Source organism: Vulcanisaeta sp. (genome assembly GCF_049966235.1).
GTDB classification, from domain to species: domain Archaea; phylum Thermoproteota; class Thermoprotei; order Thermoproteales; family Thermocladiaceae; genus Vulcanisaeta; species Vulcanisaeta moutnovskia.
Genome location: NZ_JBMFVA010000004.1, coordinates 57672 through 115342, shown reverse-complemented (window position 1 = coordinate 115342; position 57671 = coordinate 57672). Strand labels below are relative to the sequence as shown.

General features: G+C 41.5%; 58 protein-coding genes and 1 tRNA gene (2 of these 59 cut by a window edge). 26 read left to right on the top strand and 33 right to left on the bottom strand.

All coding sequences use genetic code 11. The features are described from left to right. Positions 1-1255 carry the 3' portion of a beta-CASP ribonuclease aCPSF1 gene (locus ACP5L5_RS04520; RefSeq protein WP_048057320.1) on the top strand. The gene continues 677 nt to the left of window position 1, outside the view, so 1255 of the gene's 1932 nt are visible here — the last part of the coding sequence; its start codon lies off the left edge, out of view; it ends in the stop codon at positions 1253-1255. Here the strand turns inward: ACP5L5_RS04520 and ACP5L5_RS04515 are convergent. Continuing rightward, a complete protein-coding gene (locus ACP5L5_RS04515) occupies positions 1242-3134 on the bottom strand; it encodes a glycoside hydrolase family 15 protein (protein WP_428761960.1) in 1893 nt (630 codons plus the stop codon). The genes ACP5L5_RS04520 and ACP5L5_RS04515 overlap by 14 nt on opposite strands. A 28-nt stretch (positions 3135-3162) precedes the next feature. On the opposite strand from ACP5L5_RS04515, the gene ACP5L5_RS04510 reads away from it, so the two are divergent. After that, entirely contained in the window at positions 3163-4080 is a 918-nt protein-coding gene (locus tag ACP5L5_RS04510) for an EamA family transporter (protein ID WP_428761958.1), read from the top strand. 148 nt (positions 4081-4228) lie between these two features. Here ACP5L5_RS04510 and ACP5L5_RS04505 read toward each other — a convergent pair whose 3' ends face one another. After that, a complete protein-coding gene (locus tag ACP5L5_RS04505; protein WP_273301915.1) occupies positions 4229-4744 on the bottom strand; it encodes a hypothetical protein in 516 nt (171 codons plus the stop codon). Between the two features lie 129 nt (positions 4745-4873). On the opposite strand from ACP5L5_RS04505, the gene ACP5L5_RS04500 reads away from it, so the two are divergent. Genes ACP5L5_RS04500 through ACP5L5_RS04490 form a run of 3 tightly spaced genes read left to right on the top strand, consistent with a single transcriptional unit; the run spans position 4874 to position 8020 of the window. Continuing rightward, entirely contained in the window at positions 4874-6625 is a 1752-nt protein-coding gene (locus ACP5L5_RS04500) for an acyl-CoA synthetase (RefSeq protein WP_428761956.1), read from the top strand. Positions 6626-6678: 53 nt separating this feature from the next. Beyond that, positions 6679-7548 (top strand): ATPase domain-containing protein, encoded by an 870-nt coding sequence (locus tag ACP5L5_RS04495; RefSeq protein WP_013605645.1) that lies wholly within the window; start codon positions 6679-6681, stop codon positions 7546-7548. Beyond that, complete coding sequence (locus ACP5L5_RS04490; protein WP_428761954.1) at positions 7517-8020, top strand: hypothetical protein; 504 nt, start codon at positions 7517-7519, stop codon at positions 8018-8020. The genes ACP5L5_RS04495 and ACP5L5_RS04490 overlap by 32 nt, the downstream gene beginning before the upstream one ends. Here ACP5L5_RS04490 and ACP5L5_RS04485 read toward each other — a convergent pair. After that, entirely contained in the window at positions 8007-8417 is a 411-nt protein-coding gene (locus ACP5L5_RS04485; RefSeq protein WP_428761953.1) for a Zn-ribbon domain-containing OB-fold protein, read from the bottom strand. The genes ACP5L5_RS04490 and ACP5L5_RS04485 overlap by 14 nt on opposite strands. 1 nt (position 8418) lies before the next feature. Then, the gene (locus tag ACP5L5_RS04480) at positions 8419-9576 is read right to left on the bottom strand and encodes a thiolase C-terminal domain-containing protein (RefSeq protein WP_428761951.1); all 1158 of its coding nucleotides are present in this window, start codon (positions 9574-9576) and stop codon (positions 8419-8421) included. A 54-nt stretch (positions 9577-9630) separates the two neighbouring features. Here ACP5L5_RS04480 and hmgA point away from each other — a divergent pair, with 54 nt between their 5' ends. The 5 genes from hmgA (at position 9631) to ACP5L5_RS04455 (ending at position 13560) form a co-directional block, all read left to right on the top strand. Further along, entirely contained in the window at positions 9631-10881 is a 1251-nt protein-coding gene (hmgA, locus tag ACP5L5_RS04475) for a hydroxymethylglutaryl-CoA reductase (NADPH) (protein ID WP_428761949.1), read from the top strand. Positions 10882-10989: 108 nt separating this feature from the next. Beyond that, positions 10990-11409 (top strand): hypothetical protein, encoded by a 420-nt coding sequence (locus ACP5L5_RS04470; RefSeq protein ID WP_052298559.1) that lies wholly within the window; start codon positions 10990-10992, stop codon positions 11407-11409. 71 nt (positions 11410-11480) lie between these two features. After that, positions 11481-12092 carry a cysteine hydrolase family protein gene (locus ACP5L5_RS04465; RefSeq protein ID WP_013605650.1) on the top strand — a complete coding sequence of 204 codons (612 nt, stop codon included), beginning with the start codon at positions 11481-11483 and terminating at the stop codon, positions 12090-12092. Positions 12093-12236: 144 nt separating this feature from the next. Beyond that, the gene (locus ACP5L5_RS04460) at positions 12237-12503 is read left to right on the top strand and encodes a hypothetical protein (RefSeq protein ID WP_013605651.1); all 267 of its coding nucleotides are present in this window, start codon (positions 12237-12239) and stop codon (positions 12501-12503) included. Positions 12504-12549: 46 nt separating this feature from the next. Further along, positions 12550-13560 (top strand): lysylphosphatidylglycerol synthase transmembrane domain-containing protein, encoded by a 1011-nt coding sequence (locus ACP5L5_RS04455; RefSeq protein WP_428761946.1) that lies wholly within the window; start codon positions 12550-12552, stop codon positions 13558-13560. On the opposite strand, the gene ACP5L5_RS04450 is transcribed toward ACP5L5_RS04455, so the two are convergent. The 3 genes from ACP5L5_RS04450 to ACP5L5_RS04440 are packed head-to-tail and all read right to left on the bottom strand — an operon-like array spanning position 13538 to position 18189. Next, positions 13538-15820 (bottom strand): DEAD/DEAH box helicase, encoded by a 2283-nt coding sequence (locus tag ACP5L5_RS04450; protein WP_428761944.1) that lies wholly within the window; start codon positions 15818-15820, stop codon positions 13538-13540. The two genes, ACP5L5_RS04455 and ACP5L5_RS04450, sit on opposite strands and share 23 nt — an antisense overlap. 22 nt (positions 15821-15842) lie before the next feature. After that, a complete protein-coding gene (locus ACP5L5_RS04445; protein WP_428761942.1) occupies positions 15843-16718 on the bottom strand; it encodes a hypothetical protein in 876 nt (291 codons plus the stop codon). Positions 16719-16764: 46 nt separating this feature from the next. After that, positions 16765-18189 (bottom strand): phosphoglucomutase/phosphomannomutase family protein, encoded by a 1425-nt coding sequence (locus ACP5L5_RS04440; RefSeq protein WP_428761940.1) that lies wholly within the window; start codon positions 18187-18189, stop codon positions 16765-16767. Between the two features lie 51 nt (positions 18190-18240). On the opposite strand from ACP5L5_RS04440, the gene udp reads away from it, so the two are divergent. Then, a complete protein-coding gene (gene udp, locus ACP5L5_RS04435) occupies positions 18241-19074 on the top strand; it encodes a uridine phosphorylase (protein WP_428761938.1) in 834 nt (277 codons plus the stop codon). 5 nt (positions 19075-19079) lie between these two features. Further along, entirely contained in the window at positions 19080-20522 is a 1443-nt protein-coding gene (locus ACP5L5_RS04430) for a purine-cytosine permease family protein (RefSeq protein ID WP_428761936.1), read from the top strand. 106 nt (positions 20523-20628) lie between these two features. On the opposite strand, the gene ACP5L5_RS04425 is transcribed toward ACP5L5_RS04430, so the two are convergent. The 7 genes from ACP5L5_RS04425 to ACP5L5_RS04395 form a co-directional block, all read right to left on the bottom strand. Beyond that, positions 20629-22035 (bottom strand): MFS transporter, encoded by a 1407-nt coding sequence (locus tag ACP5L5_RS04425; protein WP_428761934.1) that lies wholly within the window; start codon positions 22033-22035, stop codon positions 20629-20631. 37 nt (positions 22036-22072) lie between these two features. Continuing rightward, entirely contained in the window at positions 22073-22720 is a 648-nt protein-coding gene (gene pcm, locus ACP5L5_RS04420) for a protein-L-isoaspartate O-methyltransferase (RefSeq protein WP_428761933.1), read from the bottom strand. Positions 22721-22779: 59 nt separating this feature from the next. Beyond that, positions 22780-23160 (bottom strand): DUF779 domain-containing protein, encoded by a 381-nt coding sequence (locus ACP5L5_RS04415; RefSeq protein ID WP_428761931.1) that lies wholly within the window; start codon positions 23158-23160, stop codon positions 22780-22782. Positions 23161-23393: 233 nt separating this feature from the next. Beyond that, positions 23394-25064: a hypothetical protein gene (locus ACP5L5_RS04410; RefSeq protein ID WP_428761929.1), complete on the bottom strand. Its 1671-nt coding sequence runs from the start codon at positions 25062-25064 to the stop codon at positions 23394-23396. Positions 25065-25396: 332 nt separating this feature from the next. Then, on the bottom strand, positions 25397-26938 hold the full coding sequence (locus ACP5L5_RS04405) for an aldehyde dehydrogenase family protein (RefSeq protein ID WP_428761927.1): 1542 nt from the start codon (positions 26936-26938) through the stop codon (positions 25397-25399). A gap of 118 nt (positions 26939-27056) precedes the next feature. After that, entirely contained in the window at positions 27057-27392 is a 336-nt protein-coding gene (locus tag ACP5L5_RS04400) for a hypothetical protein (RefSeq protein WP_428761925.1), read from the bottom strand. A 32-nt stretch (positions 27393-27424) separates the two neighbouring features. Beyond that, on the bottom strand, positions 27425-28357 hold the full coding sequence (locus tag ACP5L5_RS04395) for a hypothetical protein (RefSeq protein ID WP_428761924.1): 933 nt from the start codon (positions 28355-28357) through the stop codon (positions 27425-27427). Positions 28358-28565: 208 nt separating this feature from the next. On the opposite strand from ACP5L5_RS04395, the gene ACP5L5_RS04390 reads away from it, so the two are divergent. Both ACP5L5_RS04390 and ACP5L5_RS04385 read left to right on the top strand, forming a co-directional pair. After that, entirely contained in the window at positions 28566-29387 is an 822-nt protein-coding gene (locus tag ACP5L5_RS04390; protein ID WP_013605664.1) for an ABC transporter substrate-binding protein, read from the top strand. Positions 29388-29406: 19 nt separating this feature from the next. Continuing rightward, positions 29407-30645: an MFS transporter gene (locus ACP5L5_RS04385; RefSeq protein WP_428761922.1), complete on the top strand. Its 1239-nt coding sequence runs from the start codon at positions 29407-29409 to the stop codon at positions 30643-30645. On the opposite strand, the gene ACP5L5_RS04380 is transcribed toward ACP5L5_RS04385, so the two are convergent. Beyond that, positions 30628-31005 (bottom strand): hypothetical protein, encoded by a 378-nt coding sequence (locus tag ACP5L5_RS04380; protein ID WP_428761920.1) that lies wholly within the window; start codon positions 31003-31005, stop codon positions 30628-30630. The genes ACP5L5_RS04385 and ACP5L5_RS04380 overlap by 18 nt on opposite strands. Positions 31006-31051: 46 nt before the next feature. Continuing rightward, the gene (locus tag ACP5L5_RS04375) at positions 31052-32248 is read right to left on the bottom strand and encodes an enolase C-terminal domain-like protein (protein ID WP_428761918.1); all 1197 of its coding nucleotides are present in this window, start codon (positions 32246-32248) and stop codon (positions 31052-31054) included. Positions 32249-32326: 78 nt separating this feature from the next. Here ACP5L5_RS04375 and ACP5L5_RS04370 point away from each other — a divergent pair, with 78 nt between their 5' ends. The 4 genes from ACP5L5_RS04370 (at position 32327) to ACP5L5_RS04355 (ending at position 34425) form a co-directional block, all read left to right on the top strand. Next, positions 32327-33763, top strand: coding sequence for an MFS transporter (locus ACP5L5_RS04370; protein ID WP_428761916.1), 1437 nt, complete (start codon positions 32327-32329; stop codon positions 33761-33763). Positions 33764-33795: 32 nt separating this feature from the next. Continuing rightward, a complete protein-coding gene (locus ACP5L5_RS04365; RefSeq protein WP_428761914.1) occupies positions 33796-33975 on the top strand; it encodes a PaREP1 family protein in 180 nt (59 codons plus the stop codon). A 173-nt stretch (positions 33976-34148) separates the two neighbouring features. After that, complete coding sequence (locus tag ACP5L5_RS04360) at positions 34149-34283, top strand: hypothetical protein (RefSeq protein ID WP_428761912.1); 135 nt, start codon at positions 34149-34151, stop codon at positions 34281-34283. Between the two features lie 43 nt (positions 34284-34326). Continuing rightward, positions 34327-34425, top strand: a tRNA-Thr gene (locus ACP5L5_RS04355). 159 nt (positions 34426-34584) lie between these two features. Here ACP5L5_RS04355 and ACP5L5_RS04350 read toward each other — a convergent pair. From ACP5L5_RS04350 to ACP5L5_RS04340, 3 genes are all read right to left on the bottom strand, one after another. Then, on the bottom strand, positions 34585-35409 hold the full coding sequence (locus tag ACP5L5_RS04350) for an AAA family ATPase (protein ID WP_428761911.1): 825 nt from the start codon (positions 35407-35409) through the stop codon (positions 34585-34587). After that, positions 35387-35905 carry a hypothetical protein gene (locus ACP5L5_RS04345; RefSeq protein WP_428761909.1) on the bottom strand — a complete coding sequence of 173 codons (519 nt, stop codon included), beginning with the start codon at positions 35903-35905 and terminating at the stop codon, positions 35387-35389. The genes ACP5L5_RS04350 and ACP5L5_RS04345 overlap by 23 nt, the downstream gene beginning before the upstream one ends. A 91-nt stretch (positions 35906-35996) precedes the next feature. Beyond that, entirely contained in the window at positions 35997-36578 is a 582-nt protein-coding gene (locus tag ACP5L5_RS04340) for an alpha/beta fold hydrolase (protein ID WP_428761907.1), read from the bottom strand. Positions 36579-36714: 136 nt separating this feature from the next. On the opposite strand from ACP5L5_RS04340, the gene ACP5L5_RS04335 reads away from it, so the two are divergent. The 3 genes from ACP5L5_RS04335 (at position 36715) to fbp (ending at position 39323) form a co-directional block, all read left to right on the top strand. Continuing rightward, on the top strand, positions 36715-36993 hold the full coding sequence (locus tag ACP5L5_RS04335) for a DNA-directed RNA polymerase subunit M (RefSeq protein WP_428761905.1): 279 nt from the start codon (positions 36715-36717) through the stop codon (positions 36991-36993). Positions 36994-37030: 37 nt separating this feature from the next. Then, entirely contained in the window at positions 37031-38020 is a 990-nt protein-coding gene (locus ACP5L5_RS04330; protein ID WP_013605674.1) for a DNA cytosine methyltransferase, read from the top strand. A gap of 97 nt (positions 38021-38117) precedes the next feature. Next, positions 38118-39323: a fructose-1,6-bisphosphate aldolase/phosphatase gene (fbp, locus tag ACP5L5_RS04325; protein ID WP_013605675.1), complete on the top strand. Its 1206-nt coding sequence runs from the start codon at positions 38118-38120 to the stop codon at positions 39321-39323. 35 nt (positions 39324-39358) lie between these two features. On the opposite strand, the gene ACP5L5_RS04320 is transcribed toward fbp, so the two are convergent. From ACP5L5_RS04320 to ACP5L5_RS04310, 3 genes are read right to left on the bottom strand one after another with little or no spacing between them, the layout of a single operon-like run. Continuing rightward, complete coding sequence (locus ACP5L5_RS04320) at positions 39359-40378, bottom strand: dipeptidase (RefSeq protein WP_013605676.1); 1020 nt, start codon at positions 40376-40378, stop codon at positions 39359-39361. A 31-nt stretch (positions 40379-40409) separates the two neighbouring features. Then, entirely contained in the window at positions 40410-41534 is a 1125-nt protein-coding gene (locus ACP5L5_RS04315; protein ID WP_428761995.1) for a tryptophan--tRNA ligase, read from the bottom strand. A gap of 51 nt (positions 41535-41585) precedes the next feature. Beyond that, positions 41586-42035 (bottom strand): PUA domain-containing protein, encoded by a 450-nt coding sequence (locus ACP5L5_RS04310; protein ID WP_428761902.1) that lies wholly within the window; start codon positions 42033-42035, stop codon positions 41586-41588. Positions 42036-42088: 53 nt separating this feature from the next. Here ACP5L5_RS04310 and ACP5L5_RS04305 point away from each other — a divergent pair, with 53 nt between their 5' ends. Then, positions 42089-42751 (top strand): uracil-DNA glycosylase, encoded by a 663-nt coding sequence (locus tag ACP5L5_RS04305; protein WP_428761901.1) that lies wholly within the window; start codon positions 42089-42091, stop codon positions 42749-42751. Here ACP5L5_RS04305 and ACP5L5_RS04300 read toward each other — a convergent pair. Genes ACP5L5_RS04300 through ACP5L5_RS04275 form a run of 6 tightly spaced genes read right to left on the bottom strand, consistent with a single transcriptional unit; the run spans position 42743 to position 48979 of the window. Beyond that, positions 42743-43903 carry an acyl-CoA dehydrogenase family protein gene (locus ACP5L5_RS04300; protein ID WP_428761899.1) on the bottom strand — a complete coding sequence of 387 codons (1161 nt, stop codon included), beginning with the start codon at positions 43901-43903 and terminating at the stop codon, positions 42743-42745. The two genes, ACP5L5_RS04305 and ACP5L5_RS04300, sit on opposite strands and share 9 nt — an antisense overlap. Next, positions 43900-45063 carry an acyl-CoA dehydrogenase family protein gene (locus ACP5L5_RS04295; protein WP_428761897.1) on the bottom strand — a complete coding sequence of 388 codons (1164 nt, stop codon included), beginning with the start codon at positions 45061-45063 and terminating at the stop codon, positions 43900-43902. Before ACP5L5_RS04295 ends, ACP5L5_RS04300 begins: the two co-directional genes overlap by 4 nt. Before the next feature lie 21 nt (positions 45064-45084). Then, positions 45085-45621, bottom strand: coding sequence for a hypothetical protein (locus ACP5L5_RS04290; RefSeq protein ID WP_428761895.1), 537 nt, complete (start codon positions 45619-45621; stop codon positions 45085-45087). A 21-nt stretch (positions 45622-45642) separates the two neighbouring features. After that, on the bottom strand, positions 45643-46740 hold the full coding sequence (locus tag ACP5L5_RS04285) for a DUF58 domain-containing protein (protein WP_428761893.1): 1098 nt from the start codon (positions 46738-46740) through the stop codon (positions 45643-45645). After that, positions 46737-47681 (bottom strand): AAA family ATPase, encoded by a 945-nt coding sequence (locus ACP5L5_RS04280; RefSeq protein WP_428761891.1) that lies wholly within the window; start codon positions 47679-47681, stop codon positions 46737-46739. The genes ACP5L5_RS04285 and ACP5L5_RS04280 overlap by 4 nt, the downstream gene beginning before the upstream one ends. Positions 47682-47725: 44 nt before the next feature. Then, positions 47726-48979 (bottom strand): transglutaminase-like domain-containing protein, encoded by a 1254-nt coding sequence (locus ACP5L5_RS04275; RefSeq protein WP_428761890.1) that lies wholly within the window; start codon positions 48977-48979, stop codon positions 47726-47728. 16 nt (positions 48980-48995) lie between these two features. On the opposite strand from ACP5L5_RS04275, the gene ACP5L5_RS04270 reads away from it, so the two are divergent. The 4 genes from ACP5L5_RS04270 to ACP5L5_RS04255 all read left to right on the top strand — a co-directional run bounded on the left by ACP5L5_RS04270 (position 48996) and on the right by ACP5L5_RS04255 (position 51752). Further along, positions 48996-49904, top strand: a complete 909-nt coding sequence (locus ACP5L5_RS04270) for a hypothetical protein (RefSeq protein ID WP_428761888.1) — start codon at positions 48996-48998, stop codon at positions 49902-49904. Further along, complete coding sequence (gene rnhB / locus ACP5L5_RS04265) at positions 49879-50532, top strand: ribonuclease HII (protein WP_428761886.1); 654 nt, start codon at positions 49879-49881, stop codon at positions 50530-50532. Before ACP5L5_RS04270 ends, rnhB begins: the two co-directional genes overlap by 26 nt. A 52-nt stretch (positions 50533-50584) precedes the next feature. Next, on the top strand, positions 50585-50833 hold the full coding sequence (locus ACP5L5_RS04260) for a CDP-alcohol phosphatidyltransferase family protein (RefSeq protein WP_013605688.1): 249 nt from the start codon (positions 50585-50587) through the stop codon (positions 50831-50833). A gap of 115 nt (positions 50834-50948) precedes the next feature. Further along, complete coding sequence (locus tag ACP5L5_RS04255) at positions 50949-51752, top strand: AAA family ATPase (RefSeq protein WP_013605689.1); 804 nt, start codon at positions 50949-50951, stop codon at positions 51750-51752. A gap of 2 nt (positions 51753-51754) precedes the next feature. On the opposite strand, the gene ACP5L5_RS04250 is transcribed toward ACP5L5_RS04255, so the two are convergent. The 5 genes from ACP5L5_RS04250 to ACP5L5_RS04230 all read right to left on the bottom strand — a co-directional run. Then, positions 51755-53617, bottom strand: coding sequence for a type II secretion system F family protein (locus ACP5L5_RS04250; RefSeq protein WP_428761884.1), 1863 nt, complete (start codon positions 53615-53617; stop codon positions 51755-51757). Positions 53618-53653: 36 nt separating this feature from the next. Next, positions 53654-54247: a LysE family translocator gene (locus tag ACP5L5_RS04245; protein ID WP_013605691.1), complete on the bottom strand. Its 594-nt coding sequence runs from the start codon at positions 54245-54247 to the stop codon at positions 53654-53656. 141 nt (positions 54248-54388) lie between these two features. Continuing rightward, on the bottom strand, positions 54389-55504 hold the full coding sequence (locus ACP5L5_RS04240) for a 4Fe-4S dicluster domain-containing protein (protein WP_428761882.1): 1116 nt from the start codon (positions 55502-55504) through the stop codon (positions 54389-54391). Next, positions 55497-55790, bottom strand: coding sequence for a winged helix-turn-helix domain-containing protein (locus ACP5L5_RS04235; protein ID WP_428761880.1), 294 nt, complete (start codon positions 55788-55790; stop codon positions 55497-55499). The genes ACP5L5_RS04240 and ACP5L5_RS04235 overlap by 8 nt, the downstream gene beginning before the upstream one ends. Further along, a protein-coding gene (locus tag ACP5L5_RS04230) for a CoB--CoM heterodisulfide reductase iron-sulfur subunit A family protein (RefSeq protein WP_428761878.1) crosses the window boundary here: on the bottom strand, positions 55783-57671 show its 3' portion. The gene runs 82 nt beyond the window's last position; the window shows 1889 of its 1971 coding nt (coding positions 83-1971); the start codon falls outside the window, past its right edge — the gene reads right to left on this strand; it ends in the stop codon at positions 55783-55785. The genes ACP5L5_RS04235 and ACP5L5_RS04230 overlap by 8 nt, the downstream gene beginning before the upstream one ends.

Here is a 57671-nt window from a genome sequence, read left to right as displayed (position 1 = left end):
ACTGCTTGATGAGCTTGACCTGGATACCCTGGACGCTATTGTTATTACCCACGCACACATGGACCACATTGGCTTTGTGCCATACTTATTCAAGTATGGTTATAAGGGCCCCGTCTACATGACCGAGCCAACGAAGTACCTAATGGAGGTACTACTCACAGACTATATCGAACAGGCAGAGTCTGAGGGTAGGGTTCCACCGTACAGTAGGCAGGACCTCGCCCAAGCCCTCTACCACACAATAACCCTTAACTATGCTGACCATCCAACGGATATATCACCAGACACGAAATTAATGCTCTTCGATGCAGGGCATGAGGTTGGTTCGGCTGTGGTTCACCTACACATTGGTAATGGCCTTTACAACATTATTTATACGGGTGACATGAAGTATGGCCCAACCAGGCTTTTGAACCCAGCCCATAATAAGTTCAAGAGGGCTGAGTTGCTCATCATGGAGAGTACGTATGGTGGTAAGGAGGATATTCAACCACCAAGGCAGGAGAGCGAACAGAAGCTTGTTGAGTTGGTTAAGCACACTGTTGAGCATGATGGTAAGGTGTTAATCCCCGTATTCAGTACGGGTAGGGCCCAGGAAATACTCCTGGTGCTTAATGAGGCCATTAATAATAAGCAATTGTCTAAGGTGCCCATTTACGTTGACGGCATGGTCCTCGAGACACTAAACGTACACTTAATGTTCCCTGACTACCTCAATAGGACCCTTAGGGAGTTGATTTATGATGGCGTGAATCCATTCCTCAGTGAGTATGTTAAGCCAATCGAAAGGGCTAGGGATCCTGAGAAGCGTAAGGAGCAGGTCATGGAGATACTACAGGGACCACCAGCCGTGATACTGGCTCCGCATGGCATGCTCAATGGAGGCCCAATAATGGATTACTTCGTGCATGCGGCCGAGGACGAGAGAAACATGTTACTATTTGTTTCTTACCAGGCCGAGAATACGATTGGTAGGAGAATTCAACAGGGTGAGAGGAAATTGACAGTTAGGTATTACTCAGATAGAGTTACGCTTGATATTAAGATGAAGGTTGATTCAATACCAGGGTTCTCGGGACATAGTGATAGGAGACAATTATTTAATTATGTTAGGAATATGGAACCTAAGCCACATAAGGTAATGCTTGTTCATGGCGAACCAGCCAAAATAATGAACCTAGCACTGGCACTTGAACTTCAGTTGAAGATGCCAACGGTGTTCATGAATAATGGGGAGACCATTAGGCTTGTCTAGGGCTAGTCCTTCCATAAACAATAAACATTACTATCGCCAATATCACCACGACAATAGCAATCAGGACTAGAACCGCAACAGTGGGTTTTTGCGGTGGTTTATAATTAAGGGCTGTGATTACATACATTGCCGCGGACCACGTTAATGGCGATGTCGTCGGCAGCGGATAACCAAGCCTTGGGTCAATAGCCTCAGGCAATAAACCATACTGTGAATGCTTAATACACCAAGTAAGTATGTTCAACGCACCCGTGTGATTACCAACCTCCTCGTAATACATTGCCAGGAATAATGTGGTTATCAACCATGGAGGATCCGGCGCAGTACTATCATACAGGCTTGAGTCATAGTGATAATCATCACCTGGAAACCTGGCCAATCCGCCATTAACCATCAACACACGTATTACGGTATTAACAGTACTTACTGCCCTGGCGCTGCGTGGATTTATCAATCCCATGGCTATCGGGAGTATTACTGATGAGTCGGGTATTCCATTAGGTGCGTAAGTAACCTGAGAACCACTACCTGTGTATATCACCGTCTTAGTAAGAGCTTGGGAATAGAAGTTCTTTGAGTAGAAGTATTTTTGTATGGTGGCGTTTAATTCATTAGCAATCCTCAGTATTTCGGTATTGTTTAGACCCAATGCCCTATATACCTGCGCTGCGGCGTATAGACCTAGGTCATCAATTGCCTGGGTCCAGAAGTTATAGGCGTAGTTACTCTCCCATATGCTTAGGTCCTGTGGTATTAAACCATTATTCTCATTAATACCCTCTAATTCCCAATTCAATGACTTATTTATGCAGGGCATTACCTCCATTAGGAACGTCTTATTATGGGTATAAACATAGTACTGCCAAACACCGATTTGGAACAAGCCAATACTATCATACTCAGGTATTCCGAAGGTCTCATCTGGAGCCCCAGTCCAGAAATTATACCGTGTGTACCAAGTACCACTTACGTTCTGTGCACTGCACATCCATAGCCAGTACTTCATTGCTTGTTCGTAATAACCAGCCGTTTGAAGCGCCATTGCTGCAAATGATGAGTCCCTAACCCAGGTATAGAAATAGACGGGTTCCGGCGATGCAATGAACTCCCCAGTAACTGGGTTTTGATCATCCATAATAAGGAGTAGACTGAGGTAGTACTCAGTAAGTAATGCACCGCTTAACCTCGGTCTCCTGGCCAGGCCTAACCAATTACTCACCTCATTATTGTTAATACTCATTAGCTCACTAATTGGCATAGTACTGGTGCTACCCAGGTTCAGCGCAACGTATGTGTAATTACCATGAATACTAAGTACAGTCCACCCACTCACGCTCTCAACATCAATCCCCCTGTTTGAGTATATACTGAGTTGCAGTGGTGACTTAATTACTAAGTATGTACTATTAATTACCTGGTAGTTGTACGTCCTTGGCATGAATACATTAATGGTAAGTGACGCATTTGATTTACTTATCATGACTACGGTAGTGTAATTAGGCGGTATGAATATTGATACCTCACCATTACTTCCCTTAATAATCACAGTATTATTAAGTTCAAGGTAAGCCTTGCTTGTGTTTCCTAGACCCATGATTGTGACGTTTATACTGAGTAATCCGTATTGGCCATAGAATATCTGTAGGATTGATGGCGGTCTTGAGGACTCCCCATTCAGTACTGGGCTTGGTATTGGATATTCCGTGGATATGTATATGCTCAGGTTCCTCCAATTACTAAGTAGTAGGTACGCTGGTGATGATGTATTTATTGGCATTTGAACAGTACTTTGTTCTTGAGTTAATGAGAGAATTATTATTGATATGCCGATTATCAATAATACTGCTCCAATGATCAGGAATATTGTTTTCCTAATCATTAATTAACTAACCACACGAAGCACTTTAATGCTTTACTTACAACTCACGTTAATTACATCATTAGGCGTATTATTTTTAATGCTGAGACTCACGTTAAATGAAGAAAGAAATATGCTGGCGTACCTACTTGGTATTGTATTAGCTGTGATCGCGTCATTTACCTGGGCAATATCGCCAATACTCTATAGGGTCGGTGCAACGGATAGCGCCCTCGACGACTTAATATCAAACTCCCTAGGCGCCTTCATACTGGCTATGCCCTTCATATTACTTAAACCACCATTAAATGGTGGTGCGTGGCTTTATGGAACGCTCTTCGCCGTGCTCGGGCCCGTGTTTGGCACATACGTATTCCTAATTTCACTTAGATATGCTGATGTTGGTATTGCCAATGTGATATCGTATGCCTACGTAGTTATGTTACCAATAATCCTACTCGTGATTAGTCCATCATACCTAGTCTACACGTGGCCTGCCATATTGATAATGATTGGTTTATACCTAATAATGGGTTCTGGCAAGGGCACATTTTATGGATACTTCATGTCATTACTCTCAGCCATACTCTACGCCTTCTCCTTCCTAGCCCTTTATAGGGCCTATGACTATACGAACCCCTGGGGCATAATATTGATTAGGGGCATTACCCTAATGATCGGTGCATTACTACTGAAAATAACCATTGAGGGCTTCAGAATTAGGGTCAGTAGTAAGGTTTTCCTCGGCGGATTAATTAGTTATGGCATTGGTGGCCCACTCTACGTCTTATCAGTGGATTATGCAGGGATTGCCGTACCAACACTAATAACGGCATTATCACCCGTAATCACCGAGATCCTAGCAATAGTTAAGCTTAAGGAGAGACTGAATTTAAAATCATCACTAGGATTTGCAATAGTCATTATAGGCATAGTAATAGCCACATTAATCGGCGTGCAGGTTTAAAATACCCAACTGCGGTATTTAGTTCTGGTGATGATGGGTCGATGATATGGATGAACGATGATTTAGGAAGAGACGAGCTGATGAATAAATAATTCGATTGTAAATGAATAAAGAAATAAATTATGATTTTAACCCAAGGTATGTCGCATTATGGTAGTACAATACCAACCGCACCTGCAAAGGCTAGTATAAAGAATGCGAAGCCATCAATAATTGATATTACGCCAGCCACCTTGCCTATTACTGGTTTATTCATGTAATGGGCAGCCGCAAGTAATATTGTTATTATAGGTAATAGGCCGATAGCGAATGATAGCATCACAGCCCTTAACATAATAAGTTCCGCCGTTATTAACGCGAAGAATATGCCAGTGAACCAGAGGGCGTGGTTCATGGCCATTAAGTTCTTACCTACGATTAGACCGATACCCAGCATCCATAGCAGTAGTACGAATGCGGCGGCTACCGTTGCGCCGAATACATCGCCTTCCATTATCACAAAGGCCATGGCTATTGTCTCCATTAAAGCACCTGAGAGAAGCACGATACCGAAATCCCGCGGCTCATTCTTACCCACACCCATATTAACAAAGCCTATTACGAGGAGCATGACCGCGGCTTCCCAGAACAGAGTATTCAGAGCTGTCTGCGCCACGGAAACCATATTGATATGCTTCAGTAGGGCATATTTTTAAATATTACCTTATATTTACTTATATCCATAGTAAAACCTTAAAATATATCAGTAAGATAAAATTTATAAAACTATTAATCAGTATAGTCATGTGAAGATATGAGCAGCTCTACATTTAATGAGTTCCTGAAACAAAGAAACCTACTATTAAACGCGGGTAGTTATGAAGAGGCTAGGTCAAACTTCAGGTGGCCACCACCTGGTGAGTTTAACTGGGCTGTGGATTACTTCGATAAGTACCTAGCGGAGACCTCCACAAATCCAGCCCTTATTTACATAAATGATGAGTTATTCAAGTCAGGTGATTCAAGGATTCTCAGCTACCATGAACTTAGGGCTCGATCCAATAAATTAGCCAACGCACTTTCGGACCTTGGTATCGGCCGTGGGGATGTAATCATGGTTATGCTAAATAATAAGCCTGAGCTCTTCGAATCATTCCTAGCTCTCATGAAAACAGGTGCTGTAATTTCACCGGCAACCACCCTATTACTACCGTCGGATATTGAGGATAGGGCATCAAGAGCTCACTTCAAGGCCATTATTGCAGATCCAGAGGTGGTTAGTAGGATTGACCAGATTAAGGGCAATCTCGAGAAGCTCGGCGTTAAGTACTTCATAACCCTTGGTAAGCCAGGGCCTGGATGGCTTGATTACTATGAATTAATCAGTGGCAGGTCAGAGAACTTCCAGGGAGTTAAGACCAAGTCAGATGATTTACTCCTGGTTTACTTCACATCAGGTACCACCGCTAAACCCAAGATGGTCATGCATACACAGTCAAGCTACCCAATTGGCCATCTAACAACCATGTACTGGGTTGGTGCTAAGCCGGGTTATAAGCATATGAACATATCAAGCCCAGGTTGGGCTAAGTGGGCTTGGTCAACATTCTTCGCGGCCTTCAATGCTGGCGCCACTACCGTGGTTTATGACTATAGTGGTAGGTTTAGTGCGGCTAATCACCTAAAGATACTTGAGAGTTACGGTATTGACACACTATGTGCGCCACCAACTGTCTGGCGTATGATAATTCTCGAGGATCTAACAAAGTATAACCTTGAGAAGATTAAGAGCTTCGTGAGCGCCGGCGAACCCCTCAATCCAGAGGTTATTGAGCGTGTTTATAAGGCAACTGGTAAGTACATACGTGATGGTTATGGACAGACAGAGACCACGCTAATGGTTGGTAACTTCCCAGGCATGAAGATTAAACTGGGCTCAATGGGTAAGCCGGCCCCCGGCTATGATATAGTCCTCGTTGATGAGGATGGAAACCCAGTCAGCGTTAATAAGGATGGGCACATAACGGTTAGGACAAGCCCAAGACCCATTGGCCTAATGATTGGTTATGATGATGAGAATAAGAATAAGGAGGTATTTAGGCTTGGCTTGTACTTCACGGGCGATGTGGCCTTCATGGATGAGGAGGGCTACTTATACTTCGTTGGCCGTGCAGATGACGTCTTCAAGTCAAGTGACTATAGGATTAGCCCATTCGAACTTGAGAGCGACTTATTGAAGCATCCAGCCGTTGCCGAGGCCGCCGTTGTACCAAGCCCTGACCCAATAAGGGGCTTCATACCGAAGGCATATATAGTCCTGAAGCCAGGCTATAAGCCAAGTAAGGACTTGGCTTACGATATCTTTAAGTTCATAAGGCTCAACATAGCCCCATACAAGAGACCCAGGGCTATTGAGTTCGTGTCCGAGTTACCCAAGACAATTAGCGGTAAGATTAGGCGTGTTGAGCTTAGGGGTATTGAACGTGAAAAGAGGAATAAGGGTGTTAGAAGTGAGAATGAGTACTTTGAGGATGACTTCCCCGATATAAAGCAATTGAAGGTGTAATACACATTATTAATTTAAAATGATTTTTAAAATTACATTATATTATTTTCCTAATGTCCAGCACAATAAGGAGGATTAGCCTTGGGGTAGACTGGCTTGATTATGCAATGCTTGGTGGTGTTCCAAGAGGTAATTGGCTGTTAATAACTGGTGAGCCTGGTGTTGGTAAGTCAATACTCACGATACAAGCCGCTGGAGCCAATGTGGACGCTATGCCAGTGGTCTACGTAAGCACTGAGACCAAGTTCTTCGATGTTGTTAGACAAGCGAAGCAATTCAATATTGACCTGTCAGACGCTGTGAGTCTAGCTGATGTCCTCGCTGGTAAGGTCAAGGACATGAAGACGAACCTAGTTGTTATTGATCTATTCGGCCTAGCTAGGCAATACCGTGAGTTACTCAGGGCTAGTGAGGAGGAGGGTAAGTCGAGGGCTAAGTCGCCATTGAGTATGGAGGTGGTTATGGCCAGCATTGAGAAGGCTTACGAGACACTTGGGGTGAGTGAGGAGGGTAAGGTTACAAAGGATGTATTAGTAATCATTGACTCCCTGGCTCCCATGTGGGCCCACGCGCCTGCAATGGCTAGGTTAATAACATATAGGCTTAGGCAGAGACTATATCGCTCTAATGTCACGGTGATAATGACCAATCAATTCGCTCCAACCACCGGAATGACCTTTGGGTTCGGTGCTGAGCATATTGCGGATGCCATAATCCACATGTGGATTGAGCAGCCCGAGAAGAAGAAGGAGATTGAACGTTGGCTCATCATTAAGAAGGCTAGGTTAACAAATCACTATAGGAAGGCCATGAAGTATGAAATTGAGCCTGAAAATGGATTAACACTTATAGAGCCTAGTATTGAGGAATTGAGGAAGTGGTTTGATCAGTATGGAGGTAAACAAGAATCAAGCGAGGAGTAGTGAGAGCTGTAGCGACAGGTTAATTAGGGCTATGGAGAGGTTTTTATGGACCTTAATAGGTAATGATAGTAAGGATGATGTGGTGACTGACCTTAAAATATGCGGAGATGCTGCTAGGCCATATCTAGATGTTGTTAATGGTAATGACCCTGGAAATACCCTATCAGCTGCGCTATCGTATTATCAATATGTTAAGCTCATTAGAGGCGAGTTAAAGGTGAGTAGGGATTACTTGATTGGCATTGGTGATGATCCAAATGATCCAGGCGTAACCTATTCATTGATTATTGAAAATATGACCCGCGCATTAAGGGCCCAGGACTATGTAACAGCGGCCTTTCTGGCCGATCTAGCCTTCATAATTAGGTCGTATGCATTATGCCTAGGTAATAATGATAGGGATGTATGTGATTGGATCAAGAGGGCATTTACTGCAAGGGTTTTAATAATGAGAAGGACTAGCAACTATTAATGGGTCTGAACTTATAACCGTAATTAATTAATCCATAGGTACCATCCATCTTCACCATCCTAAACACAACCTCAACATCAATACCTGGGTTCAGCTTGTCAGGATCCATGCAATCCACTATCTGCCCAATAACCTTGACACCACCTAGATCCACAATACCCACTATCAATGGTTTCATCTTCTCAAACTCAACAGGTACTGAATAAAGTACTGTGAAGTTGATAAGTTTACCAGTGCTTGGTAATGGGTACGGCTTAAACTCCCTGGAACCGCACTCACATACTGCCCTTGGTGGGAAGTATACACGGCCGCACTTAACGCATTGAACACCCTCAAGCCTATAGTACTGGGACATCCTCCTCCAGTACCTTGGTATGGATAATCTCTGGTCGACCATGTCAGCCCACCCTCCTGAGTACTATTGATGTCGATACCAAATCGAAGCCAGCCATATCCTGAACAATACCCAGCTCAGCCCTGCCCAGCGACTCAAAGGGCTTTACGTTCATGAGCTCCATAACCATTAAGGCCAACTCATACATTCCCGAGGCACCACCTGGGAATCCCATGGACTTAAGCCCACCACTGGCATTAATAACTAGTTTATTACCAACATCTAATGTACCCGCAGATAATAGCCTCGGTGTTTCACCAGGCCTTACCAGTCCCATTGATTCCAACGCCAACATGCCAAGTATACTATACGTATCATGAACCTCGGCAAGACTTACATCGCTTATTGAGGCATGCGCCATCCTAAGGGCCATATTTGCAGCATCCCTAACAGAGTACAACTCAGTGAGTGAGTCTCTCTGGCCTGTGTATGTTCCGTAGGCACCAACACCTATCCCATCAATCCTTATCACAGCATCACTCTTTAACGGCTTATTGCATAGAACAACCGCGGCTGAACCATCAACCGCAGGCGCCACGTCATAAAGCCTCAATGGATCAGCAACAACCTCTGATTCAAGAACGTCCTTAAGCGTTGCCTGTTTCTTCATATAGGCAAGTGGGTTCTTACTACCTCTCTCGTGCATTTTTATTGGCCATATTGCCAAGTCCTCATAATCATACCCATACTTAATCATGTACTCCTTCATAGCCATAGCCGCCTGGGCCGCGGGTGTTACCCCAAAGAAGCCCTCATACTCATAATCAGTGATTGTTGATAAAGCCTTATTCAGCTTCACGTTAATTACATCATGCATCTTCTCAACGCCGACAACCGCCACACAGTCATAAATACCCGCCTTAACCATGTTATAGGCCTCTAGAACTGCGATACCGCTCGATCCATCTCCACTCTCGATCCTAATTGCGGGTATCCTCCTTAAGCCAACGTAGTCCATTAAATATGCGCCCAAAACACTCTGGTCCTGAAGTACCTCAGAGAAGGCATTGGCTACGTATATTGCTCCAAGGTTTGCATTACCAACCTGGTCAAGGACCTTCAGGAAGGCTTCGGCAAATAATTCCTTAAGCCCCTTCTCATAGTGCCTACTTCCTGGTACTAGGGAGTGGGCTACGATGTATACTTCTGTCGTATTAAACACCAACAGTTGCCATAAATGTGAAGTTTTTAAATATTCCCTGAATATAGTCATTTAATGGTTGAGGAGACAAGCCTTGAGGATTTATTTACAAGAATTGATAATGGCGAATTGAAGCTTCATGAATTAGATAAGTTCTTTAATGATTCGAACAAGGCAACCGAGGTTAGGAGGAGGTATATTGAGACAAGGATTGGTGTGAGCCTTGAGAGTCTTGGCAAAACAGTAATTGATTTCAACACAGTAGTTGGTAAGAATATTGAGAATACAATAGGGGCTGCCCAAATTCCTGTAGGTATTGCTGGTCCTTTACGTGTGATTGGTGATTACGCCAATGGGCTTTACTACATACCTTTGGCAACAACCGAGGGCGCCCTAGTAGCCTCTGTAAATAGGGGCACTAAGATAGTTACTGAGGCTGGTGGCGCAAGGAGTAAGGTCATTAATGATGGCATGACGAGAGCACCTGTCATAGCAGTACCGAGCGTCATTGATGCTGTTGAACTGGTTAATTGGATTAATGAACACTTCAATGAAATAAAGGGCGTGGCTGAATCAACCAGCAGGCATGCAAAGCTTGTTAGTATTCAACCATTCATTGTTGGTAATAATGTTTGGCTTAGGTTTAAGTTCACAACTAGCGATGCTATGGGTATGAATATGGTGACCATAGCCACAGACAAAGCCATTAAACACATACTCAGTAACTTCCCAAGGGCTCGCTTAGTTGCACTCAGTGGTAATATGTGTGTTGATAAGAAGGCAAATGCCGTGAATTTCCTGCTTGGTAGGGGTAAGACCGTGATTAGTGAGACGGTAATACCAAGGAGTACCCTTGAGAAGTGGGGCGTCACTGCTGAGGACGTTGCCGAGGTCAATAATAGGAAGAACTTACTCGGTTCAGCATTGGCTCATTCCTATGGATTTAATGCTCATTTCGCTAATATAATTGCGGCAATATTCATAGCCACTGGGCAGGATGTTGCTCAGGTTGTTGAATCTAGCATGGGTATCACTTGGATAGAGCCTCTCGACAATGGTGACCTATATGTATCAGTAACATTGCCAAGCCTTGAGGTTGGTACTGTTGGCGGTGGCACCGGACTGCCAACACAGAGAGAAACTCTTCAAATGCTTGGTGTATATGGTTCGGGTAACCCACCTGGAATTAATGCATTGAGGTTTGCTGAGATAGTGGCTGCTGCCGTACTTTCTGGTGAGGTTAACTTGATTCTTGCCTTAGCGAGGGATGAGCTTGCAAGGGCTCATGAAATGCTTGGTAGGGCTGGTAAGAGGAATAGTGTATGAGAATCTAAATGTTATAAATATATGTTTGTCTACATATTCCTACGTACTCTCTATAGTACATAAATTGAAATGATAAGGCTTATAAAGAGTTGCATTTAATAAGTTACTTTGGGGATTAGTTTGGTAATTTATGTTTCTCCCGATAAAAAGGTCGTTGAGAAGACGCTTCAAACCGAGCTTAAGCGGATAATGCTTAGTGAGTTGATAGACGGTGAAGTAATTATTGGCGCCGCTATCATTGATTCAAATGGCATCCCACTTATTTATCACATCCCAAACACCCTCACCGTTAAATCCCTTAAAAACCTCCTCTCCCTCATAGAGTTCGTCGATCATACCTCTAAAATCAATGATGACCTCCTCGGTCCATATCAATACCTCATTATTCGCTTCTCAAACTTCAAAATTGCCTTCTTCGAAATGGGTTCTAAGGGTTGGTTGATGGTTTTTGTTAACCCTGTTTGGCACGTTGAGAATGTGATGTCAAAGATTAAGCAGTTCATGCTTAAGGTTCAAAGGATGATTTAAAATAATTAAATTATTTAGGTAAAAATTGCCGCCTCAAATATATTAAGGGTATTCATCCAATCCTATTTTGAATGACGAGGATAGTGGGTAGTGTAAAAATACCTGAGATGGAGATTAAGGAGGAGGTTACATTAACTGCGTCAAATACTGCCGTGATCGTTGTTGACATGCAGAATGACTTCGTAAAGCCGAACGGTAAGTTATACGTACCAACTGCGCAGGCTACAATACCAGCAATAAGGAAGCTACTTATGAAGGCTAGAGATTCTAACGTACCAATAATATACACACAGGATTGGCACTTTAAGAATGACCCAGAGTTTAGGATTTGGGGTGAGCACTGCGTCATGGGTACGTGGGGCGCGGAAATTGTGGATGAACTTAAACCCGTGCCTGATGATATCATAATAAGGAAGCGCAGGTATGATGCGTTCTTCGGTACTGACCTTGACTATGTGCTTAGGCATGTAGTTCATGCAATGAACCTAGTAATAGTCGGTACTGTGGCCAATATATGCGTACTACACACTGCAGGTAGTGCTGCACTTAATTGGTATAATGTCGTTGTACCAATTGATGGAATATCCGCATTAGATGAATTCGATTATTACGCTGCCCTTAGGCAGGTCTCATTTCTATATAGGGGCATACTCACTAAGGTTGATGGAATTAGATTTGCATAGATTATGCATCCCTCTAATCCTAACTTTCTCAAATAGCTTTAATATGATTGTTTTTGTGATGGTAATTCACTTTGATTTTATGATTACATATTATGTATTACACTTTGAGAAAAATTTAAATATTGGTTAAGAATAGAAAAATTAATGGGTCAAGACTTTGATGTTAGGATTGAAGACCTGGTCAAAGTATTGCTTCATAGTGATTCTCACTGGATTGATTCTCTGAGAAGGATTGATTTTGGTGATAGGATGAAGATTGTCCATGAGGCCATAAATGCTGTTTTACCTGACTTTGTTGACTGTGTTAATAAGTCCTTGGATAGTGATGTACCTAGGCTGATGTATATTGGTTGCTTTGATATGGTGTGGCAGAGCATTGAAAATACGGCTAAGAACTATATCAGGGATTAAAATAGTGTGAAAGTTCTTTAAAACGGTAAGTAATTAGTTAATTAAGTTGAGTGAACGTAATCGTATTAGTGAGGATTGGCGTAGGGATGCCCTATTCATAGTTATTTCAATAGTTACGATAATAATTACAATAATAATACTGATAAAGTCAGGCCTAGCCACGTCTAGATATGAAATGCCTAGGTACCCATTCTACCTCATCGAATCTGAACTCATATATCTAACTCAATTAATACTCATTGGGATTAGACTTAGTATTATTTTTAATAGGGGCATGGGCTATAAAATAGAAACCACGGAATTAATCAAAATAGCTGCAGCCCAAACATTCACATCATTACTAATACCAGGTTTCTACATAGGTGGTGAGGCCGTGTCGATAGCCTACTTAACATATAAGGGGTTGCCAACGACCAGAGCCACTGAGGGTGTTGTGCTTCGTTATACTATCGATACAATAACACTGACGTCCATAATACTCGTGCTTTACCTATTTAATCTTGTGACGGTACCGATAATAGCACTCATAGTGGCATTAATACTACTTATTGCCTATACTGTACTCTTCATAACAATAGTAAACGCAAGGCTGGGTGGATATATTGAACGTATATTTAGGTACATAAGTTTACGTATTAAGTTTGTAGGTAATTTCATATTAATAAATCAAAATGAAACTTATGGACTGAAATTCACGCCACTTGAGAACTTGGCACTTTTTATAATATCCATTACCCAATGGTTTCTGTCAGGTCTCAATGTAATGCTAATATTCTACGCATTCGGTGTTCACATTGGACTCATCACTGGGATTTTAATCTCATCGTCATATGTAATCCTTACATACGTATCAGTATTACCTGGATCAGCCGGCATTGGGGAACTCGCGAACCTATATGTACTAAATAGCCTCGGCCTAGGTAATTATTACTTAATTTATGATGTTTGGTTTAGGGCAATAACGTACATAGTGCCGCTGATTATACTAATGCCCGCATTCCTCAGTATATCCAGGAAGTTAACAATGATCAATACTAATCATAGGAGCTCTCGGTAGGTAATTCCGTGATCCTCGACGACGCACCCTTAATTATTGAATCAATAACCCTTATTGCGTTTTTCCTGGATAAGTAATGATTATCATTACCACAATACGGCGAATAAACACACTTAGGGCAACCATCAGTGCATGTGCAATGAGTTAATACACCAAGTGATATCTTGAGTACTTCATTGATCCTCCTAGTGAGCATCTTAGCAGTGCCAGATCCACCGGGGTATGAGTCATAGATTATTATATGCCCTGTTGGATATGAAATACCGCCTAAGTCCGTAGGTCCCGCACCAATTACGTTCTCACCAACCATAATGATTATGTGCTCAGCGGCGTGATATGCCTTGCCCCTCTCAACAATATCCACATTCTCAAATGGACTGAAGGTTATGAATGGGGCATAAATGACTACACCCTTTGTCCTGAACTCATACGTGAACGGTTCACTAAATTCCCTCTTCTCCACAACCTCACCACTGCCAAACCTCTTAACCAAGTACCCATGAACGATTTCCCTAATCGTTAAATTAACGTATTGATAAGGCACAGAATTTATTAAACCATCCTCAATAATATCATCAATCTTGGGCTCTGAATTATAGAGAGCTGTGGTATAGAGATCATAATCACTTGGTAACTTCCTCACCTGGGCAACCCTATTTCTTAAATCAAGTCTATAAACCTCATAAACCCTACCGCCATGGAGATAGATGGCGCCGTCATGAAGCTCCCTCAATGCCATGGGCAACTCCCTATGACCCACGACTTTCTTGCCCTCAACAATCCTAATCACATCACCAATACCTCTAATACCGTGTATTGCCTTAACGGCATCACGACCTCTACCACTCACGACGTAGTAATTACCCCTAACCTCGACTAGGCCATCATTAACTAATGACTTAAGGATTTCTTCACAGTAAATATCCACAGAGCCGCTTCTCACGGGTCTTTCATAAACCATTAATAGGCAGTGCCTTCTTGCAATCTCATCATTCCTCCACTCAACATATAAATCCTCAGGTCTCCTCGTGTAGAATTCACGTGGGTTTGAACTATAGTAAGTACTCATTGGATCATCACCAAGAACCTGAACCACATAAGCCCTCTGGCCTCTTCTACCAACCCTACCGCTCCTCTGCAGGTACTTCGAGTAGCTGGGTGGTATTGTTGCCATAACCGCAACATCAGCGTCACCAACATCAATACCCATTTCCAGGGTTGGCGTGGATAGTAATACTAGGTACCTGCCCTCCTTAAAGCCGTCCTCGACCTCATGCCTCTCCTCAATAGTGAGCCCAGCCCTATGAACCCTAACCCTATCACCAAACCCAGCCTTATCAACAAACCTCTTAATTAACTCAACGAACCTATGACTATCAGCAAAGACGAGGCACTTCATATCCCTCTTTATACATGTCCTAGCCAACTCTGCTGCCTCGGCAAGCCTACTCCTAGTTATTGGGCTTATTAGGACATGCCTAACTAAACCTCTCCTACCCTCAGGTCCTCTTATCAATGTAGCATTACCAACATCAAGCAATTCCCTGGCGAAGTCCAGTGGATTACCCACGGTTGCTGTGGAAACTACGAACTGCCAATTCCTCATGAACCTCCTCATTCTTTTAAGTACGTAATGAACATGTGCTCCAAAAACGCCATTATAAACATGGAAGTCATCCAGCACTACTACCTTATACTCATGAAGGAGCTCCCTAAATTTACTAACGTGAGATAGCGCCTCGCTAACCATGTCTGGGTTCGTAATGAGAATGCTTGGCGGTGAGGAGTAAATCCTAGACCTAGCATTACTGGGTGTATCGCCATCGTACGGCATTACTGATATATCAATCGCAGAGAGATATCGCTGCATCCTTAGTAATTGATCCCTGGCAAGGGCCTTTGTCGGGTACATTATTATTACCTTGATATCCTCCCTACTCATCATTGATATTAACGGCAGTAAAAACGCCTCTGTCTTACCAACACCCGTTCCAGCCATTATCACCGTATTATCACCATTAATAATAGCCTGATAAGCCTGCCACTGAAAATCATAGAGCCTATCAATACCAATACCCTTTAATCTATTTGTTAATTCCCTCGGTAAGTCCAGGGAATCTATGGAGGGTCCATAACTAGGCTCTGAGGGCTTGTCCTCATGTACATATAGAATAATCCTAGCCCTGTCACTACCTAGTTCGCCTATGAATTCATCCTCAAGCATGTACTTGGCAACCACAAGTCTGTCGTTCCTGATCATTGCACTAAGGCCATAGTTTACACTAGGAATTAATAACTTTGGGTGGATTTATGCGCATATGTTCGATTTCATCATTTGCCTTAAGCCTGAGCACCTTTGGCTCGATCATCATTAACTTATCCCAATGCCTAATTATCGGTCTCAACCTACTGCCACATCTAGGGCATTTCCTAATCTCGCCCTCAGTCTCAAAATCAACATAGCAATTAACGCACCTAAAAACACTGAAAGCCCTATACTCATCGAAATCCAGGGAGACAATGCTTGGAATTTCCGTAATAACTATGCCATCGATTACATTCGACAGCTCCTCAATGATCTCCCTCTTTAACGAAGCACTATCAAGCATTACCAGGAATTCCTTATTATCGTAAACTGACCTAACCCTGTCCCTAAACCGTAATAACCAGTCTTTATCAATAATGGCATCCTTAATGATTATCCCATACGGCTTAATCAACTGCGGATATGGCTTGTCGGGACTCAGTATTATGTAATTCACGGAATTATTACTAATCCTTTGATTAACGTGAACAACATCAATAAGGTCACTATTAATGCCAATGAAGTCATCCGTTAATACGCCATCCGCACCACCCGCCAACGCCGCCCTAATGAAGTCATTAATTGGCTCGGATATTGCTGAGCCATAGATGAGGACCCTAAGACCAACTTTCTTAGACCAAGCAACCGCACTGGCTAATGATATTAATTGCCTAAGCCTACTTAATAATTGCCTGAGTATATCGCCACTAATATTGTTCAATTCCACTATGGACTCAGGCGGCACTATTGGCGTGGCATCCCTAACATACTTAATAACTTCCAAACCCTCAAATAACCAGGAACCCGCGAACATGCACCAAGGCAGTCCGCACCACTTAATGAATATCCTCACATTACGAGTACTAATAATGCATCATTATTAACCTTAGCTATTAATACTACGGCTTCAAACCAAGGGACCTAATCAATGAGACTGCGTAATCAACCATCTGGTTCAACCTATCCTCTGAGAATGCCTCGGCATAAATCCTCAACTTGGGCTCGGTACCGCTACCCCTGATTAGGATCCAGGAATTATCGCTAAAGACAACCTTAACACCATCGATGGTTATTACCTGCCTAATACTACCTATGTTATGAAGCCTCTCGACGATGACCTCCCTACTCCTAATGACAAAATCCTTACCATTATTAAGCGGTACATCAACCCTCCTATAGAATGACTTGCCATATTCCTTAATTATCTCATCAAATACGTTAACTAAGCTACCTTGCTCAGAGGCTATCATCGTTAGTAACGCCGCGGTGTATATGCCGTCCTTATCAGGCACATGCCACGAGTATGCCAATCCACTACTCTCCTCACCGGCAACCTCAGCATCGCCACTAATTAAGTGCTTAACTGAGTGCTTGAAGCCAACGGGAACCTCATAAACCCTAATCCCATACTTACTAGCTATTGAATCAACAATGTGTGTCGTTGATATTGCCCTAACAACACCCCTCCTAATAACGCCTCTCCTGACTAAGTGCTCAAGTACAATTGTTATCACGTTATTCGGGCTTAAGTAGCCATGGGTAGGATCAACAGCTGCTATCCTATCCGCGTCACAATCATGCGCAATACCAACATCATAACCCTTACCCACAACCTCCTGAATTGTATCATGTATATTCTCAGACTCTGGATTGGGGTTCCTACCTCCAAAGTTTGGGTCATAGTTATTATGAACCTCAACAACCTCCATACCCAACTCCCTAAGTATTCTAGCGGTGTAATTAATCGCCGTACCAAATAAGGGATCAACGACAACCCTCAACCTATTTCTCGGCTTAAACATTTTGAGAACATCATTAATCACGTGATCCACGTATTGAGGACCCGGATCTACTAATTGAGGCTTCACAACCCTAATACTCGATACTGACCTAACAATATCCTGCCACTCCTGGCCATACAGCCTCTCTATTTCACTCGTATCCTCATCCGAAGCCGGCGACCCCTTACTCGTTATTACCTTAAAGCCATTGTATATTGGTGGGTTGTGACTGGCGGTGATCTGAATAATGAGATCAAAACCAAAGCGAGAACCATACCAAGCAACTACAGGAGTTGGCGTAGGCCTCTCTGTAATTATGGTGTCAACACCATACTCAGCAGCAACACTTGCAACTACATTTGCGTAATCCCTGGATTTTTTCCTAACATCATAACCAATGAGCAGTCTCCTTAACCCATACCTGCGTGACCAATAACGAAAGGTGGACTCAGCAAGTATTGCTACAAGCCCCTCATTAAAATCCCTATCAATCACACCACGCACACCATCAGTACCAAAGTGAAATGCCATTTTCATATTCATTTTATTTATGTTAAAGATAATTCTTTAAAAATTATCATTGTTTGCCAGCTAATGGCAGCATTAAGACCAACAGTGGGTACAAAGGTATACCACTTAATGGCTGGACCTGGCGATATAGCACCATATGTTTTAACACCTGGTGACCCTGATAGAGTGCCTAGAATCGCCAAGTATTGGGATTCTGCCCGTGCTGTGGCTGCGCATAGGGAGTATGTGACATACACGGGTATCTACAAGGGCGCGCCAATATCGGCCGTATCCACTGGGATTGGTGGACCAGCAGCGGCAATAGCCATTGAGGAGTTACTCACGCTTGGTGCTAACACCTTCATCAGGGTCGGAACCACAGGAGCATTACATGACTGGATTAGGATTGGTGACGTTATAATAAATACAGGGGCCGTTAGATTTGACGGAGCTAGCAACGCCTATGCAATGCCTGAATACCCGGCTATAGCTAGTTACGATGTCATACTAGCCCTGGTAACAGCCGCAGAAACGCTGGGCGTTAGGTATCACGTTGGCTTAACAGCATCAACCGCAGACTTCTATGTTGGGCAGGGCAGGCCAGGTTTTAAGGACTACCAGCCACCTTGGTCAAGAGATCTCGTTAATACCTTATCATCAATGAACATACTCAACTTCGAGATGGAAGCCGCGACTATATACACCATAGCCAATATCCATGGAGCAAGAGCTGGGGGTATTATGGCTGCCATAGCAAATAGGAAAACCAATGAATTTGTACCAGACGCTGGAGTTGATGATGCTATTAGGGTGGCCAATGAAGCCATTAGGATACTATATGAGTGGGATGGCATTAAGGCAAACCTGGGGCTTAGGTACCTGGCGATTAATGTGATTAGGGAATGGATGAAGAGATGATTTGCATGGTACTGGAGGAGTTTGATGAGAAGAAGCTTGAGGAGTTGGCTAAGGGTTTACCTGAGTTTGGTAGGTTCGGTAAGGAGTTAGAGACTATAGGCGTGCTGCCAATACCATCTAGACTAAGGAGGTATAAGGCGTACAACCTATTCATATTTTGGGCGATGGCATCCGCATCAGCCGCGACACCTCTTGCTGGTTACCTACTCTTTAACCTTGGTCTCAGAGGTATGCTCATAGCAATAACCCTCGCCTTCATACTTGGTGTAATACCAACACTACTATTCTCGGAAATGGGTAGGCAAATACCATTAACGGCACTTGTGATCGCCAGGAAGACCTTTGGTTACGGAACCGCGCAGGCCCTCTCATTGTTATACACAGTGATAAACATTGGTTGGTTTGCCCTGAACAATGCCGTAGGCTCAGAAATATTATCTGCGGTGACCCACACGCCGATTATGTATTGGTACATAATAATGGGCACAATACAGATATTCCTGGTAATACTTGGGTTTAAATGGCTGGAGTACTTCTACAGATACACCTCGATAATACTACTAATAAGTTACGCTGTACTAACATACTACTTAATAATTCATTACCACGTCTCATGGTCAACTCTCTGGTCAACAGCATCAAGCGCAAACGCCCAATGGGGCGCTGCCATAGACTTAATGCTCGCCTTTGGAGCACTATCATGGGCTTATAAGACCTCAACAACGTCTAGATTCGCCAAGCCCTCTGGTAAAGTCAATATACTCTACGGTTTAGCTACGCCAATAGGCATCATAGTACCGATATACCTAATGGGTATATTGGGCTTCGCTGGGCAGTACTACGCCAATAATTGGAATATTGCAGCCATATCATTCCCACCATCAACGCCAGCATGGGTCTTAATAGCTGCCCTGGGTGCTTCGTTAGCGATAATACACACTAACGCAATGAACCTCTACCCATCAGCCATAGATTTACTTGTTGCAATAGACCCAGTGATAAGGAGGTTCAGAAATGAATTTAGGGCTAGGTTAACGCAGCCAGTGGCTATTTTGATACTGGGTATTGCGGCAATAATAGTCTCAATATGGATACTATCAATAATAGAGAGCTTCCTTAATTTCGTGGGTTTAACAATATTCCCGTTAACATTCATACTAATCTTCGATTGGTACTTAAGGTTGAAGAGGAATGTACACACGCTGGATGATGTTAAGAGGTACTTCTACGATATACCGAGGGAGCCCCTGAGACATATTGGCATAGCTGCAATAGTATCCTTCGTAATTGGTAGTGTATTAATGAATTACTTGCCAATTGCAATACCAACGACGTTCCCGAAGTACCTACCGCCTGAGTACACAGGAGCTCTAATAGGTGGTTTAGTGTACTTAATATTAATGTTACTAGCGATTAAGGTTAAGAAATTGTCATGGTTATTACCCTAGTATAACTTTATGTATCGTATTTCTTAAAATGCATATTAGTAATCATTCCAAATCGCACATATTTAGTGAATAACATACCATAACTAGCCTTACCCATGGGTTTCATTTATTTTTCACGTAATAATGACGTGTAAACACCAATGAAACTAAATATTGCGGATATTATTAGCACTATCCTTAATCCTGTAATGAATGATTGATATACCGTGATATTACTCATCATTATACCCGTGAATAGATATAGACTTGCGTATCTGCCCAGGTAACTAACGAGTATGGCGCTCGCCACGGTAATACTCAGTAGTTGGCCCATGAAACGCATTGTGCCTAGAACACCCGAGGCAATTCCATACTTATCGGCCGTGATTGAGCTCATCACGGAATTCGTATTCGGTGCTGAAAAGAGGCCAAAGCCTATCCCAAGGACCATTAGGGAGAGGGCTACGTAAATCGCATACTTAATGTTGAGTAGTAGGAGCATTATGAATGCCACGCCTATTAAGCCCATACCTAATGCTGCTATTTCCCTGGAGCCATACTTATCTGAGAGCTTACCGCTAACTGGTGATAATGCAGCCATGAACATAGGTTCAGAGACTAGAATTAAACCTGCAATGAATGGGTTGTAACCAAGGACAACCTGTAGGTATAGCGAGAATAGAAATGGCACTGAGTATGTGCTTATGTAATTAAGTAGTGCTGTTATGTTACCTGCCATGAATGAAATATTCCTAGTGAATAAGCTTAAGTCAAGCATTGGATAATTAATTCTTCTCTCAGCGATTATGAATACCGTGAAGAATGCGAAACCAATAATTAATAGGTATAGGTAATATAACCAATCACTCACGGCCGATAATATTAAGTACATGACCACTAAAAGAATTGCTGTAGTGAATGTGATGACGCCTACGTAATCAATCCTAACAACACGCCTGGGTAATTCAATACCCTCCATTGAAAACCAGGATATTGCAAATCCAAGTACGGTTAGTATTGTCGTTATTATGAGAACGAACCTCCAACCAAGAAACTGCGTTATTAAGCCTCCGAAGAATGGGGCTGATGTTAAGCCTAGGTAAACAGCCATTGCATTTATGCCAAGGGCAAATCCTCGTTCGCCTTCAGGAAACACCTGGCTTACGATTGCTGCAGAACCTGGGGATAGTATTGATGAACCGAATCCCATAACTAACGACGCAATTATTAATGTGTATATGTTTGGCGCCAATGAACCAAGTAATGAACCAATTAGAAATAGTACAAAACCTAACTTAAATATTTTAACCCTGCCGTAAATATCACTTAATCTGCCTAGGGTTATCATCAATGTTGGTAATGGTATTAGGTAGATTATTGGGACATATATTAAGACATCCAATGGTGCATGGAAATATTTACCTAGTACGGGTGTTATGAAGGATAGTACTGTGGAATTGTATGGTGTTTGAAAGGCAGCTAATGATGTTGTGAATAATATTAATCTTTTTCTATTCCTACTCAATTTTATCATATTAATTAATTCATTTTTCAATATCGAATTATAAGCATTATTCCTCACTATACTTCATTTTAACAAAGGATACGTATGTTACTGGCTTCATACGAGGTATATTGCCCTCCTTAGTAACAACGTAGAGTACCTGCGTAAGTCTCTCTTCAATTGGTATTACCATTATACCATCACTTGATAACTGCTCGAATAACCTAGGTGGTACCTTAGGAGCGGCGGCTGTGATCAATACCCTATCAAACGGTGCATACCTTGGCAGTCCTCTGGACCCATCACCAATAAACACATGAACATTATCTAAATAACCTAACCTAGCCAGGCTTTGGACTGCATAAAGCGCAAGTCCTGGGTAATATTCAATCGTATATACTGTGCCCATCCTCTCCATTGCCTCAGCACACACAGCAGCATGATAACCAGTACCTGTACCAACCTCTAAGATCCTAAGCCCTGGCTTAAGCTCAAGTAATTCACACATCATTGCAACCATGTGAGGCGCAGATATTGTTTGACCATACATTATTTCCAATGGTGTATCCTCATAGGCATACAGCCTTAGGTAACTTGGCAGGAATTCCTCACGGGGTACATTAAGCATTGCCCTCTCGACCCTGTCACTCTTAATTATCCCCTCGTCCTTAAGTATGTTGATTAGTCTCCTCCTTGCTGACGCAAAATCAATCATTACAATTACTTATTTGCACTATCCTAAATAACTCTTCTCACTCAATAACCTAATCGCCATTATTGGGGAAACTCCATGCTTAGGTTCTTCGATAATGAAACCTTCATAGCCTTAAAACCAAGCCTTAACCTCACGCCCTCAAGCACATCAAGTGAGAATGAGTCATCAATAACACCATTAAGCGGCTCGACCTTAAGCGTGAGAATCCAACCATTGTAGGACTCCGCAAGGTTACGCTCTATGTAGAATGGCACATCATCAATCCTACCAACCTCAACATAATCACTACCAACAATGAAATCACTAGCCCTATATATCTGTGGCTCAGTGGGTGAACAACAGCCATGCCCGAGAATTATGATAATATCACCATACTTCTCCTTCATATTCCTAATCAATTCCTTAACATCATCCCCAAACTCAACACTAACATTCAACACATTCCCGCATGTGGATGTCTAACTTAAAAATTTTACTGATCATTTAATGGTTAAATTAATAAAATATATTCAATAGATAACTGTGAATAATAATAAAATTTACGCTTTATTAATTTAAAACCATTCGTAATCGTGACTTGTTATTATTCCGTACCAAATTTACCCAAGTTATAGGAAGGAGTATTTAGGTAACATATTGTTTTGACGAAACGAAATTATTGATTACCACGCCATTAAGTTCTACATATTATATACGTTGTATATGATGCAATACCGGTTATGTAAGTGTTAGGTGGTGCATTCACATTATTTAATATAAGACCTGACTGTGAGAGACTCACTGTACCGCTTGACTGTGGAACTACAACAATATCCCACGTAGTATCGACCCAAATTATTTGAACAGTATCATAAAGACATGGATAATATGCAGTCATAGCATTATTTTCAAAGTCAATGTTAAACTGAGCATAAATATATGGAGACGACAGATTTGGTATATATACGGCAGCTGGCGTTTGATCTTCAAAGGAGTTTGGAAATGCCTCGTTATTAGCACCATAGCCTATGCTAAACGTCCACGTAATATTAGGCACTTGTATGTATGTATCGTATAATACTGTGGACCCTGCAGGATTTTGCGAAGCACTAATGGTCTCACTACCACCAAGAGGAAGGTCTATTCCAACTGTGACAGATGGTACCTCCCCCAAATATAAGCCAAGGAATACTTCGTAATTACTCGTACTACTTGTTGGCGGTGGATTCCACGAATTAGTGCTAAAAGCACCGGTTTGATCACCAACCAGGGCATCAGTTATACCCTCATTAAATAATTGATAACCGGAGTAATAGTCAATGGCACCAACCTGATAATCTACACGACCACCATTATCATACATAGTTGTACTCTCGATGTAGGCTTCATATCCAAGGACATTAATAGGGAAATAATAAAGTCCAGTATTTGTTTCAGTAATAAGATTGTTCGCTACAAGGCAAGTATCCCAATAATATGTTCCATTACCATCCATGTAAGCCTCTATACCATTAGCACTATATGGACCTGGAGAGAACATAGGTGCTGCCCATACTAATGTCCCATTACCACTCACGTATATTCCAGGCGCCGGATTTGTGTAACCGGCGCCTTCGAATTTAGTATACTCAGCATAACATGGATCCTCCGTATCAATAACATTAACATTACTAGTTGTAACCATTGCTGCTGGTTTCATTATATTCGTTATGACCATTGGTAGTTGGTTTAAGTATACTGGGCCTATTACTAGTCCTCCAATCCCAACACGTCTAACTATGATTACCATAGGCTGGTGAGTATTAACCGGTATTATTGGATACGCTATTAGGTAATCGTTGCTCGGTTTTCCCAAGTTAAGTAATAGCCTATTATTTGTGGCTACTGCCCATGAATAAGCTAACACAAACTCAACAACACCCTCATCACTTCCATTAGCATAAATGCCCACAACATCCCCCTTAGCGATAACACCAGCTAACACATGAATAATAGGACTGGTTAAATTAATGGTTACTTTATTCATTGGATCACCAATGACGAGACTTGACTTAATCAAAGACCAATCAATCATAATAACACTATCATTGGGTAGTTCAGCGAGTTGGTTAAGACCTACAGACCTAATAAGCGACTGATTAATGCCAATATCGACTAACTTCTGAACCAGTGTTGATGTACCAATCACGTAGATTGGCATATTTAAACTTATTAGTGATGACCTGTTAACCATAGCATTGTCCACCTTACTCATAGTTTCACGCGGAGTAAAGAACCTTGGTGAGTATGTAACAAATATGGCTGCAATGGATATGCTCACGATTACTAAGACGATTATAAATAGCAACCTGAATCTGGAACTCATAACCATCACTAAAGCATAACTACACTTTTTTACTCTGGTTGTTCATAAAAAAGAATCGAGCAGAATTGAAAAATTATTTTATATAAATCATCATTAGACTTTAATCATAAAGCAATTAAATGCACTCGATAATATATCACTCATAATTACGATGCCCTTAGGGAACATCAGGATTCGCAAGATTACTTAGTACTCACTTAATCATTATATGCTGTTCACTATTAAATAATATTCAATAAGATTCCATAGTAATATTAAAAATATCTTACTAGTTATTAAGTAGAAAATTAAATAAAATCAGTTTTAATTCAAACTCGTTAATAGATACTTACTCATAACTTATCGATCTTCATCACAGTCCTCCAGTGCGGCCTATCAAGGCTACCCGTGGTATCGACATAGACCTGCTTAATCTCAAGGAACTCCTCAAGACCGTAGAGACCAAGCTCACGTCCAATACCGGACTGCTTATACCCGCCCCAGATGCCTTCTGTTGGTTGTGTGTAGGCATCGTTAATCCATACAGTACCTGCCTGAAGCTTCCTGGCTACCCTGAGGGCTTTTGCTGGGTCCTTGGTGAATATGGACGCTGTGAGTCCGTAAATCACGTTATTCGCTATCTCGATGGCCTCCTGTTCCGTTCTAAATGGTATGACCGCAATGACTGGGCCAAATATCTCCTCCTGAGCAAGCCTGCTCTTGGGATCAACGTTATCAAATATTACGGGACTTACGAAGTAGCCCTTGTCATAAATTCCACTGCTTAACTTGCCACCATCAAGAGCCACCTTAAAGCCTGCCTTCTTGCCAAAGTCTATGTAACCAAGCACCTTCTCCTCCTGAGACTTAGAGACCAGTGGACCCATGTCAGTATTATCATCAAGTGGATAACCAATAATCAATCCCCTAGCAACCTCAGCTAACCTATTAACCAGTTTTTCATGAACACCCTCGTGAACCAACACCCTACTTATTGCACCACAGGCTTGTCCAGTGTTCCTGAGACCGCCAAATACTATTGCCCTAACGGTCTCCTCAATGTTCGCATCATCAAATACAAGAGCTGGGTTCTTACCGCCGAGCTCGAGTCCAATCCTCTTAACGCCAGCTGCTGCCTGCTGCATGATTAACTTACCCGTTGTTGTCTCACCAGTGAAACTTACATAATCAATCCTTTGATGCCTAACTAAGTCATTACCAACAGTGGCCCCAGGGCCATAAATGACGCTGACCACACCCTTAGGAAGCCCGGCCTTAGCTAATGCCCTATAGATCTCCATGGCACTCATTGGTGTATAGCTGGCTGGTTTCCAAACTACCGTACAACCCGTAGCCAATGCCGGCGCTATTTTCCTGGCTGCCTGGGTCATTGGGAAGTTCCATGGGGATACTGCGGCGACTACTCCAACTGGTTCCTTAAATATTAGTGATACATTACCATTACTGAGAACTATTGAATCACCATAGACCTTATCGGCAAGGCCAGCATAGAACTCGAAGATCTCAGCAGCGGCAAGCACGTGCGCCTTAGCCTGCCTAATTGGCATTCCATTCTCGAGAGCTACGGTAACTGCGATTCTCTCGGCCTCCTCCCTAATTATTTCGGAAGTCTTATATAGGATCCTAACTCTCTGCCTATAGTTCGTGACCCAACCATACTTATCCTTGTCAAATACCTCCCTAGCCAGGTCAATAGCCCTATTAAGGTCATCCGTGGATGCCTCCTCAATAATTGCTATTGTTTGATCAAACTGTGCGGGATTCTCCCTTGTGAATGTCTTACCCTTGCTTGAGGATACCTCTTCACCATCTATGAACAACTTGACCCTAACGGGTATTTCCAGGGTAAACTTCCCATAAGATACCGTAGGCATTAGACACTAGTGCATCCGCTTATTAATAAGTATTACTGATCTACTCTATTATTTAACAATGTATTGATTATTTATATAATATTTATCAAAATAGATTAATAAAATAATAATTAAGTCATTATTTACCATAACTACATTCAATAATATTCTCTGGAGATGCTGACGTATAATAATTGAACAATGTATCGGCTGGATTTCTCGATACTAATATCATGACTTCCTCATTACCATTTACTAGATTAATGAAAAAGTGTATTAAATGCTCGTCATTACCCCTGTAGATTCTTGCCGTTACACCTCTATAGTCGCTTACAGAGAGTACATTATTAATTACATAATTAACTAATTGCCTAATACCGTCACAACTATTATTTATCATAAGCATTACTTGGTTTGGATTTAAATCCGAGACTCTTTTATACTCATTTCCGTGATAAACCCAAACTAATGACATTAAATCAAAACGTGATTAATAGTAATAAATGTTTAACGGGCATTAAGCATGAAATTAACTATGCCACTAATTAACGACCGCCTACTAACCACGCTTTGAGACTTGCTCATTATTGTGTTATACCTGGGCCACTTAAAGAATATTATGTAGTCTAATTCGTTAGGAACCACGGCGAAGCCCGAATCCCTTATGTACGGCCTACTCATTATTTTATTGAAGGTCTCCACATGGGCCTCGTAATACGTGTACCTATGAATAAGTATTGCGTAGTCCATACCATCCATTAAATAGCTCTCCAATGCTGATAAACCCCTATGCACTGTCTTACTTGGATCTAGCACCTTGTGCGCTATTAAGTACTTATTATTAGTTATTATGAGAACATCAATTGGATTCTTAAACACTATGGTATTCATTATACCAAGGGATTTAACATTGATCCCAACATGCATGATCTTACCATTTAAGTAATAATCAAGCTTCTTCATGTTAGATGCCAATAAGCGTGTTAGATCATCATATGGTTCTTCAATCACCTCCTTCGAGTGCGGTAGTCTCATTATCATTGGACTTGGGTAGATAACCTCTTCATCAATAATTAGATGCCCATCATCAAAGTCACACGCCAGGTCTAGGTTAATTTGGTCAGCAAGTGCCATCATTTGCGGTATTTCCACAAAACCATCATTATTTAGGGTAGCCACTTTATTGTTTATTAGGTCATGAATCATAGGATCAATTTCTGAGGACCAGTCAGTAATTATTACGGTACCCATTGGCAATATCTCAGCTTGAACACCCTCCATGAAACCATACTTAACCCATTTACAAAATACTGCCTTGGTGTCTGGGCTTAATTTCGATATTTTATTGATAAGTTTTATTAAATAATCATGATTTCCATAATCCGGAGTAATTAATTGATTAATTTCCTTTGTTGATTTACTCACTTTGTCAAATGGCATAATCAAGCCACGAGAGGCCAAAGTACTAATAAACCTTTCCCTTAAACATTAATTGATGATGATGGCTAAATTAATGATTGGATGATTAATTATGAGCCAACTGAAAATCAGTGGCGAGAAGACCTAATCATTGATCATATAAGTCCTGGTTCATCATCGGGAAAATAAACAAGCATTAAACTAAAATTTTAATGCATTATTAAGACCCGTGTTACTAACAAAGGCATTAGACGACACACCGCGTAGGATCGTAAGCCTTAACCCATCAATAACGGAGTTCCTATTCATAATAGGCGCAGGTAATAGAGTAGTTGGCACCGATGTCTGGAGCTACAGGCCTAGAGAGGCCATGAGGACCATTAAAATAGGCTCATTTACCTCAGCGGATATTGAAGCAATTAAGAAACTGAACCCCGACTTAGTAATACTCTCATACCCAGTGCAACGGCAGCTGGTTGAACCAATGAGTAGTATTGCCTCCGTACTTGCGGTACCAATGCCCGTAAATTTAAATGCAGTAATGAGCTCCTTCGAGATGATAGGTAAGTTACTTGACCTAGATGAGGAGACGCATAGGATAATGGGCATATACATGGACTTACTAAGGTACTCCATAGATTTAAGAGATACCTTAGTTGTTCTATCCCTAGGGGATTACGTGATACCTTGTGAATCATCATACATAGTATCAGCACTTGATAAGGTCGGTATTAAGTACGTCAAGGGCCTTAAATGTATTGAGCTAATCACTAATAGGGATGACGTTCTAAACATAGTTAATAGGACCAATCCCCAATTAGTGATTTATGAGGGGAAGACCAAGGTATATAGACCGCAGGAAACAAATTGGATAAGTAAACCAATGCTATACACACCAAATGACACACTTGCACACTTTGGACCGAGTTTTCCACTTGATATTCAGTTGCTAATTAATGCAATAAAGAACGGAGAAAAGACCGTAAGAGGCACATCAAGCATTGTTAGGCCAAGTTTATATGATCCCTGGTATAGAATATTTTTAACTTAGCCAATAGTTAATGGTTTCTATGAGAGACTCGGTTTTTTGGCGATGGACAATTCTATTAAGTTATTGTTTCATTACGGCATCATCCCAGATGATCTGGCTTGAGTTCTCTGGAATAGCTGTTCCTCAAATGATCCTTATTTTCCACGTTAACCTACTGATGATTGGGCTCATGGTATCGATCTGGCCATTAATATCAATACCATTAGCACTCATTAGTGGAGTACTCGCTGATAGGCTTGGTTATAGATTCACTATATCATTAGGAGGCTCAATAATCGCATTATTCTCATGGTTAAGGCTTATTGCCGGTAAGGATTTCACACTATTATTACTATTTCAGAGCTTAGCTGGTATAGGTCAAACATTCATTTACGATAGTGTCACTAAACTCGTGGGTGAACTGTTCCCAATAAATGAACAGGCCTTGGCTAATGGCGTAGGCGCTATGAGTGAAATCTTAGGAATGGCACTCGCATTGGTAATATCACCGTTATTAGTTCCAACACCATCATATAATTACCTTATGATAAACATAATAGTATACTCACTAATTTCTACGATATCACTCATAACCTTCATCATCATTGGCAAAACCACCTATGTGAATACGCATAGTGGTTATGAAATTAGCACTAATATATCTATGCGTGATATAATGAGCATTATGAGGATGCGAACCATAGTAATACTCATGATATTGTTCTTCGTAGGCACAGGGATCTTCGCAGCATTAACGCAATGGATAGAACCAATACTATACTCTAGAAACATTCCTCAGATATATAGTGATTTAGCGGGTATGGTTATGTTAATTAGTGGTTCCCTTGGAATGATATTAATACCATACATATATGGTAAACTTCACACAAGGAGTTTATTCACGATAAATACATCAATATTAACACTGCTACTAATCCTATTCTCAATAAGACTACAATACCCAATACTTTACTTCATAATTGCTGCCTTAATAGGATTCTTACTACTATCATTAGCACCACTAGGTCTTCAATTATCCCTCGAGATTGTTGGAACAAAAATAACAGGTACAACAACGGGGTTACTAGGCTTAATGTCCGAGGCGGGTGCGTTCCTCATGGTCATAATAATTGGCGAGATCTACAGCACCACGGAGTCACAGTTCAAAGGTAATCCATGGTTCATACCAATAATAGTAATGAGTTTACTATCCCTAGTACTTTCAATATTAAGTCTATTAATTGTCATAGACAGAGACCAATCATCTTTTAGGACCTGACCTAACATAATTCTTCCAGACCTCACCAGCAACCTTCCTACCTATCTTCGTCAAGTCATAGTAAATACCTCTACCACGTCTCTCGGGATTTCTTTGTTTAACCTTTAACCATGGTTTAACTGACGATGTCACCCTACCCTTAAGCGAACCCCTAAACTCCTGTAACAAGCCCAGCTGGACTAGGTGCTGAACAGCCTTCTCAACCTCATCCTCAGGCACTATTGGTCGCCAACCAGCCGCACCAAGTAATCTCCTGGCCAGCAACCAGGGTGTGTCTGGCCCGTAGTGATATATGTGGGCTAATATCTTCTTCTCTAGATCCGTAAGCTGGTCTATTACTGCGTTTATGTCATCTGGCATTTAAAGAAATGAAATTAATAATTTATTTAAATCAATAACTCCAGGACTACCTATATTTTCTCCATGTACCCTTTATGACCCATACAGGCTCCTCCTCATGGAATGGCTCCATACCCTCAAACCTCATCTCAGTGAGGACCCTCTCATTAACATCAATGCCAAGGCCAGGCTTATTGGGTACCCTGTAGTAACCGTCCTCAAGTTTAATGGCATTATTAATAAGATCCCTCTTCCACTGAGGCCAGAATTCATAGAAACTCTCCTGAATTAATAGGTTATATGTACCTGCATCGAACTGAAGAGTTGCGGCATGTTGCACAGGTCCAAAGGCATTATGTGGTGCTAATTCGATACCGTATGCCTCGGTTAACGCCCTAATCCTAGTCATACCAGTGAAGCCTAGGGCATTTGTTATGTCAGGCTGTAAGACATCGACTAACCCCCTCTCAAGAAGTTGTAATGCTTCCTCCACACTAATTATTCTCTCACCTACAGCAATCCTTACAGTGGGTGCGGCGGCCTTTATCTTAGCCAAACCCTCAAAATTTAGATCGGGATGAACAGGCTCCTCCACAAACAATGGATTGAACTCCTCCATGGCCTTAACCATTCTAACGGCAGTATTCACATCAAACCTACCATGAGTCTCAATAAGTATGTCCACGTACTTACCCACAGCCTCCCTGACAGCCCTGACACGTTCAACGGCCTCCTCAAGACCCTCCTCATCCATTTGGTCAAAGTATGGACCAAAAGGATCAAACTTCATGGCCTTAAAGCCCATGGAAACAACCTCCTTAGCTCTCTTAGCAAAGTCGTCTGGTGTTACGCAATCACTATACCAACCGTTTGCGTAGGCCTTAATCTTATCATTAACCAAACCACCAATTAATTGATAAATTGGCGCACCAAGGTATTTACCCAGCAGGTCGTGTAGGGCAATATCAACGGCGCTATATGCCGTAGCCGCCTCAAATGAACGGCTAATGTAGAACTCGTGCTTATACCACTCCCTGAATAGGTACTCAATCCTGAATGGATCCTTACCAATCATGAACCTCCTAACCTCCTCAATGGCCTTAACAACCTGGTTGACCCTAAGTGTTGGTACTGCCTCCCCATGACCAACTTGTCCATCATTCGTGACGACTCTTATTATTATTGAGACGGAGGCCCATGGAGAGGCTTTTGCAGTTGCCAGGTCACTAACTGGGTATATTTCTATATCCTTAATTGTGACCATATAGTCCTGATAATGCCCCTATATTTAAGTTTGGTTTTGTAATAAAGATTTAAAGCGACTAATTGTAATGACACCTTAATGGATAGGGCGCAATTCATTGTATTAACGCTACTCACCCTGGCATCATTTATGACTGCATTGGATAGCACAATAGTTGTCCTTGCAATACCCGTAATGCTAACGGCATTACACACCGACTTATCAATACTTGTCTGGGTAATACTAATTTACATACTCGCTGTCACAATATTCTCAACACAGTTAGGAAAGCTCGGCGATCTAAGGGGTAGAGCCAAGATGTTCAATATAGGCGTAATACTGTTTGGTGTAGGTAGTGCATTATGTGGTTTATCAACCAATGCCATAGAGCTTATTGGATTCCGAACGGTACAGGCATTTGGAGGCTCGCTCATGTCTAGTAATACCATGGCCATAGCCAGTGATTACTTTAAGCCCGAGGAGAGGGGGTTCGTGTTTGGAACCACGTCAATGGGTTGGAACCTGGGTGCCGTGGCTGGTATACTGGCTGGCGGTATCATAACAACATTTATTGGTTGGAGGTGGATATTCTACATTAACGTGCCAATAGCCATAATCAGCTTCATAATGGGCTTAGCATACCTAAGGGACAGGGGTATTAGGGTTAGGCAGGAGTTTGATATATATGGCGCAATAACCCTTGGGCTATCCCTTGGCCTCCTATCGATGGCTGGTATAACCTACGCGGGCGTTGGCTATAACACTACCGTAGGTGTGATGACGTTGGTAGGCGTAGTCTTATTCCTGCTATTTATTTATATAGAGACCAAGACGAAGTCTCCATTAATAAGTCTGAGACTCTTCAGGATCAGGATGTTCACGCTATCAAGCTTCTCCTACTTCTTCCAGTACATGGCTAATAATGCAATACTATTCCTATTGATAATGTATTTACAGGGGGTTAGGGGGTTAAACCCATTCTACGCATCTATATGGCTAGTTCCTGGTTACCTACTTGGCTCAATAGCGGCGACATTCGGCGGTAAATTGGCGGATAGGTCCGACGCCAGGGTAATAGCCTCAATCGGCCTCACGCTTCAAGCCGTGGCATACGTATTATACGACATATTACTGACGCTAACAACACCGTTTTATTACATAACAGTAATAGCATCAATAAGCGGCATTGGGGCTGGGATGTTCTTCGCAGCCAATGGTAAGATGGTGATGTTCGATGTACCGAGGGACATGTATGGAATAGCCTCGGGAACGAATAGAACCATTGGCAACATAGGCATATTACTCAGTTTCATAATTGCCATTGTAGTATCCTCAATGGCAATACCAAGAAGCATTGCCTTCCAAATATTCGTGGGATCATCAACACTAACACCAAGCCTAATGGCACCCTTCATAAACAGCCTACACATGGCATTTAGAGCATCCCTAGCCCTAATAGTAATTGCTATAACAACCTCCTGGAGTAGGACCAGGGTACCAATGACACAACAAAGAAAGATAGTAAATAAGCCATAAGTATTTTAAAGTGAGATCATTCATTATCCCCCATGATGAAGCAATTACCTAAGCCCTGGTTCGATCTTAATAAGTACAGGGAGGCCAGGTTGAGGGAGGCAATGTATGAAGCTGAGCTCGCCGAGTCATTCCTAAATCAGGGACTTATGATGAACGTAGCAGGTAGGGCATTCCAGGCATGGAAGACGCTAGAGCGGCGGCATATGCTGTAGATAAGATATAATGAATTAAGGAAGTTATTCCCAGGTACAAAGAAATTAAGGGGTTTCAGAATGAGGATTGGAAAGGCTTACTGGATTGTAGCTGTTATGTCAACAACTGTGCTGAAAACAGTGGCCAGGTAATAGGCGATGACATTGACATATACATAAACATGGCGCTATGATTGCATGAGCCCCAATACAATGGGCCAGATAAACAGGGCATACTAAGTCCATATCCAGATGATGAGTCTGCAGCCAAGGATACAAGGACATTAATAAGTAAGACTAGAGAACTTACGAAGAAGGCCGTTCAATAACCATCACGAAAAGCTTAAAATTCCTCAGGGAAACAAGTGTTTCGCCCCGGTAGCTCAGCCTGGTCGGAGCGCCCTGGGGCAATAGCCCCGTGCAAGCCTTGTAAGCGGGAGGTCCCGGGTTCAAATCCCGGCCGGGGCTCCACGTTCGTTGTCTCTCCATTATAGTACTCTATTATATAGCACTAATCTATATAGTTGGCTATGTGATTGAGATTATACTTAATAAATGTATAAGAGCATGTAGAAGATGCAAATAGTTCGAGTGCTTACTATGGTTTTTTATTTACATTGACTCTTTAGTTTATTCTATTGATATTTCCCCCGCTGTGTCTATTCCGCACTTTATTATGTCCATCTTTGTGTTCATTAGACATATGAGTTGTCTCATAGTTAGTGGCCCGAGTGCCTCTATTTTGCTTAGTTCGGTTTTGCCTAGTCCGTACTCCTGGGCTACCTCCTTTAGGTCTTCTGGAGTTACGTAGTCAGGTAGTGTTATTGCCCCTAGCCTCAGTATGTCGAATAGTGGTGTGTCTATCTTCGATATTAGGTTAACCACGTCTGGGAGCAACGTAATTATTATCTTGGTCGACGGTATTGCCTGCATGTTATTCCTAAATGCGTGTATGGCGTTTATGAAGTCCATGGACCTAGGATCATCCTGACTGAGTAATCCCTCATCAATACCAATTACTAATGGCGCCATGCCCAGTAATTCCACTGCATCATTGAGTAGTTTTAGTGTTTCCATTGGTTTCAATTTTGCACTTTCAACAACCTCATCAGGACCCGCCTTTGCAAATGCCTTAAGTAATCCCTTTATGCTCATTCTCTTCAATTTCTCCTGAATCTCCCTAACCTCACGAATATTATCCGCAAATACCGTAGAGACTATCGCTGATAAATCCCTATCCTTAACCTCGGTCATGTCGGCATACATGAATATTCCATCACCAATGCCCTCAAGACTAAGGAGCAATGTCGTTTTTCCAGTACCTGCCCTACCAATTATCGCCATTAATTGGTAATCCTCATGAACCATACCTAACAACTTCTCCCTGGCAGCCCTCCATGACGGGCCAAGCAATCTTATACTCGAACCCCTATTAGGAACTAAGAACCTCTGCATCACCCACCACCTTTACCAGACCATAGTATGATGAACCAATTTTTAACCTGCGGGAACCACCATGCGCAAACACAAATCTACCTCTGTGAAACTTAATCACCTTAACCAGGAATTCCTCAGCCTCCTTAGTTGGTACATTGAGTCTACCCTCTATGTACTTAATAACATCACCAATATCCGCATAGCCAGACAGTGGATTTGCCAACTTCCTAATGCCTTCAATGACCAGTGTTAGTGGGTCGACATCCTCCCTGGGCGTTAATATGCTATTTACCCTACTCATCATTTCTCTATCCGTCAATATCACACTCCTACCCTGACCACTCTTAACAACCTTGGCCTTGCCAATATCCACTAGGTATTGAACAACATTATCAGGGTCCTTAACCCACTTACCCAGGGTACTCATGTACGTTGTATACGCAACTCTAATGCCATCAATATCCTCCCTACCAAGCACAACTCCAATTACATACGCCAGATCCAACCTATCCACGGTATAGGTTTTAATTCAGTATTAAATTATGCTATGCCTTATAATAAGTAATTATTATGTAGATAATACATGGGTATTGATATTAATAATCCTAAATGGCATTAATGGATTTGAGAAAATCAAGTACTAATTTCACAAATTCCCTGGGCCTATCGAGATAGGCAGGATGACCAGCACCATCAATTACCTCAACCCTAAAGCCAGCCCCCCTCATAGCCTCCATATTCTCCCTACCAGAGACCCTGTCCTTGCTTCCCCAGATGCCCATCACTGGGACCTTTATCCTGGATAGGTTGATGCTTGACACCCTAACAGGCCCAACAACAATACCAGCAACCGCCGGATAATTCAATACTAAGTACCTAAGGACAGTCTCACCCCCCAAACTTGCACCAATAAGTATAGGTGCCTCAATATTCAATGCCTTAATTATTGAGTATAGGTGATTTGCGTAATCATTTGGGTCGTTTATATCGAAATGCGTGCTTCTTGATTTGGGTCCATATGGCATGTCTATGGCATATATCCTAAATCCAGGGAAATCATTTCCGCAGCAGTTAATCCAGTCATTAGCATTGAAGCTAAAGCCGTGTACCATGACCATTGGTTTACCATCACCATGCACTAAGTACCTCACCGACCTACCATTCACTCTCATCCAATTCTCGCTCACGGCAAAACCCTAGATCAACCTTTTATTTTACTTTCCCAGATCTCGCTAATCATTACCTTAATTTGTACCATTGTGTAATTCCTGATTAAGGTGGTCATAAGGTTTTTAAGTAAGTTCTTTGCTTACGTTAATTCGCATGAGATTTTGTCCTAGATGTGGAGGGTTGATGGTCCCCGTGAAGAAGGAGGGAAAGGTTTACCTGAGGTGTCAGAGGTGTGGTTATGAGGAGGAATTGAAGAGCAGTGATGCTAAGTCCTATGTTGATAAGAAGAGTGTTGAGAAGAGGGGTGCCGTAATAGTAGAGAGTTATGAGGAGAAGGAGCCTGGCGAGGAGGAGAAGGAGCTTAAGGAGGACTACGTTAAGCAGCTCCTTGATAATCTATACGAGACGGAGAGTGAACAGGAGGAGGATTAGGATTAAAATGAAGTTACTTATTGTTTGTTAGGTAATAATGCGATACTCCGTAATTGACCTATTCGCAGGTGCGGGAGGATTCAGTAGAGGATTTCTTGATGCCGGCTTCGATGTAGTACTTGGTATTGAAATTGACATTAATGCCGCACGGACATATAGTTATAACTTCCCGGATGCCGTTATGCTCGTTGATGATATTAAGAATATTCGGGGTGAGGATGTAATTAAGTATATTGGTGATAAACCCGATGTTGTGATTGGTGGTAGTCCCTGCGAGGCATTTACTGAAACGAATCCCAGAAGGGCTAAGAACCCGCTCGATAGGCTTTATGTTGATGAACTGGGCAGGCTAACCCTTGAGTTCATTAGGCTTGTTGGTGAATTAAAGCCCCAGGTTTTTGTTCTTGAGAATGTTGTCCATATAATGGATGGACCATTAAGGGATGCCTTAATCAATGAGTTCGCCAGGGTTGGTTATGAGAGGATATACTTCAATGTACTTCATGCGGAGGATTATGGAACGCCAAGTGTTAGGCGTAGGGTCTTCATTAGTAATATACCCATAAGACCTGAGAGGCTGGGTAGGGTGTTAACGGTGTGGGATGCCATTGGTGATTTACCAAGTCCTGGTGACCCAAGTATTCCTAACCATGAATATGTAACTATTAGTGATAGAAAGATTAGAGGAATAACAAGGCTTAATTGGGATGATGCTCTTTATAGGTTCAGGGGTGCCACTGGCTCGTTTAGGAATTTCGTGAGACTTAATCCATGGAAGCCAGCCCCTACTGTCATGGGTAGTGTGCGTTTTGTACATCCCTTTGAGGATAGAGTACTGACTGTTAGGGAACAGGCAAGGCTAATGGGCTTTCCTGATGATCACATATTCTTTGGACCTAAGGACTCCCAATTTAACCAAATAGGTGAGGCTGTTCCACCACCGCTTGCCCTTGCAATTGCCGGGACTGTCCTTAAATACCTGGAGAGAAGTAACATTAGTGCTAATTTGCCTTTACCAACAATATAGTGATCCTTATAATTACTTTTGCCTTGTTAAACCACTATAAGCATTATAAATATTGTAAGGGTAAAGTATTAATACATCGATTTAATAATTATTATCAATGAAGACCACGGTCTCAATAATAAAGGCCGACATAGGCGGCTTACCTGGACACGCTTGGGTGCATCCAAAGATACTTGAATTCGCTGCTGAAAGACTAAAGGAGGAACAAAAGAGGGGCTTATTGATTGATTATTTTGTGTATAATGTTGGTGACGACATGTCATTACTCATGACTCACACGAAGGGTGAGAATAACCCTGATATTCATGGATTAGCTTGGTCAATATTTAAGGAGGCCACAGAAAACATCGCAAAGAAGGTTAAACTCTACGGTGCAGGCCAGGACCTACTTAAGGACACATTCAGTGGAAATGTCAGGGGTTTAGGTCCCCAGGTTGCCGAGATGGAGTTTGAGGAAAGACCCAGTGAACCTCTCGTGGTATTTGCTGCGGATAAGACCGAACCAGGCGCCTTCAATCTACCATTCTATAAAATATTTGCCGACCCATTTAACACGGCTGGGCTTGTTATTGACCCAGCAATGCATGAAGGATTTAGATTCGAGATACTTGATGTATATGAAGGTAAGGTTTACCTACTTGATGCTCCCGAGAATAGTTATGATATACTAGGCCTAATAGGTACTCCAGGTAGATACATAATAAGAAGGATATATAGAAAGGCCGATTTTGTTCAGGCCTCTGTAACTAGTGTTGAAAGGCTGAATTTAATTGCAGGTCATTATGTAGGTAAGGATGATCCAGTAGCCATGGTTAGGGCGCAACATGGCTTACCAGCTGTTGGTGAGATCCTTGAGGCCTTTGCTTATCCGCATCTTGTTGAGGGTTGGATGAGGGGTAGCCATGTTGGTCCATTAATGCCCTCAAAGATGATAAGTATTGACCTGGAGAAAAGGATTGCCATGGGGCCTAAGATGACCAGGTTTGATGGGCCACCAAAGGTAATAGCTATTGGTTTCCAGGTTCATGACGGTTATCTAGAAGGACCTGTTGATTTATTTGATGACCCAGCCTTTGATTATAGCAGGCAGTTAGCTGCTCAGATAACGGATTACATAAGGAGAATGGGCCCAGTAATGCCCCATAGGTTACCGCCTGAGGAGATGGAGTACACGACATTACCACAAATACTCTCGAAGTTAAAGTCCGTGCCTGTTGATGAGTATGAGAAGAATAGGCTTCAATACATTCAATTCGTGTCATCACAGGTAGGACAATCAGTTACTGGTCCTAGTCACGATTAAAACTAATATTTCAATATTTATTAAATAATTAAAACCTACGAAAGATTACTTCTTATGACTCTAAGGGCATTTTCAAAGGTTATTTTCCTGATATCATTATCACCAAGTCCATACTCAACCAACTTACTTATTAACCTGGTAATCTCACCAATGTTTGATAAATCCTCGGGGGTCTTCTCGATTCCCAGGAAATCCGTCCCTATGGCAATTATGTCAGGTCCAAACCTCTCATGTATGTATAATACGTGTTTCACCAACGAGTCTGTATTTGGCCGTGGCCCTATGGTAGATGGTATCATGGTTATACCCACAACTCCGTGATTCCTACTAAGGAGTTCCAATACATCATCGTCAATATTCCTCAAATGCTTATGCACACCCTGTACATTGGCATGGCTTATTACTACTGGTTTTTTCGATATATTCAAAACATCAATCATTGTATTCCTACTGGCATGCGCTAAATCAATTATGACACCAAGCTCATTAGCTAGCCTAACTAGCTCCTCACCATCCATTGTCAATCCATAGTCCTTCCTCGTGAAGCATGATGCACCATACCTATTATCAAAATTCCAGGTAATACCGAGCGCCCGAATACCAAGTCTATGAAGTAATAATAGGTCGTATGGATCATCAATCATGTCAGCACCCTCAACTGACATCAGTAATCCAATGAGATCACTATTCAGTATTTGCTCGACATCGGAATAACTCTCAATAATTCTAAACCTACTAAATCTTCTCGTTAGTACTAAGTATATTTTTATCATTTCGAATCCTATTAACTTCGATGCTGCTGGTGTGTAGGACTTTATCGACCGTGTCCCATAGCCTGAGGATATTCTCTCACCAATCAATGGATTATACGTGTCATGTATCGGGAATACCGCACCAAATACTATCTTAACGTTACCCCTAATTAACTTAGGTATATCTGATTGCCTACCTGGTGCATCAATATCAAAGTCCTGAAACTCCTCCTCAAGCCTACCTGAATTCATTAAGTAATAGGCTATATCCTCATGAAGATCAATGACTGGATAATTAACCATAGCGCATTTACTAAGACGGTACTAATTAGGATTATTTGAACTTTACGGAAATCCTATACTGATTAATTACATCCTTAGCCCTCTCTCTTCTCTCATTATGCTCCTTCATGAACTCCCTAATCCTTTCAAACAACATCATCTTACACTCACCGCATAGTAACTTCCCAACCTTGCAATCTTCATAGATTTTCTTAACCCTCTCATCACTGTCCTGGAAAAGTAGATGATACTTATAAACAACGCAATTGTCCGGGTCACCACCATACTTACGTTGAAGCTCAGCCGTCGGTTGACCACCAGTTAGGGCATTCATTATCTTCCTCCTTACATCCCTTTCGCTATCAGTTACGTAAATTGCTGAGTCAGGGTTTGATGCGCTCATCTTGTCCTCACCGGTTAAACCGGGTATGAACTTGCTATATATCGTAGATGGTTTTGGATAACCTAATTCATCAGCCACATCCCTAGCCAACCTGAAGTATGGATCCTGATCTATAGCCGTTGGTATTAAAACGGGTACATTCTCACCATATAGCTCAGTTGGTAGGAACGCTACTGCTATTTCCAGGGTTGGGAAGAAGGCAGCACCGACATTAGTTGAATCCGTGAACCCAAAGGTGTGCTTAACAGTCGATAGAGTTAATTTCTTCCCAATCTTAATGGCTATTTTATATAAATACTTAATATCCTCACTGTCAATAATTATATGGAGCCTATCGGGCGTGAAACCAAGGGCTATTAGATCCAGGGCATTTTCGTACGCGTATTTATTGGTTTGTTCCAGGGCATATCCTTCCTTCACTAGGAACTTCTCATCATCCGTTAATTCGAAGAAATAATCAACATTGAACTTATCCACAAACCACTTACTTAGCATCCAGGGAACCAAGTGCCCAATATGAAGATCAGCGCTCGGTCCTCTACCATTGTATAGCGCCCATCTCAATCCATTTCTCTGTCTATTTAGGATTGATTGTAAATCCCTATGCGCGTAGAAGAAATTCCTCCTTATTAGGTAATGAACCTCACCAGTTAATTCACGCAATGTATTAATTTCATTGTCTGTTATTAATTGAACACCGAACTCATGGGCAAGCCTCATGTAGTCTACCTTACCCTTAACCTCCCAAGGCGTTACTGTATACTCATTCGCCAGATAGTAATCACCACGCCCATTAAAGAACTAACTAAATATAAGCATTATTAGTTATTTCTCTCCATTATCCCTTACATGATGCCTTAACTTCACCGTAACACCTCTACCAACACTCAGCACCTCTTCCTTAGATAGAACTAGCCTACCAACACCGAGTAATTCACCATCCTCCGAATAAATAGCAACCTCATCACCGGGAACAGCATTCCTAACGTCAATAACGAACTTAGCCATGACACTCCTACCCTGCCTCACGAAGTGTGCCGCATCCCTACTCACAATAACCATCCTATCAATTAACCGTGCACCCTCAAGTGTTGGTAGCGGGCGGCCATCACTCGCCCTAATTGTGAAGACAAGCTTATTACCAAGGTATATTCTCCTCAAACCACCTGTCTTACCAACCTCAATTCTAAACTCACCACTTAATCTCTTTAATACATCAGGCCCGTAAATGTAAGATATAACTCCCCTAATTATGTCCTTAGTTAATTGATCCATCCCTCTGGACCTAAGGAATACCTTAATTTTAAGGTTTAATACGTATTAACATTGTGAGTTGGTATAACGACTTCATAAGCAAGTTAATAGAGTGCAGGGCATGTCCAAGACTAGTAAGTTATAGGGAGAGAGTTAAGCCGCTGCCAAGATTCATGAATGATAGGTATTGGTTGAGACCAGTACCGCCATGGGGCGATCTAAATAATGCTCGTATAATGATTGTCGGATTGGCGCCTGCAGCGCATGGTGGTAATAGGACTGGGCGTATGTTCACTGGGGATAGTAGTGCCCAATTCCTATTTAGGGCCTTATACGAGGCTGGTCTATCTAATAAGCCCTATAGTATTTCCAGGAATGATGGTGTGACTTTGAAGTGCATATACATAACATCCGTCGTTAAGTGTGTACCGCCAAATAATAGGCCTAGTAATGAGGAGCTTCATACTTGCGTAGGTAATTGGTTTAGGTATGAGCTTGAGCATGTTGGGCCTCGGGCAATTATTGCGCTTGGACATATCGCATTCCTCGGCATTAAATTAGCCCTAGGAATTAGGGCTGAGTTTAGGCATGGTGAGTATATTGACTTTAATGGTATTAGGATATTCATGAGTTACCATCCCAGTCCAAGAAATACTAATACGGGTAGATTAAGGATTCGTGATTTAGTGAATATTTTAAGGATGGCTATGGAATACTCTGGCTGTGAATCAACCTAGGTATTTACTTAACCACTTGTAAATTACCATTCTTTGCACCTCATTTGTACCCTCACCAATTTCCATTAATTTAGCATCTCTGTAAATCCTATTCAACTTACTATTGCTCCACACGCCATAAGCGCCCGTTAATTGTACGGCTCTTCGAATAATATCCATGCCTATGAGTACGGATGTTAACTTAGCTATTGATGCAAATGCGTAGTAGTCCTCATACTTACGATCAAAACGCGAGGCTGCGTCATACACAATAGATCTCATGGTCTCCATATACGCCATTATATCTGCTAACTGGAACTGAACCCACTCCAGATCACTTAATTGTTGATTAAATGCTCTCCTATTCTTAACCCATCCAAGGGCCTCTGTAAGTGCTGCCTCAGCAAGGCCCAGGGTAACTGAGGCCACGGCAATCCTTCCCAGGTTTAACGCCTCCATTGCTATCCTGAACCCTTCATTAGGCTTACCAACAATATCATCATCACCAACTACACAATCATTAAAAGTAAGCTCAGAAGTGCCTGTTCCTCTTATGCCCATGACATATATTGGGCTTGCCTCAATACATTTGCTTCTCCTAACTAGGAATGCTGTTATTGCCTTGTGCCTAGCCTCCTTAGGTCCAGTTCTCGTGAATACTATGTACACGTCAGCATAAAGCCCCTGGGTTATCCACATCTTCTTCCCATTTATTACCCATTCACCACCCCTCCTCTCAGCCCTAGTCTCAATAGCAGCAGCATCACTACCACAACAAGGCTCACTAAGCGCAAATGAACCTATTAATTCACCCCTAGCTAACTTAGGAACTAACTCCTCCCTCATCTGTTTATTACCATACGTATAAAAAGCATCGGTTACCAGAAAACCCTGTACCTCGGTTAGTATTCCCATGGAACCGCTATATCTCGATATCACCTCGATAGATAATGCCGTACCTAATATATCCATGCCATAACCACCATACTCTCTCGGCATTACTGGTGCTAGTATCCCATTTTCACCTAACTCCCTAATTACTTCACGTGGATAATAATTCTCCCTATCAATTTTATCAGCAACAGGTTCTATGAATCTCTTGCTCAACTCATCAACTAATTCCATGAATCTTTCATGGTCCTTAGTTAATAGTGGGTGTTTTACTGATATCATAATTCTACCTCTGGTAATCCTCTTGTTAGTATTTTGTGAATGACCATCCTCTGAACTTCATTAGTACCCTCGGCAATCTCAAGGACCTTAGCATCCCTATAAGCCCTTTCCGAGAAGCTTTCCTTTGAATAACCAAAGCCACCAAGTATTTGAACGCCATCTCTCGCTATCTCAACAGCCATCTGGGCCGTGTATAGCTTAGCAATTGAAGCATAGAGCACGAATGATGGGTCCTTATTATCATAAAGCCAGGCAGCCTTATATGTTACTGTCCTACCAATCTCAAGCTTAGCCTTAATATCGGCTAACTGGAACTGAACCCATTCCCAATCAATCAATGGCTTTCCGAATGCAGTCCTGGTTTTAGCCCATTCAAAAGCCTCATCAAGTACACCTTGGGAAAGTCCAAGGGCTACGCCTGAGATACCTATTCTTGCAAGGTCCAATGTAACCATGGCTATCCTAAATCCCTCATTGACCTTGCCCAATACATCATCATCACCAACTACACAATCATTAAACTTAACCTCAGCCTCACCGGCACCCCTCATACCCATCATTTCCAACTTACTAACCTCAACGCAATCACTCCTCTTCACGAGGAATGCCGTTACTGCCTTATGCCTAGCCTCCTTAGGACCAGTCCTTGCGAAGAGTAGGTAAATGTCCGCATAGGCTCCTTGCGTGATCCAGATCTTTCTACCATTTATTACCCATTCACCACCCCTCCTCTCAGCCCTAGTCTCAATAGCAGCAGCATCACTACCACAACAAGGCTCACTAAGCGCGTACGATGCTACCCATTCACCGCCGGCAATCTTTGGTAGTATTTCCTCCCTCTGTCTATCAGTACCATACCTGAGTAGCGCATATACTATGTTGTCATTTACTATCTCGGTAATGAAGCCGAGGGTTGGACTATACCGGCTCAACTCCTCAACAACCACAACACTACCCCTAAGATCAATTCCGGGTCCACCATACTCAGGTGGTGCTGATGGCGTTAGAAAGCCCTGCTTACTAAGTTCTCTTATCAAATCTCTTGGGTAGTAGTCCTCTAGATCCATCTTCCTGGCTATGGGAACGATATACCTCTCAGCAAACTCCTTAACACTATTTCTAATGAGTTGATGCTCCTCCGTTAAAAAAGGATCTGGCATATAACTTAATAAAATAGTGTGCTAATAAATATTACTGTAGATCATTACCTTCTTACCCAAAAATATTATTAGTAATATTATGACAATTGAAATAATAAATAATGAAAAATACCAAGTAAATACGACTATGAATAAGCCCACATTTATACCTGTACTTTCAATTAACGATTTAAATCCATTAAGTATTGGCAATTTTATTATGACCCTTTCCACAATATATGATAGGTATATTATAAACAAGGATAGAAGTATAGGATAGAACTTAAGTATGCCGATTAATGACGAATACAACACAATACTCACCATGAGAATTACAATATAAGGTATTACTAATGCCTCAGGTATTAGAAAGCCCATGTACGTCAATAATACAATATTTATTACGAATAAGTATTTATGATAAGTGGATCTATACGATACCACTACCATGGATATGGCATTAACCAATATACTAAGAAACGCTGTACTGGAACATTGTGCATATTGTGTTAATGTTAATTCAAGTATTAACCATATGATACTAATTAGGATATAGGAAATATAATTATTAAGCTTCATTATAATCACTAATAATTGTGACTAATTACCCAAATCAATATTTAATAAAATAACCCTATCCCTATTACTCACGGTACTTAATGCCTTATTCAATTCGTCAATAGACGGCTCATCCCCCAAGGGAGACCTTATATATGCTATCTCAAGCAATTTATTATAATCTATGTATTTGCGAAAGTAATCTGGTATGTTCATAGTTACGTTATTAATATCACAACTCCTAATCATTTTAATCCTTATTTCACGTTCTAAATAGGGAATAATGACTTTACTCAATATTTTCTGCTCTACATGATCCTTACTCACAAGTACTACACTTACTTCACCGCAGTGTTGGGATAAATCGCTTATTGCCTGAAGGGCTTTATCGATAGGTCTCTCGTTATTTTGTGGTATTAATACCCTTGATGATGAATTCATTATGAATATTGGGCATGAGCCATAATCACTCCTATTAATCATCATTAACTCATTAACCCTGGCGCTCGTTAGCCAGTGTATTGTTGATGCAGATCGTTCATAATCATACACAGACAATGACTTAAAATCGCCTAGTCTACCCTCCATTAACGCCCCATACTCAGTATATCCATCAATCTCCACCTTACTAATTGCACTGCTAAGTTGTCTTGGCCTTATAACAACATTAACACCATTATTGAGAAGCAGGCTTTGGATTAATAAAAGCCTTAAGGGCTCCTCAAAATCAATAATCCCACCAATAATCTTAACCTCCCCAATCCACTTACCCGTTAATTTAACCATAAAATCACCATCATTAACCCTAATCTTTATAACGCTGGATTGAATATGAGGCGGATGAATTAATGTAAGCCTTGCTTCCCATCGTAATGGTATCTTAGACAAAATCCTGATGCCAATTACCGTTGATGAACCTACCATTAATCCCACATTATCTTGACTAAAGGCTAGTTGTGAATATAATGCAGTGAGTATGGTTAGTAAGTACCATGATAATACATATGATGTAAATACTATAAATAGCGCCAGCCCGAAGTAAACCCCAAATAGGTTATTGGTCAATAACCCAAGATAAGTAATGCCAGATAGGGCGAGGTATATAATCAATAACTTATTGCTCGGTATTACGCGTATCATGATTTACGAAGCACCCTCTCCATAAGTGGAGTTGGTACCTGCTGAAGTAATTGCCTAATTATTATAGTACTATCAGCGCCGAGGGTTATTATTCTATGATTAAGCACATAAGGTGCTAATAATTTTACATCATCAGGTATCACGTAATCCCTACCATCCAATAAAGCCCAAGCCCTAACCAACTTACTTAGTATTTGTGCAGCTCTCGGACTCGCACCGAGCTTCACATCACGGGCATTCCTCGTAGCCCTTATCAAATTCACTATATATCTAATGATTGAATCATCGACATATATCGATCGCACTAACGCCTGCAAACTCTCAATATCCTCTTTACTCACTACGGTATTGATTGAGCTTATGCTACCAAGGTCTATGTTCTCAGTTATCTTAAACTCAATATCCTCACTTGGGTATCCCAGTTTTATTCTTATCATGAATCTGTCCAGTTGTGCTTCTGGTAGTGGGTATGTTCCCTCGAGTTCAATAGGATTCTGTGTGGCAATTATCATAAAAGGCTTTGGCAACTCATAGGACTTACCACCAATTGTTACTTGGCCCTCCTGCATAGCCTCAAGCAAAGCAGACTGAACCTTAGGAGGAGCCCTATTAACCTCATCAGCAAGGACTATATTTGCGAAAATCGGGCCGAACCTAACCTCGAAGTCTCCGATCTTAGGATTGAAAATGAGTGAACCAGTTATATCACTTGGCAATAAATCAGGAGTGAACTGTATACGACTGAAGGAGAGACCCAGGGCTTTAGCGAATGCCTTAACTAGAGTTGTCTTGGCTAAACCTGGATAACCCTCAATCAATGCATGACCACCTGCAACTAAGCACGCAAACAAAAGCTTCACCTCTTGCTCATAACCAATTACAGACTTAGAAACCTCCCCCATTAGCCTATCCATAATTTGCTTTGAATCAACCGTTCTCATCACTATTTACCTAAAGATAATCCAGCATGGATTAAATTTTAAACTCAGCGCGCCTTTACATGGCTTAGTAATATATATATTAAGTAACCAATCAACCAGGGTAGTACAAGTATTAAGCCGATAATTACTGAGGACGCTAAATTACTAAGGCTAATGCCCATTGATGGCTTAACATAAGAGGGTATTGGCATGAATATTATCCAACCATTACCGATAAACGACTCATCCCATAAAATATTTGATCCCGGGCTAAATACATAGGAATTATTACCACTACTAATACCGTAAAAGCCAAGAGCTACCCTCGTGGGTATGCCATAAATCCTTAAAGCTGTCATTGCGAACACCATAAAATCAATAATAGATCCCTTTCCAGTCTTGATTAGGTTCTCAGGACCTACGGAATACGTAATAAGCCTATACTTACCACTCGATAATACATAAAATACCCTATTAACAATATTCATTAAATTACTTGATTGTTTAATACCGAGTGTGTTCATAATAATTGAATTAGGAATTGAAACTCCAGTAGATCCTAAATACTCCATTACGTATAAGAAGCTATAACCATTACTACTAGTACTCATTAGTTTCCTGCAAACATACATTGTATAATTAGCCTCAGTAATTGGTGATTCTGCAACAACTATATCGCCTGGTTCAAGTAGCATTAATACTGTTTGAGGCGCCACGCTCACTATCGATACATTACTCACAAAGTATGTTATTGGTGGTTGTGTATTAACAATAACGGGTATTGGTACAACCCTTACAGGCTCATCAAATGTTACGTTTATATTGTATTCATTACAATCATACCCACTACTAAACCAAATAGTTAATGGTGGCCTTGAGGTATTAACCGTTATTAAAGATAATGTATTCATTAGCGTTCCATTGCTATACTCATTAAACACTAAATACCTTAGGTAAATAGGTATTTCTGATCGAGCAGTTGCCTCAAAGCTCGAATAATTACCTGGTGTTAATACCGTAGGTACTGATATCGATTCATAGGCAATAATAGGGGTAAAGTAACCTATGAACGACGAACGAATTATCACTCCATTGTATATCCCAATATACGTCAAATTACCCAGCCTAATTAAACCGGCGAACTCACCTTCATAAGCGCCCTGGGATGCCATTAAGTAACCCGTGAGGTTTCCATACGATAATCGATATACATTGACTGAGAAGGCACTACCAACATACGTTAAGGAAACATTAAGAGACATTGCTGATAAATTGCTCTGCATCGACTCAAGTAGCAAAAGCATTATTAGTAAGCTCATCATTTATTGCTCAGTAATGCTGATTAATAAATCATTAATACCCATGGCAATACTAATCCTAATTGTAGCATTGATTATTACACCAGGTACCGTATTCAGTAATGCCTACGTGGGTTTTTACAATATCATTAACTGGCCTGTACTTAGCGTTACCCTAATAAACGGTACATCTAAAAGCAATGGAATAATCATTGTAATATCACCAGGAGAATTATCAAATCAACCGTATGAGATCTTCTCTGGAATTGGCTTAATCAGTGATAATTACCTACTGGTTGATGGTATTATATACACTAATGGTACAATAAGCATTGCAGAATTAACGCCAATAAACGCATCAATAAGTTCAGGTAACGTTGGTAATGAAGTTACCGCAACGCCGGGCGTTAATATTACTATATATGGTACCTCTGATTATGTGGTGATTGGTCAACGAACATACCATGTAGGTCAAATGACAGAGAGATCATCAATTATGAGTAATAATGTTAGTGGTAATTTCATAATGAGTAATGGCAATATTAATAATGCTCAATCCACCGTTATGCATGGCGTGAATAAGAAAGGGGAAAGTAGCAATATAATTATGCATATTATCGTTAATTCTTCATTACTAACAACAGTGTTAATGATCGCCCTATTAATATCACTACCTTTTCTTAGAATTCAGATACGTGATAATAAGGATTGCATTAACGATGCATTTATAAAGTTCGTAAAGAAACTCGGCGTTAGGGATCCCTCCTTAACCCATAGAGATCTTAGTAAATATTTACTAAGGAATAATTACCAGCTTAATGATACTGTTAATAGGGTGATTAATTATTATGAGATGGCTATTTATGGAAATAGACCAATTAAATGTGAGGAATTTAAGAGACTAGTTAAGGAGGCGCTCAATGCAGGGATTTATAGGAGGCATTGATGAGGCTGGCCGAGGACCAGTCATTGGGCCCATGGTTATGGCAATAGTGGTTACTAATGATATGAATAAATTACGAGAAATTGGTGTTAAGGATTCAAAGGAACTAAGCCCTGAAAGCAGGTCTCGATTATTCATTATTCTTAAGTCAATCCTAAATTACATAGACTATGAAATCATTGAACCAGTGATAATTGATAGGTATGTGAATATGAATGCTCTGAATATTCTTGAAGTAGAGGTAACCATTAAATTGATTAATAAGGCGTTAAGTAATATTCAGGTTCATACTATTTATATTGACTCGCCGGATCCCAAGCCCGAGAGGTTTAGGGATATGATCATGGAGAGGGTCAGTGGTAATGTTAATGTGATCGCAATGAACAAAGCTGATAAGTTAATTCCAGTAGTTTCTGCGGCAAGTATAGTGGCTAAGGTGGTTAGGGACTCAATAATTGAGAGGCTACATAGAGAATTTGGAGATTTTGGGAGCGGTTACCCTAGTGACCCAAGAACAATTGCCTTCCTTAAGAGGTGGATTGAGAAACATGGTGACCTACCACCAATAGTTAGAAGGAGTTGGTCGACCGCCAAGAAAATGCTTAGTAATCACTTAGATAAGTACTTATGAGGACCATGGCTCATTAAATATAAATACCTAGGAAATTACTGGCTTTACGCGTATGAGGATTAGCCTAATGATTACAATAATTGGATTAGTATTCATGGTTATTGGATTTGTGCTCCTATCAATAATCAATAATGTATTGCTCTCATCATCATTCTTCATAATAGGCTTTCTCCTAAATGTCCTGGGAATATTAATGATAAACAGGGATATTGAGAACCTACTCGTTAGACTTGAAATGGAAAGTAATAAGCCGAGCCCTGATGACATTAAGAGAAGGCCGCTCAAGAAACCAAAGAGATAATTCTTAATTTAAAGTATGAGAATGAAAAATAAAATCATTATATTAAGGAACACGGATATTAGTTCTAGTAATTCTTATTTACTTACTGTATAAACATAGTGTAATTGGTGATCTTGTGAAGACGATCTTAATAACGAGTGGCACTAAGGGTGGTACTGGCAAGACAACAATAGCCGTGAATATGGCCGTTATCCTCGCCTATGAATTAAGGGGAAGATCTCAATACCCCACCGTGCTTATTGACCTAGGTTTAGATAGTGGAACCGCAACCATGTTATTGCTTGGTAACGTTGAAACACAGATGATGAATACCCTCGCTGATTACTTCATGGGCAAGATCCCTGATCCACTTTCCACATTATACGTAAAGACTTGGCAGATTGATAGTGATTTATTTAAGCTCGTCTTTACCGCATCCCTAAGTCCATATCCAGGTCAAGTTAGAATTGATAGATACCTCCTTAGGGGCTTGCTAAATGCCGTGGAGGCCATATCACCAATGTACGTCATAATCGATACACCAGCCCTTGGCCTATCCTACGATACTTTAATTACACTTCTTGAGGTTAGTACAAATGTAATCTTGGTGGCAATACCTGATCATAGTAGTTTAAGGTCCGTTAGCAATGTAGTTAATCTTATACGAGACGTGAAGGCTACCAATAAATTATTGAAACCCATACTAAACATGCTTAATATTAAGTACCCAGTGGATGCCTTGAGTGGTTATCCATGGACGAAACTTTTGAGGGACATAGTAGGTATCGAACCTCATGTAATTCCATATGATGAATTATTCCCAATAGTAAGGCAGGCATTAGAAATAGAGAGCTTAAAACTATCATTCTACGAATCATCAGCCCTTGACTCAATTTTTAAATACGTAGACTATTTAATGGAGACTATACCAACCAATTAATCCTAATATGGTACGCTTGACGATGGTGCAGACATGGCTCCAAATAAGCCGCTCGCTATGAATGGCGACAACGCATAGAAGATAACCACCATCAGCGTTAACACAACCGCATGCCTAAATCCAAGTGATAACTCTCCCTCACCAAGCTTACCAGCTATTAACCCCATTATAAAGGAGTCTATGGTTATTGTAAATGAGAACGATGTAGCCAGTAAATTAATTAATGGACTAGACGTTGACCCACCTGCCGCAACACCACCAGGTCCGACCCTGGTCACTATCGCAACTACCGAGAATATTAAAACAACCAATGTAACTATTAGTATGATTGCACCTATGTATGGCACATATCTCAGCGGCCTCAGCCTAGCCCTCATATTCTCCTGGACGCTTACTATTGATGATGCAAAACTAGCGAGCATATCAAGAACCTGTGGCGATGCACCACCAAGGTCTATTGTTTCGGTGAGTAGGAACGTGAAGACCTTTGAGTAATAACTATGTAGTTTAGACATTATTGATGATAGAACCTCCCTAATCGGAACACCATACCTAATCTGCTTAACCATCTTATCTAGGTACTGATCAAAGGCACCATACTTCCTAGTATACCTCAGGGTCTCAAAGGTTTTTTCAGGCGTGAAACCACTCTTCCTTAATTCAGTCACATCCCTAAGGAACTCCGCGTACTCCCTATCAATCTCCCACCTCTCGCCAACAACCTTCATTGAGTAAATGGCAGTTGGTACAAAGGATAGGGCAAGAGTTAATCCAAAAACAATCGTGAAATCAAGAGGCACCGGTAAGCCGCGTATATAGATCCTATTGCCTAGATCCCTGTGGAATAATACCATATACTCAAGCGTGCCAAGTACGGCAGCTACGGCTATAGATACACCGGCCCACTTATACGGCCTATAATCAGTATATGGCGATCTAAATGCCGATACCTCACCAAGGTATATGAAGGCGATAGATATGGCAGGTACGATAAACAAGCCAAACATGTAGTTTGAGTTTATTGCCTGCATGAAGGCTGCGTACCTATTGCCAAACGGTGTTACGGCTTGTGCTAGATAAAGTACGTCAAGGCCTATTAGGAGTATTGCGGCAGATCCTATATAACTCTCCATGAGCATTCCCAGGAATTCAGCAGCCCTATTCATATGCTCTATGGCATTACTAACTATGTCATGTAATCTAGTATTTATGTAGTGGACAACATCACCGCCAGTCCTAACGGTAGTTATATAACCGCTAATGAACTCCCTAAGGGATCTACTCTCTAATGCTGATGATACGTTTGACAATGCTGTAAGTGGATCCTCACCAAAAACCTTAAACCTAATGTATGACCACCTAGCCACCTTACCCATGACCTCGAGGATCTTGGCCTCGGCAATTCTCTCCACAGCCCTAAATACGGAAAGCCCAGAGTTTGTTATTGCAGATACATAAGCGACAAAGAACGGTAATTCCGTATCGACCTTAAAGGCTAAGTCGCTCGATGTTATTCTTGGCATACTTATCATTATTTCATAGACAATAAGTGGCATGAATATGAGAACAATACCTATGGCTATTAAGATAAGATCCCTAATCCCATATTGCGTCGAGAATAATAACTTCATTTTAAGCAGAATTAGGGCGTTATTTAGGTTCAGTATTATGAGGATTACGCCAAGTGGGGCCGTTATTACAAGCATTATTGTTGTTATGAATAAGACTCGGGCCAGGTACCGCTCAGGGCTTGTGAATGATAGTGATGATGCAAGGTTTTTCTCTAGCTTCTCGTAAATTCTCGTATTCTTTAGCCTTAGGATTAGTGGTCCCATTACCGATAATGCTAATTCGTCTAGGTCCACATTCTATTTTATAATTTCAACTTTATAAACTTACCTCTACATGAAGTAAAGCAGTGCACGAATAATTATATAAACGGCGAATGCAATAATGCCTAATGCCGAGATGAGCTTAATGGCAAAATCAACCCTGGAACCACCATAGACCTTACCAACATGTACAGCGTACGGAAACACAAAGACCCAAATAAGTATGGCAAGAAACAAACCAATGATACTAGAGATACCAAATATACTTATGAATGATAAACCTGCCGTAAGCCACCAAAACACTTGATAGGGATTGGTTAAGCCCATGGAAACTCCCATGAAGTAATTAAGGAATGGAGACCTATTACCACTAGTATTCCTGGGCGAGAAGGTGGACCTAAGTATTGACGCGGCTAAATACATCATAACGGCAAAACCAACGAAATACAGGTAATACACGTAGTGACCCAAAATCCTGGAGAAGAAGTATGTTATTATCATTAAAATACCATCTGCGGACATAGCTCCAAGACCAACACTAGTTCCATGAATTGGCGAACGAGTTGCCTCAGCAGCAATTAATGCATTCATGGGCCCAGGGGGAACTGCGAGGAAGAAACCAAATACCATTCCAAGTACAAAGTCATAGAACTGATGAAGCATTAATAATTCTCATTAGCACTTAAAATTAAAAATTTACGTATGAATTCTAAATTAAGAGGTGATGATGGACCCAACAGATGATGAAGAATACTTGGCGGCTAATATTTAGCAATTGAAGAAAATCAATAGTTTTTAATTAAATTATGCCGTGGCTTGCACGGCCTTTGTCTTGGCTAAGTCATTGATCCTTGTGAAGTATATGGCAAATGGCCTATATGCCAGGTGTGACCATTTCGCGAAGGGTACCTCCAACACTAATAGTGGTGTTACGAAACCAAGATGCACCGTATACGCTATGTAAGTCTCTATGGGTAGACCCAGGTATTTAAACACATCAACAAGCACACCTGTGATCACCACGAGGTATAATAGGGTTAGGAAGAACCAATCCGTGGAGTGGGAGTACTGCCTCATTACTGTGTTCTTCCTTAAACGACCATAAATAGCATAGCCAGCGCCAATAAGCAGTGCAGCTGATGCTATGTATCCACCGAGTCTTATTGGGTTGTATATTGGGTAAATAATGTTTGTCTGAAATAGGTCCAGGAATACTATTACAAATACAAATATTGTTGCATAGCCATAAACAATCAATATATGCATTACCCAGTTTAAGGTGTTTCTATTACACTTCAACATCCTGACTTGCGTAAGGAAGTGAGGCACTACGGTCCTTATTAGCTCCCTTATATATGTTATGAAGGATATATACCTAGCCGCAACTGTGAATCTATACATCCTATAAACATTGGTTAATAATAGGGCGGAAAGTACCACCAGTATTGCTATATCACCCAATTCAACAATATGTGGTGGCAGGAAGGAGTCTATATCCACCCTTGTGAGGATGATTGGCCCATGTACGAAGTATACGCCGAGTACTGTGATGGCGAAGAGGAGGATTGTCGATATGAACTCAACTACTTTTGACCTGTAGAACCTCCTTGAGAAGCCTGTGAAATCATAACGTGTCGTTAAATACCTCCTAACAGCCATCATAAAACCAGCCGGATCCGCACCCCTTGGGCATGATTCCGTGCACTCGCCACAGTAGTAACACAGCCAGGGCTCAGTACTTGAGATTAGCTTATCCTCAAGACCAAGGATTGCATATCTTATTATCTTCCTCGGAAATTCATGCCCCTCCTGGGCTAAGGGACAGGTTGCTGTACAGACACCACAGCTATAGCAAGCAGATATATCGAATGCCCCAAGTTCCTTTAGCTCATCTATTAGTTTAGGATTTACCTTAGCCATGAGCCTCACCCCTCAATCTATACTTATAATAACCATCATCAGTCTTTTCAGTTGGTTCTATTAGGCCGTATTTAAACATGGTCATGAGATGCCAAAAGACAACATTCTCAGGCAGTCCTGTCTTTGAGGAAATCTCCTTAACGGTTAACTCGCCATCCTTTCTCAAGCAATTAACTATCTTACTTCTTATAGTTGTTATTTCCCTAACGTACTCCGTAAGCTCCTTAGGCGGTTGAATCCCTAACTCACTCTTTAATTTATCCACTGAGAGTTCCCTCCTAGGCATGGATACCACCTGCTGCCCTTATCATATCCTCAATTTGCACATTCTTGAGACCCCTAAGTTGAATAGCACCACTTGGGCACACGGCCACGCAGGCTCCACAACCTTTGCAAAGTGCTTCGTTCACCCATGCCTTCTTGCCTTCCGTATTATCCCTAATTACGATGGCACCGTATGGACACTCGTTTATGCATAATCCAGAACCCTTGCATTTGTCCTGGTCAACAAAAGCAACAAATGGTTCCAACTCGGTATATCCCTTTAGGACAAGTGACATAGCTTTCGCCGCAGCTGCTGATGCGGATGCCAAGGTTTCGCTAACACCACGTGGTGCCTGCGCGGTACCCGCAATAAATATTCCACTTAGCATTGTCTCCACAGGCCTAAGTTTAGGATGAACCTCCTGGAGAAAACCATCTGCACCTCTGGATATCTTCAATTTCTCCGCAATGTCTACTGTACCATCTGATGGTTCCATGCCTGTAACGAGAACCACTAAATCAACAGGTAACTCTATTTCCATGTGTTCAGTTAAAACATCCTTGACCTTAACAATAGGCTTACCGTTATCATGTAAAACCTGTGGCTCACCTTCATCAATATCATACTTTACGATAACCTGCCCCTGTCTACTCACTTCCTCAAACAATAACTCATTTATACCATAAGACCTAACATCCCTAACCATATGATAGATCTTAACACCCTTCAAAAGCTCCTTAATAGCCACCGCGACATCTAGCGCGGCTATACAACAATACCTAGAGCAATACTCATTAACCTTCCTACCCTCCTCCCTCCTTTGCCTACTCCCTACGCAGTAAATGAAGGCTATACTCCTCGGTCTCTTACCATTGATAACCACATCACCATACCTATTAATCATGCCCACCAACTCCTGAAGCGTGATTACGCCAGGCAAACCATACCCATACTCACCCTTTTGAGGCTTATACGGTTTAAACCCTGTGGCTACGATTATTGCACCAACCCTCAAATGAATAATATGCAGCTCCTGAGAGAAATCAATCTTATTGCACACCTTAGTGCACAAACCGCACTTATCACATAGTGCCATGTCTATCGCCGGTATTTCAGGGAAAGCTCCTTTGAATGGAGGAAGCATTATTGCAGATCTCTCAGAAATTCCATAACTAAACTCATCCCTGGTCTTCCTTGGGCATATCCTTTTAAGCTCCTCAATCTCATACTCATCACACTTACCTTTGAAATAACGTGGATTTACCTTGATAGTAACATCAAAATTACCCACATATCCAGACACACCCTCCACCTCGGCATTAGTATATACTACTACACTATTCATTCTTCTAAGCCTCTCTATTAAATCCCTCACTATGTCAATAGCGGTTTTTTCATATGGAAATACCTTAACATTGCCTATTTTAGCAGCATTACCGCCAAGAAATGGAGTACGTTCAACAAGGTATACCGTAAGTCCTGACTCAGCCAAATCCAATGCCGCCCTTAACCCAGCAATACCCCCGCCAATTACGAGTACTGAACGTTCACAATTCACTCTAATCCTGTTAAGGGGTTCAGCATGCCTTAGATATGCTATTGCCGCCTTAACTTGTCTTACTGCCTTGCTCGTAGCCTCCTCCTTATCATTCTCATGAACCCACGAACACTCCTCCCTAATATCAACATGGTAATACATGTACGGGTTACCACCAGCCCTCGCTATCGCAGCCCTAAATGTTGCCTCATGAAGCCTTGGAGAACACGAAGCAACAACAACTGCATTTACCTTACCACTCCTTATATCGTCCTCAATCAACTTCTGTCCAGCCTCAGAGCACATAAACATGAAGTCCTTAGCAACAACTACATCTTTCTCCTTACGTACCTCCTCAACAACCC

Bases quoted from the DNA above. Each gene is read 5' to 3' on its own strand.
- ACP5L5_RS04515 (WP_428761960.1), bottom strand. From the start codon at position 3,134: ATGATTAGGAAAACAATATTCCTGATCATTGGAGCAGTATTATTGATA.
- ACP5L5_RS04510 (WP_428761958.1), top strand. From the start codon at position 3,163: ATGCTTTACTTACAACTCACGTTAATTACATCATTAGGCGTATTATTT.
- ACP5L5_RS04505 (WP_273301915.1), bottom strand. From the start codon at position 4,744: ATGGTTTCCGTGGCGCAGACAGCTCTGAATACTCTGTTCTGGGAAGCC.
- ACP5L5_RS04500 (WP_428761956.1), top strand. From the start codon at position 4,874: ATGAGCAGCTCTACATTTAATGAGTTCCTGAAACAAAGAAACCTACTA.
- ACP5L5_RS04495 (WP_013605645.1), top strand. From the start codon at position 6,679: ATGTCCAGCACAATAAGGAGGATTAGCCTTGGGGTAGACTGGCTTGAT.
- ACP5L5_RS04490 (WP_428761954.1), top strand. From the start codon at position 7,517: ATGGAGGTAAACAAGAATCAAGCGAGGAGTAGTGAGAGCTGTAGCGAC.
- ACP5L5_RS04485 (WP_428761953.1), bottom strand. From the start codon at position 8,417: ATGGTCGACCAGAGATTATCCATACCAAGGTACTGGAGGAGGATGTCC.
- hmgA (WP_428761949.1), top strand. From the start codon at position 9,631: ATGGTTGAGGAGACAAGCCTTGAGGATTTATTTACAAGAATTGATAAT.
- ACP5L5_RS04465 (WP_013605650.1), top strand. From the start codon at position 11,481: ATGACGAGGATAGTGGGTAGTGTAAAAATACCTGAGATGGAGATTAAG.
- ACP5L5_RS04460 (WP_013605651.1), top strand. From the start codon at position 12,237: ATGGGTCAAGACTTTGATGTTAGGATTGAAGACCTGGTCAAAGTATTG.
- ACP5L5_RS04450 (WP_428761944.1), bottom strand. From the start codon at position 15,820: ATGATCAGGAACGACAGACTTGTGGTTGCCAAGTACATGCTTGAGGAT.
- ACP5L5_RS04440 (WP_428761940.1), bottom strand. From the start codon at position 18,189: ATGAATATGAAAATGGCATTTCACTTTGGTACTGATGGTGTGCGTGGT.
- udp (WP_428761938.1), top strand. From the start codon at position 18,241: ATGGCAGCATTAAGACCAACAGTGGGTACAAAGGTATACCACTTAATG.
- ACP5L5_RS04430 (WP_428761936.1), top strand. From the start codon at position 19,080: ATGGTACTGGAGGAGTTTGATGAGAAGAAGCTTGAGGAGTTGGCTAAG.
- ACP5L5_RS04425 (WP_428761934.1), bottom strand. From the start codon at position 22,035: ATGATAAAATTGAGTAGGAATAGAAAAAGATTAATATTATTCACAACA.
- pcm (WP_428761933.1), bottom strand. From the start codon at position 22,720: ATGATTGATTTTGCGTCAGCAAGGAGGAGACTAATCAACATACTTAAG.
- ACP5L5_RS04410 (WP_428761929.1), bottom strand. From the start codon at position 25,064: ATGAGTTCCAGATTCAGGTTGCTATTTATAATCGTCTTAGTAATCGTG.
- ACP5L5_RS04405 (WP_428761927.1), bottom strand. From the start codon at position 26,938: ATGCCTACGGTATCTTATGGGAAGTTTACCCTGGAAATACCCGTTAGG.
- ACP5L5_RS04400 (WP_428761925.1), bottom strand. From the start codon at position 27,392: ATGTCATTAGTTTGGGTTTATCACGGAAATGAGTATAAAAGAGTCTCG.
- ACP5L5_RS04395 (WP_428761924.1), bottom strand. From the start codon at position 28,357: ATGCCATTTGACAAAGTGAGTAAATCAACAAAGGAAATTAATCAATTA.
- ACP5L5_RS04385 (WP_428761922.1), top strand. From the start codon at position 29,407: ATGAGAGACTCGGTTTTTTGGCGATGGACAATTCTATTAAGTTATTGT.
- ACP5L5_RS04380 (WP_428761920.1), bottom strand. From the start codon at position 31,005: ATGCCAGATGACATAAACGCAGTAATAGACCAGCTTACGGATCTAGAG.
- ACP5L5_RS04375 (WP_428761918.1), bottom strand. From the start codon at position 32,248: ATGGTCACAATTAAGGATATAGAAATATACCCAGTTAGTGACCTGGCA.
- ACP5L5_RS04370 (WP_428761916.1), top strand. From the start codon at position 32,327: ATGGATAGGGCGCAATTCATTGTATTAACGCTACTCACCCTGGCATCA.
- ACP5L5_RS04365 (WP_428761914.1), top strand. From the start codon at position 33,796: ATGATGAAGCAATTACCTAAGCCCTGGTTCGATCTTAATAAGTACAGG.
- ACP5L5_RS04350 (WP_428761911.1), bottom strand. From the start codon at position 35,409: ATGCAGAGGTTCTTAGTTCCTAATAGGGGTTCGAGTATAAGATTGCTT.
- ACP5L5_RS04335 (WP_428761905.1), top strand. From the start codon at position 36,715: ATGAGATTTTGTCCTAGATGTGGAGGGTTGATGGTCCCCGTGAAGAAG.
- ACP5L5_RS04330 (WP_013605674.1), top strand. From the start codon at position 37,031: ATGCGATACTCCGTAATTGACCTATTCGCAGGTGCGGGAGGATTCAGT.
- fbp (WP_013605675.1), top strand. From the start codon at position 38,118: ATGAAGACCACGGTCTCAATAATAAAGGCCGACATAGGCGGCTTACCT.
- ACP5L5_RS04320 (WP_013605676.1), bottom strand. From the start codon at position 40,378: ATGGTTAATTATCCAGTCATTGATCTTCATGAGGATATAGCCTATTAC.
- ACP5L5_RS04310 (WP_428761902.1), bottom strand. From the start codon at position 42,035: ATGGATCAATTAACTAAGGACATAATTAGGGGAGTTATATCTTACATT.
- ACP5L5_RS04300 (WP_428761899.1), bottom strand. From the start codon at position 43,903: ATGATATCAGTAAAACACCCACTATTAACTAAGGACCATGAAAGATTC.
- ACP5L5_RS04295 (WP_428761897.1), bottom strand. From the start codon at position 45,063: ATGCCAGATCCTTTTTTAACGGAGGAGCATCAACTCATTAGAAATAGT.
- ACP5L5_RS04290 (WP_428761895.1), bottom strand. From the start codon at position 45,621: ATGAAGCTTAATAATTATATTTCCTATATCCTAATTAGTATCATATGG.
- ACP5L5_RS04285 (WP_428761893.1), bottom strand. From the start codon at position 46,740: ATGATACGCGTAATACCGAGCAATAAGTTATTGATTATATACCTCGCC.
- ACP5L5_RS04280 (WP_428761891.1), bottom strand. From the start codon at position 47,681: ATGAGAACGGTTGATTCAAAGCAAATTATGGATAGGCTAATGGGGGAG.
- ACP5L5_RS04275 (WP_428761890.1), bottom strand. From the start codon at position 48,979: ATGAGCTTACTAATAATGCTTTTGCTACTTGAGTCGATGCAGAGCAAT.
- ACP5L5_RS04270 (WP_428761888.1), top strand. From the start codon at position 48,996: ATGCTGATTAATAAATCATTAATACCCATGGCAATACTAATCCTAATT.
- rnhB (WP_428761886.1), top strand. From the start codon at position 49,879: ATGCAGGGATTTATAGGAGGCATTGATGAGGCTGGCCGAGGACCAGTC.
- ACP5L5_RS04260 (WP_013605688.1), top strand. From the start codon at position 50,585: ATGAGGATTAGCCTAATGATTACAATAATTGGATTAGTATTCATGGTT.
- ACP5L5_RS04245 (WP_013605691.1), bottom strand. From the start codon at position 54,247: ATGCTTCATCAGTTCTATGACTTTGTACTTGGAATGGTATTTGGTTTC.
- ACP5L5_RS04240 (WP_428761882.1), bottom strand. From the start codon at position 55,504: ATGGCTAAGGTAAATCCTAAACTAATAGATGAGCTAAAGGAACTTGGG.
- ACP5L5_RS04235 (WP_428761880.1), bottom strand. From the start codon at position 55,790: ATGCCTAGGAGGGAACTCTCAGTGGATAAATTAAAGAGTGAGTTAGGG.